The organism is Lentzea sp. NPDC003310, assembly GCF_040610935.1.
Taxonomy (GTDB): domain Bacteria; phylum Actinomycetota; class Actinomycetes; order Mycobacteriales; family Pseudonocardiaceae; genus Lentzea.
The window spans coordinates 418994-476023 of sequence record NZ_JBEXNC010000005.1 but is presented as its reverse complement, the minus strand read 5'-3'; the positions used below and the strand labels follow the sequence as shown (position 1 = coordinate 476023).

56 protein-coding genes (1 of these 56 running past the window's edge) are annotated in these 57030 nt (G+C 70.1%); 29 read left to right on the top strand and 27 right to left on the bottom strand.

Going from position 1 to position 57030, the window contains the following annotated elements; genetic code table 11:
* Window positions 1-145 carry the 3' end of a DUF885 domain-containing protein gene (locus tag ABZX02_RS12325; protein WP_355297515.1) on the top strand. The gene continues 1439 nt to the left of window position 1, outside the view, so only the last 145 of its 1584 coding nucleotides appear in the window; its start codon lies off the left edge, out of view; the stop codon is at window positions 143-145.
* On the opposite strand, the gene ABZX02_RS12320 is transcribed toward ABZX02_RS12325, so the two are convergent.
* Complete coding sequence (locus tag ABZX02_RS12320) at window positions 142-930, bottom strand: glycoside hydrolase family protein (RefSeq protein ID WP_355297513.1); 789 nt, start codon at window positions 928-930, stop codon at window positions 142-144. The two genes, ABZX02_RS12325 and ABZX02_RS12320, sit on opposite strands and share 4 nt — an antisense overlap.
* Before the next feature lie 148 nt (window positions 931-1078).
* Here ABZX02_RS12320 and ABZX02_RS12315 point away from each other — a divergent pair, with 148 nt between their 5' ends.
* Both ABZX02_RS12315 and ABZX02_RS12310 read left to right on the top strand, forming a co-directional pair.
* Window positions 1079-2020, top strand: coding sequence for a quinone oxidoreductase (locus ABZX02_RS12315; protein ID WP_355297511.1), 942 nt, complete (start codon window positions 1079-1081; stop codon window positions 2018-2020).
* Window positions 2017-2238 carry a cold shock domain-containing protein gene (locus ABZX02_RS12310; RefSeq protein ID WP_355297509.1) on the top strand — a complete coding sequence of 74 codons (222 nt, stop codon included), beginning with the start codon at window positions 2017-2019 and terminating at the stop codon, window positions 2236-2238. Before ABZX02_RS12315 ends, ABZX02_RS12310 begins: the two co-directional genes overlap by 4 nt.
* Window positions 2239-2337: 99 nt before the next feature.
* Here the strand turns inward: ABZX02_RS12310 and ABZX02_RS12305 are convergent, their stop codons facing one another.
* Window positions 2338-2868, bottom strand: coding sequence for an FKBP-type peptidyl-prolyl cis-trans isomerase (locus ABZX02_RS12305; RefSeq protein WP_355297507.1), 531 nt, complete (start codon window positions 2866-2868; stop codon window positions 2338-2340).
* A 331-nt stretch (window positions 2869-3199) separates the two neighbouring features.
* Here ABZX02_RS12305 and ABZX02_RS12300 point away from each other — a divergent pair, with 331 nt between their 5' ends.
* The 4 genes from ABZX02_RS12300 to ABZX02_RS12285 are packed head-to-tail and all read left to right on the top strand — an operon-like array spanning window position 3200 to window position 5895.
* Complete coding sequence (locus ABZX02_RS12300) at window positions 3200-4204, top strand: hypothetical protein (RefSeq protein ID WP_355297505.1); 1005 nt, start codon at window positions 3200-3202, stop codon at window positions 4202-4204.
* Window positions 4205-4210: 6 nt separating this feature from the next.
* Window positions 4211-4858, top strand: a complete 648-nt coding sequence (locus tag ABZX02_RS12295; RefSeq protein WP_355297503.1) for a hypothetical protein — start codon at window positions 4211-4213, stop codon at window positions 4856-4858.
* 57 nt (window positions 4859-4915) lie between these two features.
* Window positions 4916-5569 (top strand): HD family phosphohydrolase, encoded by a 654-nt coding sequence (locus ABZX02_RS12290; protein WP_355297501.1) that lies wholly within the window; start codon window positions 4916-4918, stop codon window positions 5567-5569.
* On the top strand, window positions 5533-5895 hold the full coding sequence (locus ABZX02_RS12285; RefSeq protein ID WP_355297499.1) for a hypothetical protein: 363 nt from the start codon (window positions 5533-5535) through the stop codon (window positions 5893-5895). Before ABZX02_RS12290 ends, ABZX02_RS12285 begins: the two co-directional genes overlap by 37 nt.
* Here the strand turns inward: ABZX02_RS12285 and ABZX02_RS12280 are convergent.
* From ABZX02_RS12280 to ABZX02_RS12270, 3 genes are read right to left on the bottom strand one after another with little or no spacing between them, the layout of a single operon-like run.
* Complete coding sequence (locus ABZX02_RS12280; RefSeq protein ID WP_355297497.1) at window positions 5879-6181, bottom strand: hypothetical protein; 303 nt, start codon at window positions 6179-6181, stop codon at window positions 5879-5881. The two genes, ABZX02_RS12285 and ABZX02_RS12280, sit on opposite strands and share 17 nt — an antisense overlap.
* 11 nt (window positions 6182-6192) lie before the next feature.
* A complete protein-coding gene (locus ABZX02_RS12275) occupies window positions 6193-8214 on the bottom strand; it encodes a hypothetical protein (protein ID WP_355297495.1) in 2022 nt (673 codons plus the stop codon).
* A 22-nt stretch (window positions 8215-8236) separates the two neighbouring features.
* A complete protein-coding gene (locus tag ABZX02_RS12270; RefSeq protein WP_355297493.1) occupies window positions 8237-9160 on the bottom strand; it encodes a heme o synthase in 924 nt (307 codons plus the stop codon).
* 253 nt (window positions 9161-9413) lie between these two features.
* On the opposite strand from ABZX02_RS12270, the gene tkt reads away from it, so the two are divergent.
* The 6 genes from tkt to pgl are packed head-to-tail and all read left to right on the top strand — an operon-like array spanning window position 9414 to window position 17555.
* On the top strand, window positions 9414-11504 hold the full coding sequence (gene tkt / locus ABZX02_RS12265; protein WP_355297491.1) for a transketolase: 2091 nt from the start codon (window positions 9414-9416) through the stop codon (window positions 11502-11504).
* Window positions 11501-12613, top strand: a complete 1113-nt coding sequence (gene tal / locus ABZX02_RS12260; protein WP_355297489.1) for a transaldolase — start codon at window positions 11501-11503, stop codon at window positions 12611-12613. The genes tkt and tal overlap by 4 nt, the downstream gene beginning before the upstream one ends.
* 25 nt (window positions 12614-12638) lie before the next feature.
* The gene (locus ABZX02_RS12255; RefSeq protein ID WP_355297488.1) at window positions 12639-14225 is read left to right on the top strand and encodes a glucose-6-phosphate isomerase; all 1587 of its coding nucleotides are present in this window, start codon (window positions 12639-12641) and stop codon (window positions 14223-14225) included.
* Between the two features lie 50 nt (window positions 14226-14275).
* The gene (gene zwf / locus ABZX02_RS12250; protein ID WP_355297603.1) at window positions 14276-15763 is read left to right on the top strand and encodes a glucose-6-phosphate dehydrogenase; all 1488 of its coding nucleotides are present in this window, start codon (window positions 14276-14278) and stop codon (window positions 15761-15763) included.
* Window positions 15760-16779 carry a glucose-6-phosphate dehydrogenase assembly protein OpcA gene (opcA, locus tag ABZX02_RS12245; protein WP_355297486.1) on the top strand — a complete coding sequence of 340 codons (1020 nt, stop codon included), beginning with the start codon at window positions 15760-15762 and terminating at the stop codon, window positions 16777-16779. Before zwf ends, opcA begins: the two co-directional genes overlap by 4 nt.
* Window positions 16776-17555: a 6-phosphogluconolactonase gene (gene pgl / locus ABZX02_RS12240; protein ID WP_355297484.1), complete on the top strand. Its 780-nt coding sequence runs from the start codon at window positions 16776-16778 to the stop codon at window positions 17553-17555. The genes opcA and pgl overlap by 4 nt, the downstream gene beginning before the upstream one ends.
* A gap of 48 nt (window positions 17556-17603) precedes the next feature.
* Here the strand turns inward: pgl and ABZX02_RS12235 are convergent, their stop codons facing one another.
* Together ABZX02_RS12235 and ABZX02_RS12230 are read right to left on the bottom strand one after the other, a co-directional pair.
* Window positions 17604-18470 carry a M48 family metalloprotease gene (locus ABZX02_RS12235; protein ID WP_355297483.1) on the bottom strand — a complete coding sequence of 289 codons (867 nt, stop codon included), beginning with the start codon at window positions 18468-18470 and terminating at the stop codon, window positions 17604-17606.
* Window positions 18471-18616: 146 nt separating this feature from the next.
* Complete coding sequence (locus tag ABZX02_RS12230) at window positions 18617-19972, bottom strand: hypothetical protein (RefSeq protein WP_355297481.1); 1356 nt, start codon at window positions 19970-19972, stop codon at window positions 18617-18619.
* 117 nt (window positions 19973-20089) lie between these two features.
* On the opposite strand from ABZX02_RS12230, the gene ABZX02_RS12225 reads away from it, so the two are divergent.
* Window positions 20090-22984 (top strand): substrate-binding domain-containing protein, encoded by a 2895-nt coding sequence (locus tag ABZX02_RS12225; protein WP_355297480.1) that lies wholly within the window; start codon window positions 20090-20092, stop codon window positions 22982-22984.
* 7 nt (window positions 22985-22991) lie between these two features.
* Here the strand turns inward: ABZX02_RS12225 and ABZX02_RS12220 are convergent, their stop codons facing one another.
* Window positions 22992-23381: a response regulator gene (locus ABZX02_RS12220; protein WP_355297478.1), complete on the bottom strand. Its 390-nt coding sequence runs from the start codon at window positions 23379-23381 to the stop codon at window positions 22992-22994.
* A 284-nt stretch (window positions 23382-23665) separates the two neighbouring features.
* Between ABZX02_RS12220 and ABZX02_RS12215 the strand changes: the two genes are divergently transcribed.
* The 3 genes from ABZX02_RS12215 (at window position 23666) to ABZX02_RS12205 (ending at window position 26310) form a co-directional block, all read left to right on the top strand.
* A complete protein-coding gene (locus ABZX02_RS12215; RefSeq protein ID WP_355297476.1) occupies window positions 23666-24202 on the top strand; it encodes a DUF4360 domain-containing protein in 537 nt (178 codons plus the stop codon).
* A gap of 78 nt (window positions 24203-24280) precedes the next feature.
* Complete coding sequence (locus ABZX02_RS12210; protein ID WP_355297474.1) at window positions 24281-24910, top strand: DUF4360 domain-containing protein; 630 nt, start codon at window positions 24281-24283, stop codon at window positions 24908-24910.
* 143 nt (window positions 24911-25053) lie between these two features.
* Complete coding sequence (locus ABZX02_RS12205; protein ID WP_355297473.1) at window positions 25054-26310, top strand: histidine kinase; 1257 nt, start codon at window positions 25054-25056, stop codon at window positions 26308-26310.
* Here the strand turns inward: ABZX02_RS12205 and ABZX02_RS12200 are convergent.
* On the bottom strand, window positions 26300-27394 hold the full coding sequence (locus ABZX02_RS12200) for a hypothetical protein (RefSeq protein ID WP_355297471.1): 1095 nt from the start codon (window positions 27392-27394) through the stop codon (window positions 26300-26302). The genes ABZX02_RS12205 and ABZX02_RS12200 overlap by 11 nt on opposite strands.
* 39 nt (window positions 27395-27433) lie before the next feature.
* Here ABZX02_RS12200 and ABZX02_RS12195 point away from each other — a divergent pair, with 39 nt between their 5' ends.
* Complete coding sequence (locus ABZX02_RS12195; protein WP_355297470.1) at window positions 27434-28054, top strand: TetR/AcrR family transcriptional regulator; 621 nt, start codon at window positions 27434-27436, stop codon at window positions 28052-28054.
* On the opposite strand, the gene ABZX02_RS12190 is transcribed toward ABZX02_RS12195, so the two are convergent.
* Both ABZX02_RS12190 and ABZX02_RS12185 read right to left on the bottom strand, forming a co-directional pair.
* The gene (locus tag ABZX02_RS12190) at window positions 28041-29642 is read right to left on the bottom strand and encodes a serine/threonine-protein kinase (RefSeq protein WP_355297468.1); all 1602 of its coding nucleotides are present in this window, start codon (window positions 29640-29642) and stop codon (window positions 28041-28043) included. The genes ABZX02_RS12195 and ABZX02_RS12190 overlap by 14 nt on opposite strands.
* Window positions 29639-30319: a hypothetical protein gene (locus ABZX02_RS12185; protein WP_355297466.1), complete on the bottom strand. Its 681-nt coding sequence runs from the start codon at window positions 30317-30319 to the stop codon at window positions 29639-29641. The genes ABZX02_RS12190 and ABZX02_RS12185 overlap by 4 nt, the downstream gene beginning before the upstream one ends.
* Before the next feature lie 379 nt (window positions 30320-30698).
* Here ABZX02_RS12185 and ABZX02_RS12180 point away from each other — a divergent pair, with 379 nt between their 5' ends.
* On the top strand, window positions 30699-31328 hold the full coding sequence (locus ABZX02_RS12180) for a hypothetical protein (RefSeq protein ID WP_355297464.1): 630 nt from the start codon (window positions 30699-30701) through the stop codon (window positions 31326-31328).
* 71 nt (window positions 31329-31399) lie between these two features.
* On the opposite strand, the gene ABZX02_RS12175 is transcribed toward ABZX02_RS12180, so the two are convergent.
* From ABZX02_RS12175 to ABZX02_RS12150, 6 genes are all read right to left on the bottom strand, one after another.
* Window positions 31400-31744: an RNA polymerase-binding protein RbpA gene (locus tag ABZX02_RS12175; RefSeq protein ID WP_053738343.1), complete on the bottom strand. Its 345-nt coding sequence runs from the start codon at window positions 31742-31744 to the stop codon at window positions 31400-31402.
* A gap of 66 nt (window positions 31745-31810) precedes the next feature.
* Window positions 31811-32050: a preprotein translocase subunit SecG gene (secG, locus tag ABZX02_RS12170; RefSeq protein ID WP_089958273.1), complete on the bottom strand. Its 240-nt coding sequence runs from the start codon at window positions 32048-32050 to the stop codon at window positions 31811-31813.
* A 153-nt stretch (window positions 32051-32203) separates the two neighbouring features.
* A complete protein-coding gene (tpiA, locus tag ABZX02_RS12165) occupies window positions 32204-32992 on the bottom strand; it encodes a triose-phosphate isomerase (protein ID WP_355297462.1) in 789 nt (262 codons plus the stop codon).
* On the bottom strand, window positions 32992-34185 hold the full coding sequence (locus ABZX02_RS12160) for a phosphoglycerate kinase (RefSeq protein ID WP_355297460.1): 1194 nt from the start codon (window positions 34183-34185) through the stop codon (window positions 32992-32994). Before ABZX02_RS12160 ends, tpiA begins: the two co-directional genes overlap by 1 nt.
* Before the next feature lie 16 nt (window positions 34186-34201).
* Complete coding sequence (gap, locus tag ABZX02_RS12155; RefSeq protein ID WP_355297459.1) at window positions 34202-35206, bottom strand: type I glyceraldehyde-3-phosphate dehydrogenase; 1005 nt, start codon at window positions 35204-35206, stop codon at window positions 34202-34204.
* A gap of 115 nt (window positions 35207-35321) precedes the next feature.
* Window positions 35322-35540, bottom strand: coding sequence for a hypothetical protein (locus ABZX02_RS12150; protein WP_355297457.1), 219 nt, complete (start codon window positions 35538-35540; stop codon window positions 35322-35324).
* Between the two features lie 91 nt (window positions 35541-35631).
* Here ABZX02_RS12150 and ABZX02_RS12145 point away from each other — a divergent pair, with 91 nt between their 5' ends.
* Both ABZX02_RS12145 and ABZX02_RS12140 read left to right on the top strand, forming a co-directional pair.
* Complete coding sequence (locus ABZX02_RS12145; RefSeq protein ID WP_355297456.1) at window positions 35632-37986, top strand: LuxR C-terminal-related transcriptional regulator; 2355 nt, start codon at window positions 35632-35634, stop codon at window positions 37984-37986.
* 134 nt (window positions 37987-38120) lie between these two features.
* Window positions 38121-40187 (top strand): acyltransferase family protein, encoded by a 2067-nt coding sequence (locus ABZX02_RS12140; RefSeq protein WP_355297602.1) that lies wholly within the window; start codon window positions 38121-38123, stop codon window positions 40185-40187.
* A 28-nt stretch (window positions 40188-40215) separates the two neighbouring features.
* On the opposite strand, the gene whiA is transcribed toward ABZX02_RS12140, so the two are convergent.
* The 8 genes from whiA to ABZX02_RS12100 all read right to left on the bottom strand — a co-directional run bounded on the left by whiA (window position 40216) and on the right by ABZX02_RS12100 (window position 47850).
* Window positions 40216-41202: a DNA-binding protein WhiA gene (gene whiA, locus ABZX02_RS12135; RefSeq protein ID WP_355297454.1), complete on the bottom strand. Its 987-nt coding sequence runs from the start codon at window positions 41200-41202 to the stop codon at window positions 40216-40218.
* A complete protein-coding gene (gene yvcK / locus ABZX02_RS12130) occupies window positions 41193-42161 on the bottom strand; it encodes a uridine diphosphate-N-acetylglucosamine-binding protein YvcK (protein WP_355297600.1) in 969 nt (322 codons plus the stop codon). Before yvcK ends, whiA begins: the two co-directional genes overlap by 10 nt.
* 5 nt (window positions 42162-42166) lie before the next feature.
* On the bottom strand, window positions 42167-43045 hold the full coding sequence (gene rapZ, locus ABZX02_RS12125) for an RNase adapter RapZ (protein WP_355297452.1): 879 nt from the start codon (window positions 43043-43045) through the stop codon (window positions 42167-42169).
* Between the two features lie 545 nt (window positions 43046-43590).
* The gene (locus ABZX02_RS12120) at window positions 43591-44187 is read right to left on the bottom strand and encodes a phosphohydrolase (RefSeq protein ID WP_355297450.1); all 597 of its coding nucleotides are present in this window, start codon (window positions 44185-44187) and stop codon (window positions 43591-43593) included.
* A 248-nt stretch (window positions 44188-44435) separates the two neighbouring features.
* Entirely contained in the window at window positions 44436-46337 is a 1902-nt protein-coding gene (gene uvrC, locus ABZX02_RS12115) for an excinuclease ABC subunit UvrC (protein WP_355297448.1), read from the bottom strand.
* Window positions 46338-46379: 42 nt separating this feature from the next.
* Window positions 46380-46847, bottom strand: a complete 468-nt coding sequence (locus tag ABZX02_RS12110; protein WP_355297446.1) for a Rieske (2Fe-2S) protein — start codon at window positions 46845-46847, stop codon at window positions 46380-46382.
* 106 nt (window positions 46848-46953) lie between these two features.
* Window positions 46954-47352, bottom strand: a complete 399-nt coding sequence (locus ABZX02_RS12105; protein ID WP_355297445.1) for a Rieske (2Fe-2S) protein — start codon at window positions 47350-47352, stop codon at window positions 46954-46956.
* Between the two features lie 9 nt (window positions 47353-47361).
* Entirely contained in the window at window positions 47362-47850 is a 489-nt protein-coding gene (locus ABZX02_RS12100) for a hypothetical protein (protein ID WP_285641239.1), read from the bottom strand.
* Window positions 47851-48232: 382 nt separating this feature from the next.
* On the opposite strand from ABZX02_RS12100, the gene ABZX02_RS12095 reads away from it, so the two are divergent.
* From ABZX02_RS12095 to ABZX02_RS12080, 4 genes are all read left to right on the top strand, one after another.
* Complete coding sequence (locus ABZX02_RS12095) at window positions 48233-49666, top strand: helix-turn-helix transcriptional regulator (protein WP_355297443.1); 1434 nt, start codon at window positions 48233-48235, stop codon at window positions 49664-49666.
* Window positions 49666-50142, top strand: a complete 477-nt coding sequence (locus tag ABZX02_RS12090) for a hypothetical protein (protein WP_355297441.1) — start codon at window positions 49666-49668, stop codon at window positions 50140-50142. The genes ABZX02_RS12095 and ABZX02_RS12090 overlap by 1 nt, the downstream gene beginning before the upstream one ends.
* Before the next feature lie 293 nt (window positions 50143-50435).
* A complete protein-coding gene (locus ABZX02_RS12085; protein ID WP_355297440.1) occupies window positions 50436-50897 on the top strand; it encodes a hypothetical protein in 462 nt (153 codons plus the stop codon).
* Window positions 50894-51751 (top strand): hypothetical protein, encoded by an 858-nt coding sequence (locus tag ABZX02_RS12080; RefSeq protein ID WP_355297438.1) that lies wholly within the window; start codon window positions 50894-50896, stop codon window positions 51749-51751. The genes ABZX02_RS12085 and ABZX02_RS12080 overlap by 4 nt, the downstream gene beginning before the upstream one ends.
* A gap of 38 nt (window positions 51752-51789) precedes the next feature.
* Here the strand turns inward: ABZX02_RS12080 and ABZX02_RS12075 are convergent, their stop codons facing one another.
* A complete protein-coding gene (locus tag ABZX02_RS12075; RefSeq protein ID WP_355297437.1) occupies window positions 51790-51981 on the bottom strand; it encodes a S1 RNA-binding domain-containing protein in 192 nt (63 codons plus the stop codon).
* Between the two features lie 181 nt (window positions 51982-52162).
* On the opposite strand from ABZX02_RS12075, the gene ABZX02_RS12070 reads away from it, so the two are divergent.
* Together ABZX02_RS12070 and ABZX02_RS12065 are read left to right on the top strand one after the other, a co-directional pair.
* Window positions 52163-53125, top strand: coding sequence for a YafY family protein (locus ABZX02_RS12070; protein WP_355297435.1), 963 nt, complete (start codon window positions 52163-52165; stop codon window positions 53123-53125).
* Complete coding sequence (locus ABZX02_RS12065) at window positions 53122-54042, top strand: sigma-70 family RNA polymerase sigma factor (protein ID WP_355297434.1); 921 nt, start codon at window positions 53122-53124, stop codon at window positions 54040-54042. The genes ABZX02_RS12070 and ABZX02_RS12065 overlap by 4 nt, the downstream gene beginning before the upstream one ends.
* Here the strand turns inward: ABZX02_RS12065 and ABZX02_RS12060 are convergent.
* A complete protein-coding gene (locus ABZX02_RS12060; protein WP_355297432.1) occupies window positions 54002-55765 on the bottom strand; it encodes a LamG-like jellyroll fold domain-containing protein in 1764 nt (587 codons plus the stop codon). The genes ABZX02_RS12065 and ABZX02_RS12060 overlap by 41 nt on opposite strands.
* Before the next feature lie 63 nt (window positions 55766-55828).
* Between ABZX02_RS12060 and ABZX02_RS12055 the strand changes: the two genes are divergently transcribed.
* On the top strand, window positions 55829-56548 hold the full coding sequence (locus tag ABZX02_RS12055) for a sulfite exporter TauE/SafE family protein (protein ID WP_355297430.1): 720 nt from the start codon (window positions 55829-55831) through the stop codon (window positions 56546-56548).
* Window positions 56545-57030: hypothetical protein (locus tag ABZX02_RS12050; RefSeq protein ID WP_355297429.1), on the top strand; the 486-nt coding region annotated here is incomplete at its 3' end. The genes ABZX02_RS12055 and ABZX02_RS12050, both read left to right, overlap by 4 nt.

The following is a 57030-nucleotide window of genomic DNA, read 5'->3' as shown; positions in this document are numbered from 1 at the left end:
CACCGGCGCGCTGGAGATCGACCTGATCCGCGACGAGTACCTGGCCGCGGGGCTGGGGTCCCTGCGCGACTTCCACGACCGGATCGCGGGCTCCGGCGCGCTGCCGCTCGGGCTCGCGCGCCGGGTGGCCCTGGGTGAGGATTAAGCAGCCTGGTAGGCGCGGCCCGCCGACGTGAGCGCGGTGCCCGTGGAGAGTCCGGTGGGGCTGGTCCTCGTGGACAGGGTGAACCACGAGTACCGCTCCACGAAGGACAGTCCGTCGAGCATCCGCGTCGATGCCGTGACGAACGCGTTCTGCTGCTGCTCGCTCGGGTAGACCGCGCGGCCGGACCGCCAGTCGATCAGGGCGTACTCGGTGAGCCAGATCGGCTTCTTGTAGCGGTTGTACACGTTGCGCAGGTACGACTCCAGGTGGCCGGTGGCCGCGGAGGAGAAGTCCTGGCCGTACCAGTGCAGCGGGATGAAGTCGACGCGGAGGTTGCGCGCCTTGGCCCCGGCCATGAACCGGTCGAGCCAGCCGCCCGCGACGTCGCCGCCGAACGCGACGCCCGGCGCGCCGAGCCGCAGGCCCGTGCTCTGCAGCCGGGGCCACAGGTCGAGCGCGCGTTCGACGGTCATGTTCGCCTGGCCCGCCATGTCGGGTTCGTTGAACCCCAGCAGCTGCCGGCCGTTGGCCTTGGCGGCGTTCAACTCGGCGTCGGTGACGCTGGCCGCGCCCCAGATCATCGGGACGAACTCGGCGTTGCTCCGGATCCCGCGCCGGTCCGAGGCCCAGGTGTAGTACCAGCGGGCGTCGAGCGCGGTCATGGCGGCGCCGGCGGGGCCGGGGTCGTCGGCGGCGTTCACGCCCTTCTTGGCCGAGGCGGCGTGGGATGGAAGCGCTCCCATCAGTAGCAGCAATGCGATCAGCAGCAGGGATGTTTTTCGCATGGAACGGTCTTACCACCGCCGCTGCCGTCTGTCGCCGGACGAGCACCGACGGTAGCGGCGTCCTGCCGAAGTGGCTCCCACCCGCTGGGACCGGGAACATCGGACCGACGGCCAGGGTTGAGCCGGTTGAGTCGATCAAGGAGGACAGATGCCCAAGGCAGTGGTGGTGCGCTCGACCGGTGGTCCCGAGGTGCTGGAGCACTCGGACGTGCCGTCGCCGGTGGCCGGTGACGGCGAGCTGCTGGTGAAGGTGGCCGCGGCGGGCGTCAACTACATCGACACGTACCAGCGCAGCGGCCAGTACTCGATCCCGCTGCCCACCACCCTCGGCCTGGAGGGCGCGGGCGAGGTCGTCGTCAGCAACTCCCCCGACTTCGCCGTCGGCGACAAGGTCGCGTGGATGGGCGTGCTGGGCAGCTACGCGTCCGAGGTCGTGGTGCCGGCCGCGCAGGCGGTGCGGGTGCCCGAGGGCCTCGACGTCGAACTGGCCGCGGCCTCGCTGCTGCAGGGCATCACCGCGCACTACCTGGTCCACTCGACGTACGTCGTGAAGGAGGGCGACCGGGTGCTGGTGCACGCGGCGGCCGGCGGCGTCGGCCTGCTGCTCACCCAGTGGGTGAAGTCGAAGGGAGCCACCGTCGTCGCGACGGTGTCGACCGACGAGAAGGAGGCGCTGGCCCGCGAGGCGGGCGCCGACCAGGTGCTGCGGTACGGGGACTTCGCGTCGCAGATCGAGAAGGTCGACGTCGTGTACGACGGCGTCGGTGCCGACACGTTCGACCAGTCGCTCGCGTCGCTCAAGCCGCGCGGCACGCTCGCGCTCTTCGGCGCCTCGTCCGGGCCGGTGCCGCCGGTGGACCCGCAGCGGCTGAACGCGGGCGGGTCGCTGTACCTGACGCGGCCGTCGACCGGGCACTACCTGCTCGACCGCGCGGAGCTGGAGTGGCGGGCCTCGGACCTGTTCTCCGCCATCGCGTCCGGGGAGCTGAACATCCGGATCGGCGGGAGGTACAAGCTGGAGGAGGCGGCGCAGGCGCACACGGACCTGCAGGCGCGCCGCACGACCGGGAAGCTGCTCCTCCTGCCGTGACCCGCGGACAGGTCGTGCGCTGGGACGACGAGGAGGGCTGGGGAGTGATCGAGTCGGCCGGGTTCGACGGTCCGGTCTGGACGCACTTCTCGGCCGTCGAGGCTCCGGACGGCGGGTTCCGGCGCCTGCGGGTGGGCGGGTCCGTCGAGGTCGAGGCCGAACGCGCGGACCAGGACGGGTACCGCTGGCGCGCCACCCGCGTGCGGGCGGAGGACTGAGTCCGAGGCGCTCGCCGCACGACCGGAAAGCTGCTGCTCCTGCCGTGACACGAGAACGGCCCCCGGTGTTCCGGGGGCCGTTTCTCGTTGTGGTGTGGATCAGGCGGCGGGGGTGACCTTCACGCCGTCGATCACGAACACGAGGGTCTCGTTCGGCTGGATGCCGTTGCCGCCCTCGCCGTAGCCCTTGGCCGGCGGGACGATGAGCAGGCGGCGGCCCTGCTCCTTCAGGCCGACGATGCCCTCGTTCCAGCCGTCGATGACCGGCGCCTGCCCGACGTTCTCGACGTCGAACGGCTTGCCGCGCTTGAACGAGCTGTCCAGCACCTTCTTGTCGGAGAAGGTCGTGAGCTGGTAGTTGACCGTGGCCGTGGTCCCCTTGGTCACCTCGGCACCGGTGCCCACCACCAGGTCCTTGATGATGAGCTCCTCGGTGGGCTTGCAGCTCGGGATCTCGACCTTGGGCGCCGCGCCGAAGTCGCCGGTGACCTTGAAGTCGTCGGCCTTGCAGGGGTTCGTGGGCGCGGCGGCCGGCGTCGTGCCGCCGGCCGAGGGCTCGGCCGAGCCGGCGCATCCGGCGAGGCCGGTCGCCGCAAGGACCGCAGAAGCGATGAGCAGGACGTTACGCATGGTGGGTGAGCGTATTCGGACCGGTGTGAGCGGCGTGTAGCAGGCCGCGCCGCCGCTCGGCCCGCGCAACTCGGCACGGGTGCATGTGGGTGCGGCGCCCGCTCTCGTCCGCCCCGTTCGGGGGTCTCCGCGACAGGGCGTCACCGAAGTGCACGCATGCGGGCCGACAACGGGGTTCAAACGCACTTATTCCGTGCGTGAATGTCGCACGAATAGCAGCTTCCTTATCTTTTGACCGACGCGTACAGTAACTCCGCGCACTTGATCGGACACCTAGCGCATTCGTCCGTTCGGGTAGCGGCCGATCTGGTGACCCAGGAGGTGGGGACACGTGTCCGCGGAGGCCGGAGGCATCCGCCGCAACCTGATCCAGGAGTTGTTCTGGACTCGGACCGGGTTGCTCCTCCTCATACTCGTCGTGACGTCGGGTGCGTCGCTGGCCATTTCCAGCCAAATGGATTCCGGGGCAGCGAGAAACCTGCTGACAGCAGTCGGTACCGGCACGCTCATTTCGGCGGTGGTGAGCTTCACGCAAACGTTGATCACGTCGAAAGCGGCGCAGAAGGCGTTGCTCGAACCGGTCATCGAGGAGAGCCGCAAGGCGCTCAAAGAGCTCACCCAGGAGTACCGGGCACTCGACCGGGAGTTCTTCCCGAGCCACGTGTTCGAGCCGACGGCGACGCCGGACCCGGTGTTCAACCAGCTGATGATGCAGGACCTGGAACGGACGCGGCTGTACTGCTTCCGCGGGTTCGCGGGCCGGTACGCGGCGGGCCGGGTGCTGCTCAGCCAGACGGAGTGCGAGCTCAGGGCCGTGCTCGCCGATCCGCGCGACGACAACGCGATCAGCGGCCGCGCGCGGTACCTGTTGCGCAACGAGGGCGCCGACGGCGATTACGACGAGATCCAGGAACGGCTCAAGGAGCAGATCCGGATAGGACTCGTCGGGCTCTACTCGGCGCGCAGCCGTTGCACGCGAATCGACGTGACGATCGTGTCGGACCCGCCGCTCGACCGGCTCGAGCTGTTCGACGATTCCGCGTGGCTCACGCTCTACAGCAACACCGCGGGAGTGCTCAGGCCGTATCCGCGCACGCTCAGGTTCACCGAGAGTTCGTTCCTCTACGGGATGGAGCGCGCGGAGTTCCTGCGCATCAGCAATTCGAAGGCCGGTTACCACTTCGCCATCACGCCGGCGACGACGAGAAACGACTTCCTGGCGTTGTTCGAGAAGATCACCGGCGACCCGCTCACGCGAGACGGGTTCACGGAACTGCAGAGCAAGTTCCACGCATTCCGCCGTGAATTCTCCGCATCCGCTCAGTTGAGGAGCTGATCGATCTTGCTAGCCGAGTTCACCGGGTTGTCCGCGCTCGAGGAGCTCGCCGCCCGGGTGCAGCGCGCCGATTTCCCCGTCGAGGACCACTGGGCCGATGTCGGCACGTGGTTCACGGACTGGGCGGCCCGGCCCGAGCTGCGCAAAGAGCTGCGCGCGCACATCGACGGCCTGACGCCGCAGGAGGCGACCTGGGTGATCGCGCACTCCCGGGAGACGACGACGCACTTCGCATGGTGCCTGAGGGACGAGGCGGGCGAGCCGTTCACGTTCTGGCTGCACGAGTACAAGCCGCTCGCCGACTGGCGCGCCGGCTACGCCGACTCGGTGCACAACCACCGCTACCACTTCTGCACCACCATCCTGAGCGGCGCCTACCTGCACGAACGGTTCAACGCCCGGCTCGGCGTCGGCGGCCGCACGGTCGTCGGCACGGAGCTCACCAACCGCACCCAGTGCACCGAGGGCACCACCGGCACGTTGCTCGCGCACGAGTTCCACCGCATCCCTCGGGCGGCGGACGGGACCATGACGTTCCTGGTGAAGTCGCGCGCCGTGAACCCGTGGAGCCTCAGCTACGACCCGGACACCGGGATCAGCCACCGGCACGTGCCCGTGGAGGACCGGCTGGAGGATCTGACGAACCACCTCTGAAGCCCCGCCGGGGGCACCGCCGCGCGCCTACCATCAGCCCACCTGGCAGGAGGGCTGATGATGCGTACGCGCACAGAGATCCCGAGGTCCGTCATCGCGGACGTGGAGCAGCGCGTGAGGCGGCTGTGCGAGGACCTGGCCGCGAAGCTGCAGTTCCACGGCTGGCACCACGTGAGCTTCGTCCGCGACAAGTCCGTGCACTTCGCCGAGCGCAACGGCGCCGCCCGCGACGTCGTGGAGGTCGCGGCACTGGTGCACGACCTGAACTACATGGTCCGCCGCAACTCGCTGCCCACCGACGGCGAGGCGTTGCGCCGGAAGGTCCTGTTCGTCTCCGGCGTCTGCGTCGGAGACATCGAGTGGGTCGAGCGGATCGTGCTCGAGGCCGAGATGCGCACCCGCTCCCGCGACATCTCGCTGGAGGCCCAGGCGCTGTCCGACGCGGACACGCTGTTCAAGGCGCTGCCGGTGACACCGGTGGTGCTCGCACACCGGTACCTGCAGGAGAACGGCATCACGCTGCGCGAGCTCGCGCACAAGATCGTGGGCGAGCAGGTGGGCAAAGCCGACGAGGGCTACTACTTTTACGACGCGGAGGCCGCCGCGACCTACACCAAGTGGGCCGAGACGAACCTCCGGTTGTGGCAGTGCATCGTGGAGTCCCTCGACGACCCGTGCGTCGAGGACCTGCTGACCAAGGTGGCGTCCTGAGCACGTTCTTCATCACCAGCGGCGGGGAGTCGGTCGCGGCCCGCGACTACGACCCGCGTGAGGCCGTCGTCGTGTGGCATGAGGTGTTCAACGAGGTGTGGGCACCTCTGCCCGACGACAACGTTGTCGAGCTCCCTGCGGCCCTCGTCGCGCAACTCGTCAAGGCCGATCCGGCGCGGATGCACGACGTCGCGCTCTCGTGGGCGCCTCTCGTGGACATGGGCTTCCACGAGGCGTTCGCGCACCTCGTCGAGTTGTCGAATCTCGCGCGCACGGCCGTGAGCCGCGCCGAGACCGTGTACCTGGAGATCAGCGAGCCGGCGTGAGGCCCGCGGTCTGCTGCAGGGGCATCGTGACGCCGACGGCGGTGAACGCGAGCTCGCGTGACGCGCGCCGTACGGTCAGCACGCCGAGATAGGCCTGCACGGCCGAGGTGCGGCATAGGTCGAGATAGGCACCCACGGCCGCGTCGACGATCAGCTCGTTCTCCACGCGGTCGCCGAAGAGGCGCACCAGTTCCGTGATCGCCTGGCGCAACTGGGCCTGCGAGGTCAGCATGTCCGGGTAAACGACCAGCCGGGGCAGGCGGTTCAGTTCGCGGGTCGGCGGCACGCCCCCGCGCCTCAACGAGCCCTCAGGTCCGCGCTCCCGTGCAGCGCGTACGCGAGCCCCAGCACGTTGCCCCGGCTGAGCATCTCCCACCGCACCTGCCGCAGCGCCTCCCCTGCGCCCAGCCCGGCCCCCAGCCGCGCCAGCAGCATGCCCGTCACCCACCCGGCCATGTCCTGCGGCACCGCCTCCTCGGGGCAGATCACCGCGGACGCGCCGTGGTCGAGGAACGGCCGCGCCAGCTCCGCCATCGGTGACGTCCCCACGACCAGAGGCCTGCGCACGGGCCAATGCGGCTGCGGCCACACACCCTGGTTGTTCCACCGTGCGATCTCCTCCACGTCGAGGAACCCCTCGCGCAGATGCAGGTGCACGACGTCCATCGTCTCCCCTGCCAGCACCCGTCCCAGGTCGGCGGGGGTGACGTAGGCCGACGTGACGGACTCGGGCGGGATCTGCGACATCAGCTCCGTCACGTGCCGCTCGGTCGCCGGCCGGTCCATGCCGGCGTCGACCGCCATCGTCACCTCGAACGGCCACTGGCGCGGCAGGATCCGTGTCACCAGCGGCCCGACCGGGTGTTCCAGCACGCTCGACAGTCCCCAGAAACCGAAGGGGCACAACACGTTCCCGCTGTGGTCGGACACCGGGCAGTGCGGCGGCACCGGTCCGCCCGCGCCGAACGGGCCGAACTGGCCCACCGAGGCGCAGAGGCGGTGGGGGCCGTCGGTGAACGGGAGGTCGTAGACCAGCGGCCAGCGGACCGGACCCGCGCCGGAGGTGGCGGACGCCACCATCACGCCCGCCGGGCGGCCCGTCGTGCGGGCCACGTGCCGGATGGCGGCGGCCGGACCCGTGTCGCCCGGCGTCTTCGCCGCGTGCCGGCCGGTGCCCTCCTCGCCGAACAGCGCCGCGTACGCCGCCGCGCCCTGCCGGGCCAGGAACGCGAGGTCCGCGCAGTAGGCCGGGAAGTCCTTGCCGTACCAGGGATCGAGCCCCGTCCCGGCGGGCAGCGCGAGCGGCGCGCCGGCCAGGCTGATCCACGACGGCACGTCGCCGGACGCGACCAAAGCTCGGTCGCCGAACTGCAGGACCGAGACCGCGCGCGCCGGCGGCAGGTCCTCGAACGTGCGGGAGAGCTTCAGCCGGGGCAGCGCCCGCGGCTCCCCCGCGCCCACCGGCAGCACGACCTGCTGGACGTGCACCGGCACCACGCCGTGGTAGACGACGAGCTCGCCGGTCCACGGCACGGCGGCGTAGGGCGTGGTGACCTCGAAGTTCACCCACGCGCTGGGTCCCTCCGCCGGCAGCATGACCGTCTCGGCCTTCACCGGCCGCCCGGCCATGCTCAGCACGACCCGCAGCTTCACGTCGTCCGGCAGCACGGGGCCGTCCCCGACGCGGATCCACACCTCGTAGTCGGCGCCGGGCCGCAGCGCCGCGGCGATGCCCTGCGTGGCACCGGGCAGCGCGACCACGACCGACACGGACCGGTCCGCGACCACGGGCGGCGCGGGGAGGGTGGTGTAGGTCATCTGGCCGCGGCGTTCCAGTTCGCGGAACTGCCACAGCGCGTCCTCGACCCGTGCCTCCCCCACGGCACGAGGGACGGCCAGCACCACGTGCGGCGCGCTCCAGCCCATCACCACCGTCGCGGTGTCCACTCCGGACACCCAGGTGTGCACGGCGGTGAAGAGCACGACCGTCCTGCCGAGACCGCGCAGCGCGGCGACCACCGGGGCCGAGTCCCACGAGCGCGTGTCGTGCAGCGCCACCACGTCGCCCGGCACGTCCGCGAGCGACGGCACGGCGGAGGCGGACGGGAAGTGCCGGAGGTCCAGCACGGCGAACCGCAGCACCCGCACCGCGGTCGTGACCACCGACGCCCCGGCGCCGCCGACCGGCAGCCCCCGGCTGACCTGGGCCCACCCGCCCGGATCGGTGACGACGACCAGCGAGGTCGCGGGTGTCAGGGTCGCGACGAAGTCCAGTGGTGAACCTTCACCACCGGTGACGGTGAACTCAACGGGCGCCACAGCCGTACGACTGGAGGTGCAGCTAGAACGGCCAGCCCAGCACCGGAAGCCCGACGACGGCGTCGACGGCGAGCCCGCAGAACACGAGCATCAGGTAGAGGTTCGACATGTGGAAGAACTTCATGGTGTTCGTGGATCCGCCGCGGCGCACGACGTTGTGCAGCTTGTGCGCGAAGATCGCGAACCACAGGCCCGACAGGGCCGCCACCGCCACGTAGATCCAGGAGGTGACGGGGGCGAGGGCGAGCGTGCAGACCACGGTGATCCAGCTGTAGATCACGATCTGCCGCGTCACCTGCGCCGCTGTGGCCACCACGGGCAGCATCGGCACGCCTGCGCGGGCGTAGTCCTCCTTGAACTTCATCGCGAGGGCCCAGGTGTGGGGCGGCGTCCAGAAGAAGATGACGCCGAACATCACCAGGGCGGGCCACTCGACGGTGCCCGTCACCGCGCTCCAGCCGATGATCACCGGCATGCAGCCCGCCATGCCGCCCCAGATGATGTTCTGGGAGGTCCGGCGCTTGAGCACGAGCGTGTAGACGAAGATGTAGAAGAGGATGGTCGCCACCGCGAACGCGGCCGACATCAGGTTGACGAAGATCCACAGGAACGCGAACGAGAAGACGCCGAGCACGATGCCGAAGATCAGGGCGTTGCGCGGCGGGATCGCGTTGTGCGCGAGCGGGCGGGCCGCCGTCCGCTTCATCACCGAGTCGATGTCGGCGTCGACGAAGCAGTTGAGGGCATTTGCCGACCCCGCGGCGAGCGTGCCGCCGGTGAGGGTGCAGGCGATGAGCCACAGCGGGGGCAGGCCGTGCTGGGCCAGCAGCATCGCCGGGATCGTGGTGATCAGCAGGAGCTCGATGACGCGCGGCTTGGTGAGGGCCACGTAGGCGCCTACAACCTGGCGGGGCGACCGGTTAGGGGCCTCGAGGACCGCACTCATCGCGTGAACGCTCCTGGTGTCGCAAGTGGTGGGATTTCCAGCGACTGATGGTAACCGCGTTCAATATTCACAGCCCGTTCGGGTACTCGTGTGCCTGGGCACACACCGACCTGCGACCTTTCAGCGCAACATCCGAATCACTCAGGACTAGGCTGGCCGGTGGACGTGGGAGAGATGCGGGTCAGGCTCTTCGGGATCGATTCCGAACGGCCGGGGCACCCGCCCGAGCGACAAAGTTTGGAGCTGTAAGTCCGTGACCGTCACCGACGACATCACCCGGCTCACGAAGGCCGATCTGCCGGACGACTGGACCGAGCTCGACAAGCGCGCCGTCGACACCGCGCGCCTGCTCGCGGCCGACGCCGTGCAGAACGTCGGCAACGGCCATCCCGGCACGGCGATGAGCCTCGCCCCGCTCGCGTACACGCTGTTCCAGCGCGTGCTGCGGCACGATCCGGCGGACGCGGACTGGATCGGCCGCGACCGGTTCGTGCTCTCCGCGGGTCACTCCAGCCTGACGCTGTACATCCAGCTGTTCCTGTCGGGGTACGGCCTGGAGCTCGACGACCTGAAGACGCTGCGCAAGTGGGGCTCGAAGACGCCGGGCCACCCGGAGCACGGCCACACCAGGGGCGTCGAGATCACGACCGGCCCGCTGGGCTCGGGTCTCGCCTCCGCCGTCGGCATGGCGATGGCCGCCCGCCGCGAGCGCGGCCTGTTCGACCCGTCGGCCGCACCGGGCCAGAGCCCATTCGACCACCACATCTACGTGATCGCCTCCGACGGTGACATCGAGGAGGGCGTCACCTCCGAGGCGTCGTCGCTCGCGGGCACGCAGCAGCTGGGCAACCTGGTCGTCTTCTACGACGACAACAAGATCTCCATCGAGGACGACACGACGATCGCGCTGTCCGAGGACACCGCGAAGCGCTACGAGGCCTACGGCTGGCACGTCCAGGTCGTCGAGTCCGGCGAGAACGTCAAGGGCATCCTCGAGGCCGTCGAGAAGGCCAAGGCCGTCACCGACAAGCCGTCGTTCATCCTGCTGCGCACGATCATCGGTTACCCGGCGCCGAACAAGCAGAACACCGGTGCCGCGCACGGTGCCGCGCTCGGCGTCGACGAGGTCAAGGCCACCAAGGAGATCCTCGGCTTCGACCCCGAGCAGACCTTCGAGGTCGCCGACGAGGTCCTCGCGCACGCCCGCGAGGTCGTGAAGCGCGGCGAGCACGCCAAGGCCGAGTGGCAGAAGACCTTCGACGCGTGGGCGTCGGCCAACGCGGAGAACAAGGCGCTGCTCGACCGCCTCGTCTCCCGCGAGCTGCCCGAGGGCTGGGACGCGGACCTGCCGGTCTACCCGGTGGACGCCAAGGGCGTGCCGACCCGCAAGGCCTCCGGTGAGGTCATCAACGCGCTCGCGAAGCACCTGCCCGAGCTGTGGGGCGGTTCGGCCGACCTGGCCGAGTCGAACCTGACGACGATCAAGGGCGCCAAGTCCTTCGGTCCCGAGGGCATCTCCACGGGCATGTGGAGCGCCGACCCGTACGGCCGCGTGCTGCACTTCGGTGTCCGCGAGAACGCCATGGGCATGATCCTCAACGGCATCGCGCTGCACGGCCCGACCCGTCCGTTCGGCGGCACGTTCCTCGTGTTCTCCGACTACATGCGTCCCGCGGTGCGCCTGGCGGCGATCATGAAGGCCGCCGTCACGTACGTGTGGACGCACGACTCCATCGGCCTGGGCGAGGACGGCCCGACGCACCAGCCGATCGAGCACCTCGCCGCCCTGCGCGCGATCCCGGACTTCGCCGTGGTCCGCCCCGGCGACGCCAACGAGACCGCGTTCGCGTGGAAGGCCGTCATCGAGCAGCTCGGCCCGGTGGGCCTGGCGCTGTCCCGGCAGAACGTGCCGACGCTCGAGGGCACGAGCGCCGAGGGCGTCAAGCGCGGCGGGTACGTGCTGTTCGGTGACGACAACCCCGAGGTTGTGATCATCGGCACGGGCTCCGAGCTGCAGGTCGCCGCCGAGGCCGGAAAGGTTCTGCAGGGCGAGGGCGTTGCAGTGCGTGTGGTGTCGATGCCTTCCCTCGACTGGTTCGAGAAGCAGGATTCGGAGTACCGCGAGTCGGTCATCCCGTCCTCGGTGAAGGCGCGCGTCGCGGTCGAGGCCGGCATCGCGCAGCCGTGGTACCGCCACGTCGGCGACGCCGGCGAGATCGTGTCGATCGAGCACTTCGGTGCCTCGGCCGACTACCAGGTCCTGTTCAAGGAGTTCGGCTTCACGACGGAGAACGTCGTCGCCGCCGCCCGCCGTTCCCTTGACAACGTGAGGGGTAACAAGTGAGCAAGCCCAACCTGGACGCCCTTTCGGGCGCCGGTGTGTCCATCTGGCTCGACGACCTGTCCCGGGAGCGGCTCACCAGCGGCAACCTGGACGAGCTGATCCGCGACTGGAACGTCGTCGGTGTCACGACGAACCCGACGATCTTCGCGGGCGCCCTGTCGAAGGGCGAGTCCTACGACGAGCAGGTGCGTGAGCTGGCGTCGCGCGGCGCCGACGTCGAGGCGACCATCCGCGAGGTCACCACGACCGACGTGCGCAACGCGTGCGACAAGTTCCGCGACATCTACAACTCCACGAACGGTGTGGACGGCCGCGTCTCCATCGAGGTCGACCCGCGCCTGGCGTTCGAGACGGACAAGACCGTCGCCGAGGCGCAGGACCTGTGGAAGACCGTGGACCGGCCGAACCTGCTGGTGAAGATCCCGGCCACCGAGGCGGGCATCCCGGCGATCACGAAGGTGATCGCCGAGGGCATCTCCGTCAACGTCACGCTGATCTTCTCGGTCGAGCGCTACCAGGCCGTCATGGAGGCCTACGTCGCGGGCCTCGAGCAGGCCAAGGCGAACGGCCACGACCTCCGCTCGATCCACTCGGTCGCCTCCTTCTTCGTGTCCCGCGTGGACACCGAGATCGACAAGCGCCTGGACAAGATCGGCACGGACGAGGCCAAGGCGCTGCGCGGCAAGGCCGCCCTCGCCAACGCGTGGATCGCCTACGGCGCGTTCGAGAAGACGTTCCAGGGCGAGCGCTGGGAGGCCCTCAAGGCGGACGGCGCGAACGCGCAGCGTCCTCTGTGGGCGTCGACCGGCGTGAAGGACCCGAGCTACTCCCCCACCCTGTACGTCGACCAGCTCGTCGTCGCCGGCGTCGTGAACACGATGCCGGAGAAGACGCTGCAGGCCGTCGCCGATGGCGGCAAGATCACGGGTGACACGGTCACCGGCCGTGCCGCAGAGGGCCAGGAAGTGTTCGACCAGCTCGCCGCCGTGGGAATCGACCTCCAGGACGTGTTCGTCGCGCTGGAGACCGAGGGCGTCGAGAAGTTCGAGAAGTCCTGGGAAGAGTTGCTCGAGACGGTGAAGAACCAACTGGCTCAACTGAAGGGCTGATACCCAAGTGACCTCCGTCGAAATCGTGAGGTCACCGAACGCCGACCAGGTCAGCACCATCGCTGCTGACCTGGTCGCGGATTCGGTGCCGAGCAAGCTGACCGCGCAGGACCCGACCCTGTGGGGGCCGGAAGCCGAGTCCGAGGCGAGCATCCGCCTGTCGTGGACGACGTTGCACGAGTCGTCCCGCGCCCTGCTCCCCGACCTCGTCGCACTGCGCGAGGAACTGCACGCCGAGGGCGTCGACCGCGTCGTCCTCGCCGGAATGGGCGGCTCGTCGCTGGCCCCCGAGGTGATCACGCGGACCGCAGGGGTTCCGCTGGTCGTGCTGGACACCACCGATCCCGCCCAGGTCGCCGACGCGCTCGCCGGTGACCTCGAGCGCACGGTGATCGTGGTGTCGTCCAAGTCCGGTGGCACGGTCGAGACCGACAGCCACCGCCGGATCTTCGAGAAGGCCTTCACCGACGCGGGCATCGACGCCGCGTCGCGCATCGTGGTCGTCACCGACCCCGGCTCGCCGCTGCAGAAGGCGTCCGAGGAAGCGGGCTACCGCAAGGTGTTCCTGGCCGACCCGAACGTCGGTGGCCGGTACTCGGCGCTGACCGCGTTCGGCCTGGTGCCGTCCTACCTCGCCGGCGCGAACGTCGAGGAGCTGCTCGACGACGCGGCCGAGGTCGCGAAGCTCGTGTCGCAGGACTCCCCCGAGAACCCCGCCGTCGTGCTCGCCGCGATCTTCGGCGCCGCGCACGCACACGGTGCCGAGAAGATCGTCTTCGCGGACACCGGCTCTGGCATCAAGGGTTTCGGCGACTGGGCCGAGCAGCTCATCGCCGAGTCCACCGGCAAGAACGGCACCGGCCTGCTGCCGGTCGTCGTCGAGGGCCCCGGCGCTCCCGGCTTCGTGGACGCACGTTCGGACGCCACGACCGTCGCCATCGGACCGGCCACCGGGTCGGCGCACGTCGCGGTCGAGGGCAAGCTGGGCGCGCAGTTCCTGCTGTGGGAGTACGCGACCGCGCTCGTGGGCCGGGTGCTCGGGATCAACCCGTTCGACCAGCCCGACGTCGAGGCCGCGAAGAAGGCCGCCCGCGCGCTGCTCGACGCGCCGATCGCGTCCGCCACGCAACCGTCCTTCGTGGACGGTCCCGTGCAGGGCCACGGCACGGACTGGGCGCAGCGCAAGGTCCACACCGTCGCGGAGGCGCTGGCGGCGATCGTTGAAGTGGCGCCCGACCACGGCTACATCTCCGTTCAGGCGTACTTGGACAGGATCGACGACGCGTCGTTCGAGCTGCTCCGTGCGGAGATCGCGAAGAGGACGCACCTGCAGACCACGTTCGGCTGGGGTCCGCGCTTCCTGCACTCGACCGGCCAGTACCACAAGGGCGGTCACCAGAACGGCGTGTTCATCCAGATCACCGGCGAGTCCGGCGACGACCTGGAGGTGCCCGGCCGTCCCTACACGCTGGCGCAGCTGCAGCTCGCGCAGGCGCTCGGCGACGGTCAGGTCCTGGCCGAACACGGTCGCCCGGTGCTGCGCCTCCACCTGGAGGACCGCATCGCCGGACTGGCCCAGCTCGTCGAGGCAGTCCAGGAGGACGGCTCGTGACCACTTCCGCCAAGTGGAACAACCCGCTGCGGGACGCGCGCGACAAGCGCATGCCCCGCATCGCGGGCCCGAGCGCGCTGGTCATCTTCGGTGTCACCGGTGACCTGTCGCGCAAGAAGCTCATGCCGGCGATCTACGACCTCGCGAACCGGGGTCTGCTGCCGCCGGGCTTCGGTCTCGTCGGGTTCGCCCGCCGCGACTGGGCCGACCAGGACTTCATGAAGGTCGTGCACGACGCCGTCAAGGAGCACGCGCGCACGCCGTTCAACGAGGCCGTGTGGCAGCAGCTCGCCGAGGGCATCCGGTTCGTGCAGGGCACGTTCGACGACAACGAGGCGTTCGACAACCTCGCGTCGTGCCTCGCGGCTTTGGACGCCGAGCGCGGCACGGGCGGCAACCACGCGTTCTACCTGTCGATCCCGCCGGGCGCGTTCCCGACGGTGGTCAACCAGCTCAAGCGCGCGGGGCTCGCCCAGACGGCTCCCGACCAGTGGCGCCGCGTCGTGATCGAGAAGCCGTTCGGCCACGACCTGAAGTCAGCCAAGGAGCTCAACCGCACGGTCAACGAGGTCTTCCCCGAGGAGTCGGTGTTCCGCATCGACCACTACCTCGGCAAGGAGACCGTGCAGAACATCCTGGCGCTGCGGTTCGCGAACCAGCTGTACGAACCCATCTGGAACTCGAACTACGTCGACCACGTGCAGATCACCATGGCCGAGGACATCGGTCTCGGCGGTCGTGCCGGCTACTACGACGGCATCGGCGCGACGCGTGACGTCATCCAGAACCACCTGCTGCAGCTGCTCGCCCTCATCGCGATGGAGGAGCCGGTCTCGTTCAAGCCGGCGGACCTGCGCGCGGAGAAGGTGAAGATCCTCTCGGCCACGCGTCCCGCGGAGCCGTTCGAGGAGACCACCGCGCGCGGCCAGTACACCGGAGGCTGGCAGGGTGGTCAGAAGGTCCCGGGTCTGCTCGAGGAGGGCGGTTTCTCGCCCGAGTCGAAGACCGAGACGTTCGGTGCGATCACCTGCGAGGTCAACACCCGCCGCTGGGCCGGGGTGCCGTTCTACCTGCGCACCGGCAAGCGCCTGGGCCGCCGCGTCACCGAGGTGGCCGTGGTGTTCAAGCGGGCGCCGCACCTGCCGTTCGACGACACGGCGACCGAGGAGCTCGGCCAGAACGCCCTGGTGGTCCGGGTCCAGCCGGACGAGGGCGTGACGATCCGGTTCGGGTCGAAGGTGCCGGGCAACACGATGGAGGTTCGCGACGTCACGATGGACTTCGGTTACGGCCACTCGTTCACCGAGTCGTCGCCGGAGGCCTACGAGCGGCTGCTGCTCGACGTGCTGCTCGGCGAGCCGTCGCTGTTCCCGAAGAACGACGAGGTCGAGCTCTCCTGGGAGATCCTCGACCCGGTGCTCGAGTTCTGGGCCCGCAAGGACGAGCCCGCGCTCGAGAAGTACAAGGCCGGTACGTGGGGGCCGCCGTCGGCGGACGCGATGACGGCTCGGACCGGAAGGCACTGGAGGCGTCCGTGATCATCGACCTGCCCTCGACCACCACCTCCCAGATCAACTCGCGGCTGGTCCGGCTGCGCGACGAAGGCGGTGCGACGACCCTGGGTCGCGTGCTGACCCTCGTGATCGTGACCGAGGACGGCCAGCGCACCGACGCCGCGATCGACGCGGCGAACGACGCCTCGCGCGAGCACCCGTGTCGCGTGATCGTCGTGGCGCGCGGTGCCCGTCAGGCCGCCCCGCGCCTGGACGCGCAGATCCGCGTCGGTGGCGACGCGGGTGCGTCCGAGGTCGTGGTTCTTCGTCTGTACGGAGAACTGGCCAAGGAAGGCGCCTCGTGCGTCATGCCGCTGCTGCTGCCGGACACCCCGGTCGTGGCGTGGTGGCCGTTCGACGCGCCGGTGTCGCCGTCGAAGGATCCGATCGGTCAGCTCGCGCAGCGTCGCATCACCGACGCGGCGGCCGAGAAGAACCCGATCAAGGCCCTGGAGACCCGGCGGGCGCACTACGCGCCGGGCGACACGGACCTCGCGTGGACGCGGCTCACGCTGTGGCGCGCGATGCTCGCGTCCTCTTTGGACCTCCCGCCGTACGAGAAGGTCGTGGAGGCCGAGGTGACCGGTGAGGCCGACTCGCCGTCCACGGACCTGCTCGCCGCGTGGCTGACGGACCGGCTGAAGGTGCCGGCCAGGCGCTTCAAGGCCACGTCGGGCGAGGGCATCGTGGAGGTGCGGCTCGCGCGTCCGTCCGGTGACGTCGGCCTGCTGCGGCCGGACGGCAAGGTGGGCACGCTCTCGCAGCCCGGTCAGCCGGAGCGGCGGGTGGCGCTGCAGCGCCGTTCGGTGCGCGACTGCCTCGCGGAGGAACTGCGCAGGCTCGACCCCGACGAGGTCTACGCGGCGGCGCTCAAGTCGCTCGCGAAGGTCACGAAGGGTCGTGCGCACTCCGCGAAGCCCGAGGCCGCCGAGGAGGCTCCCGCAGCCGAGGCGACCAACGGCGCGGCGGCGAAGAAGTCCAAGGCGAAGGCGAGTTCGTGAGCAATCCTGAAGTCGTGGTCCACCGCGACGGCGAGCTGCTCGCCGCCGCCGCGGCGGCCCGCCTGCTGACCCGTGTCGTCGACGCACAGGCCGCCCGCGGCTCCGCGTCCGTCGTGCTGACCGGTGGCCGCACCGGCACCGCGGTCCTGGAGCAGCTGAACCGGGGTGCCGCGCGGGACGCGGTGGACTGGTCCCGCGTCGACCTCTTCTGGGGCGACGAGCGCTTCCTGCCCTCCGGGCACCCGGAGCGCAACGAGACGCAGGCCCGTGCCGCGTTGCTGGACCACGTGCCCGTGGACCCGGCGCGCGTGCACGTGATGGAACCGTCGGACGGCAAGTTCGGCGACGACCCCGAGGCCGCCGCCGAGGCCTACGCGTCGCTGCTGGCGTCGCTGGCCCAGCCGGAGGACCACGGTGACGTGCCCACGTTCGACGTCTGCATGCTGGGCGTCGGCGAGGAGGGCCACGTCGCGTCGGTGTTCCCGGACTCGCCCGCGGTGCACGAGAAGGAGCGTTCGGTCGTCGCCGTGCGCAACTGCCCGAAGCCGCCGCCGACGCGCGTGTCGCTGACGTTGTCGTCGGTGCGGCGCGCGCGGGAGGTCTGGCTGATGACGACGGGCGAGGCGAAGGCCGCGGCCGTGGCGATGGCCCTGGATGGTGCCGGCGAGGTGCAGCTGCCCGCCGCCGGCGCCACGGGCCGCAGCCGGACGTTGTGGCTGCTGGACTCGGCGGCCGCCTCGGCGGTCCCGGCGTTGTTCAAGCCGCCCCTGGCGTGATGCCCGTGAGGACGGCCCCGGCTGCGCACAGCCGGGGCCGTCGTCGTCTCACCGGCCGCGCAACCGGGTGATGCGCTGGGCGCACGACGGGTGCGAGGCGAGCATCCGCGCCCGCACCGGCGCCCTGGCCCGCAGATCGTCCTGCCCCTCCCTGACCCAGCGCCGCAACACCTCCAGCAACACCGGCCCATAGCCGAGCTCGGCCGCCACCCGGTCCGCGTGCAGCTCCGCCCGCCGGCTCGACCACGCGAGCAACGGCGCGATGACCGGCACCAGCACCAGCCACGGACTCACCACGAGCGCCGCCGCCGCGAGCACGACGATCAGCAGCGTGCTGATCACTCTCGCCCCCGGCGTCCCGACCGCGCGCCCCACCCCGTGGATGGCCACCCCCACCAGCACGACCAGCCCGACCACGGCCCGTGCCGGCAGCTCGTACCACCACCGCAGCAACGAGATCCGGGTGTGCCCGGCCAGGTGGTGCCCGAGCTCGTGCGCGAGCACCGCCTCCAGCTGCCTGGGCGGCAGCTGCAGCGCCGCCGTCGACACCCCGACGACGTGCCCGCCGACCGCCATCGCGTTGATCCCCTTGGAGTTCTGGATCCGCAACCAGTACCGCCGCGGATCGACCCCGGCCGCACCGCACACCTCCTCCAGCAACGGCTCCAGCGCGGCACGCTCGGTCCGCGTCGGCTTGCGCAGCCGGTACGCGACGACCGCGAGCAGCTGGTCGGTGGCCGGCAGGAACACGACGGCGCCGGACAGCAGCCAGAGGGCGGGAGGCAGCCAGAGCGCCTGCGGCGTCACCGCCTTGCCGAGGAGGGCGAGCACCAGCAGGCTGCTCAGCACGGTCGGGACGCCGAGCAGCAGTTCGGACACGGCGGACAGGTCGAAGCGCCTTCGGGTCGCGCGCACCGTCATCACCTCGCGGGACAAGGCTTCCAGCGCCCGCCCGTTTGTGTCCAGCCGAGTCGCCCGTCCCGCCCAGTGCCGAGGTCAGGTGGCAGGTCTGGCGGTTCCTCGTGCCAGGCAAGGCGAAACAGCGCGAACGAGCTCGTCGCTCACAGCCCGTTCCTCCCCACGATCTCCTCCATCACCGGCACCGGCAACGACGGGTTGGCCGCCGCCGCACCCGCCGTGAACCCGCTCCCCAGGAACTCGACGATCACCGGCACGGGCAGGTTGGGGTGAGCAGCGGCGAAGTGCCGGGCCTGCGCATCTTCCAGGCACAGCAACAAGGTCTCCCCCGCCGCGTGCGGGTGCCGGGCGATCGCCCGGAACGTCTTCTCCACCGACTCGGCGTGCAAAGCCATGTGGTGCAACAACTCCGGCGGGCACAGCGGGTTCGCCGCCGCCCTCGGGTACACCCGCGGGCCGTGCCGCGACACCAGGTCCCGCAGCTCCTCCACCGTCACCAGCGGGTGGGTGGCGACGGCCGCGACCACACCGGGATCGGAGTCGCCGAGGAAGAGCGCGACCACGTCCGGGGGCAGGTCGGGGCGCATCGCCACCATCATCCGCACCTGCGCGACCCCGGACGCGGCCAGCGCACGGAGCTCGCCAGCCGAAGCAGATCCGATGCGCGGCACCAGATCCGGGCCGATGCGCGCGCAGGCCGCCAGGTCCGTCAGGAGGTCCAGCGGGATCGACGGGTTGCGCAGCAAGGCGCGGCGCAGGGTGCGGGTGCCGGCGAGCTGGCGCAGGACCGGGACCGGGACGGACGGGTTCGCCGCGAGGGTCGCGAGGGTGCCGGGTTCGAGTTCCGAGGCGAGCTGCTCGTAGACCTCGGCGGGCAGGTCGGTGCGGGCTGCCAGGAAGTAGCGGGACTCGTGGTGGGGCAGCAGGTCCGCGGCGAACGGGGTCGCGGGGTTGGCGGCCAGCTCGCGGGCCAGCGAGCCGTCGGACCGCAGGGACTCGAGCACCGCGGCCGGGGTGTGCTCGCTCGCGGCGAGGGCTCGGCGGACGGCCGGGTCGGCGTGGCTCACCGGCACGCCGGGTGGCAGCGGGTGGAACAGCACCAGTTCGGCGACCACCCGCGGTTCGGGGTCGCGGGCCAGCAGCGCGACCACGTCGGCGGGCAGCGCGCACGCCCACTCGGGCAGCTGTTCGCGCACGGCCGGGTCCGGGTGGAACGCGAGTGCGCGGGCCAGGGCGGGGTCGGCGTCGGGGTGGCCGGTGAGCACCAGTGCCACCGACTCGTCGGCGATCGGCACGTCCGCCGGATGGACCAATCCCTTCTCCAGCAACCGGTGTACAGCCGACGAGTCGCCGTGCTCGAGCAACGCGCGCACGTGCTCCGGTGTCAGGTCTGCGCGATCGGCCAGGTCCGCCGCCAGTTCGGCGTGGACGACCAGGCGGTCGAGCAGGTAGCCGGGCAGCGCGGGGTTCGACGCCAGCCCTTCCAGTACAGCGTTCACCAATCTCCCTGGTAACACGGCAGGCATTCCCCCCGACAACGCGTATCATCCCCAATCGCGTTGAGTAGCGGGGGTTTTGTGGCAAACGGCAGTGCGAAGCGACGTCCCACCATCGGGATGATCACCGCTGGCCCGCTCATCGAGCTCGCGGGCGAGCAGTGGCGTGGTGTGAGCGACGGCGCTCAGCGCCTCGGGTGCGACCTCGTGTGCTTCGTGGGCAGCGAACTGGATCATCCGGATCCGCGCAAGCGCCGCGCGAACACGGTGTACGACCTCATCTCGCCCAACCGCATCGACGCACTCGTGGTGTGGACTACGCGCGTGGGCCAGCTCATCGGCTCCGATGGCATGCAGGAGTACATGCAGCGGTACGCGCCGATGCCCATCGTCAGCATGGAAACCAGTCTTGGCCAGTGGCCAACGATCCTGATGGACAACCGGGACGGCATGAAGCAGGCCGTCGACCACCTCATCGAGGTGCACGGCAAGCGGCGGATCGCGTTCGTCCGGGGGCCGCAAACGCATGCGGGCGCCCGGGAGCGGTTCCTCGGCTACGCGGATTCGTTGCGCAACCACGGGATTCCCTTCGACCCCGCGCTCGTCACGATGCCCGGTTCGTTCATCTGGGAACCCAACCGCGCGGCCGAGTCCGTGCGCAAGATGCTCGCACGGCTGGAGGAACCGCCGGACGCCATCGCGGCGGCGAACGACGACTACGCCATCGGGGTCGTGTCCGCGCTGGAGGAACTGGGTTTCCGCACGCCCGAGGACGTCGCCGTGGTCGGGTACGACAACCACGCGAACGTCCGCGCGCAGGACCTCGGCTACAGCACGGGAAGTCCGGCGTCGCGCGCGCAGCGCGAGGTGAGCGTCGCCGCGGCCACCCCGGCGTTCACCACCGTCCGCGCGCCGTTCCACGAGATGGGGTTCCGCGCCGCCGAGCTCGCGGTGGCGCTGGTGCGGGGCGAGCCGGCGCGGCAGGTGCAGACCATGCCGACCGAGCTGATCGTGCGCCGCTCGTGCGGCTGCCTGCCGTCCGGGCTCGGCGACCACGCGCCCGCGCACGACCGGTTGAGCATCAACGAGTCCGCGACCGCGTCCACCGTGGCCGACCACCTGCGCGGCTCGCTCGGGCCGTCCGCCGCGACGCTGCCGGAGGGCTGGGCCGAGCAGCTCGTCGTCGAGCTCATGGCGGCCGGGCGCGGTGAGGTGGAGGGCGCGGAGTTCCTGAAGCTGCTGGCCGAGTACATCCGCCGGAGCGCGCGCGCCGGGTGCGAACCGGCGCAGTGGTGGCCTCCGCTGTTCGACCTGCAGAGGTTCGTGACGGCCCGCATCAGTGACGCGACGATCATCAACGACCTGTGGCTGCGCGTGCAGTTGCTTCTGGGCGATGCGTTCGCCACGGACGCACGGTTCAAGTACATGTCCCACGAGCGTCACGACCAGACGGTGCGTGAAGCGGGACAACGGCTCATCGCGTCACGGGACGTGGTGGAGCTGAAAACCGCACTGGCCGAGGAGCTCCCTCGTCTGTCCATCCCGGGCTGTCACGTCATGGCGTACGACACGCCAGGCACGGCGCGCGCGCTCGTGCGGTACGAGAACGGCGAGCTCCTCACGCCGCCGGAGACGCCGTTCCCCACGATCAACCTGACGCCGTACCGGGTGCGGCGCACCGCCCCGTTCAACGCCCTGGTGGCGCCGCTCTACACCGACGAGGACCACCTCGGGTACGTCATCTTCGAGGAGGGCCCGGAGCCCGGCTGGATCTACGAAGCGGTGCAGCAGCAGCTCAGCAGCGCGTTGCGCAGCATCCGGCTGATGCAGGAGCTGAAGGACGCACGCGCACGGCTCGAAGAACGCGTCGGCGAGACCGAGGCCCAGCTTCGGCACGCGCAGAAGATGGAGGCCATCGGCCGGTTGACCGGTGGCATCGCGCACGACTTCAACAACATCCTCACGGTCGTGAACGGCAACAGCGAGATGCTGCTGCGCCGCACCCTCCAGGACGATCCGCGCCGCACGGCCATCGAGGACATCAAGCACGCCGGCGAACGCGCCGCGAACCTCACGCGCCAGCTGCTCGCCTTCACCCGCCAGCAGGTCCTGCACCCGGAGTCCCTGGACCTCAAGGAGAACCTCACCAAGGTCCACTCGATGCTGCGCACGCTCGTCGGCGACCACATCGAGCTGGAGATGCACCTGCCGGACGGCGTCGCACGGGTGTGGGCGGACGCGGGCCAGGTCGAGCAGATCCTGTTCAACCTCGCGGTCAACTCCCGCGACGCCATGCCCGACGGCGGCACGCTGCGGATCGAGCTGGCGGGCAGGAGGCTCGGCGCGGGCGACACCGGCCGGATCGTCGGGGTACGGCCGGGCGAGTACGTCGTGATGCGCGTGCAGGACACCGGCTCCGGCATGGCCCCGGACGTGCAGGCGCAGGTGTTCGAGCCGTACTTCACCACCAAGCCGGTCGGCAAGGGCACCGGGCTCGGCCTGTCCACGGTGTTCGGCATCGTGCAGCAGTCCGGCGGGCAGCTCGAACTGATCAGCGCGCCGGGCGAGGGCACGACCGTGGAGGTCTACCTGCCCGTGCCGATCGAACGCGACGGCACGCCGGAAGCGCCGTGCGCGCGCCGTCCCACCACGCACCAAGGAGCGGGCACGGTGCTTCTCGTGGAGGACGACGCGCAGGTGCGGGTCATGACCCGGCGCTCGCTGGAGATCGCGGGCTACGCGGTGATCGAGGCGGGCGACGGCCAGGAGGCGTTGCAGCTCGCCACGGCGCACCGCAGCACCATCGACCTCGTGCTGACCGACGTCGTGATGCCGAAGATGGGCGGCCCCGAGCTCGTGCGGCTGCTGCGCTCGACCGGGGCGGCGCCCGCGGTGATCTACATGTCCGGCTACACGACCGACGAGGTCCTCGACGACGAGGTGCTGATCACCAAGCCGTACGTGGAGTCCGTGCTGCTCGAACGCGTGCGCGAGGTGCTGGCCCAGGACTCCTGACGACCGGTCAGGACGCTTCGGCGCGGTCGGCGAGCACGGCGCGGATCGTCTCGTCGAGCGTCTCCAGCCGGAACGGCTTCTGCAGGTACGCGGCGACCTCGTGGCCCGCGAACCGCCGCTCCAGCGACGTGCGGTCGTAGCCGCTCGTCAGCACCACCGGCACGGTCAGGCCCTCGCGCTCCAGCTCCGCGAGCACCTCCTCGCCGGACAGGCCCGGCATGCTGTGGTCGAGCAGCATCGCGCCCACGTCGGCGGACCGCTCGCGCAGGATCGCGATCGCCTCGTCACCGTCGCTGGCCTGCAGAACGGTGCAGCCCAGCTCCTCGAGCAGGCTCACGGTGTACCTACGCACGGGATCCTCGTCCTCGACGACGAGCACCAGCCCAGCCAGCGACATGCGGGCAAGTATGCCGGAAACTATTCGTGTCCTCAGCACCAGGTGGCCCTCAATTTCCGGCAATTCTTCACGAACTGCTCCATCAGGATGACATGGGCCATTTGGATCACACCATTGGTTGAGGCTCTGCGCTAACCTTCGCGGCACCGCTGCCGCTCCACGCTGAGAAAGAGGCACCAGGAAAGGCCAACTTCATGCGTAAAGCGACGGCAGCAGCCGCTCTGGCCGTGCTGTTCACATTGTCGTCAGCACCCGCGCACGCGTCGACGATTCCTTCGGAGCGCGTGACGATCGACGTGGTGACGGTGAACGGTTCCGGGTGCAAGCAGGGCACCGCCGAAGTGATCGTCTCCCCCGACAACACCTCGTTCTGGGTGATCTACAGCGACTACCTGGCCCAGGCGGGCAAAGGTGCGGCCGCGACGGACTTCCGGAAGAACTGCCAGCTGACACTGCAGGTCAACGTGCCGCAGGGCTTCAGCTACGGCATCGCGGAAGCGACCTACGGCGGCTACGGGTACCTCCGCCCCGGCGCCACCGGCTACCAGTCGGTGAATTACTACTTCCAGGGCCAATCGGCCACCACCACGTGGAAGCACACGTTCACCGGGCCGTTCGACGACAACTGGTCGATCACCCACCGGACCGAGTTCTCCGAGATCGTCTGGGCGCCGTGCGGCGAGAAGAAGAATCTCAACGTCAACAGCGCACTGCGAGTCGACAAGGGTAGCTCGGACGCCAATACAAACAGTTTCATGACCATGGACTACCAGCGCGGAGAAGTGCGCACGCTGCACCACTTCTCGTGGAAGCGCTGCTGATTTTCCGACAAAAGGCCGCCGCCACCGAAGTCCAACCGCCGCCACCCTCCCCGCGAGACGCGTTTGGAAAGGTGCCCCATGCTCAACGCGGTTGCCGCTGCCCTGCTGGCCTCGACCATCGTCATCCCGCCCGGCGCTCCCAACGAGACGCCGCCGCCCGACCACATCACGATCGACATCGTCACGGTCAACGGCTCCGGGTGCCCGGCGGGCACGGCGGCCGTCGCGGTGTCCGAGGACAACAAGGCGTTCACCGTCACCTACAGCGACTACCTGGCCCAGGTCGGCGTCGGCGCCCGGCCGACGGACTTCCGCAAGAACTGCCAGCTCAACCTGAGGGTCAACGTCCCGCAGGGCTTCACCTACGGCATCGCCCAGGCCGACTACAGAGGCTTCGCGCACCTGGAGAGAGGCGCGTACGCCATTCAGAAGGCCAACTACTACTTCCAGGGCATGTCGCAGAACGACAGCGCCCAGCACCGCTACAACGGCCCGCACAGCGACGACTGGCAGGCCACGGACACGACCGAGGTCGCCGCGATCGTGTACTCACCGTGCGGCGAGAAGCGGAACTTCAACATCAACACCGAGCTCCGCGTGTACCCCGGTTCGTCGAACACGGCCACGACGACCAGTTTCGTGTCGATGGACTCCACGGACGGTGCGATCGACACGACCTACCAGTTCAGCTGGAAGACGTGCCCGTAGAGGTCTCTCCGTAGTGCTGTGGTGACCGCACGCGCTCGCACGAGCGTGTGCGGTCGCACATATGTGAGCCGGGCGCCGTACAGATTCGCGTGTGCGGGCGTCTTACCCCCATGACGGGGCAGGTCGGGGTAAAGGGGCAGCCAATGCCATCCGCCGCATACGCGCAGTACGGTGAGGGTCGGAAGGCGCACAGGGGAGGTCGGATCCTGACCACGACGCTGCTCCCGGCCAGACGGTCGGCGGAGAGGGCGACCGGCTCGCGCTGGCCGCTCAGCGGTGACTACCGCCAGGTCCTCGCGGACCTGGCGTTGATCTTCTTCGCCGTGCTCGACGTCTGGTTGTACGAGCTGTGGCTGGAAGCGGACCCGATCACGGACCTGCCGCCGATCGAGAACTACCAGCTGTGGCTCAACTGGCTCGCCGTCGGCGCGCTGGTCCTGCGGCGCCGGTTCCCGTTCCTCACGCTCGTGCTGACCATCCCCGGCTTCTTCGTCGGCTGGTCGCAGCTCGCCGCGATGATCGCCCTCTACACCGTCGCCCGCCGCTACATCGGCGGCTGGCAGACCGGCCTCGCGGCCGCGCTGGTGTGGTTGTGCCGGTTCGTGGCGTGGCCGTTCGAGGAGCTGATCGAACGCCCCGCGTCCGGCCACTTCCACTCGGCGATCTACGGCTTCCTGGTGGCGGGCCTGCCGATCGCGATCGGCCTGCTGGTGCACGCGCGCCAGGAGCTCTCCGACCGCATCTCCGAACTGGCCGAGTCCCGCGAGAGAGAGCGTGTGCTCCACGCGCACGCCATCCGTGCGGACGAACGGGCAAAGCTCGCCCGCGAGATGCATGACGTCGTGTCACACCAGGTCAGCCTCATCGCGATGCAGGCGGGTGCGCTGCGCATGGCCGTGGCCGACGCGGAGCACAAGCAGGTCGCCGGCACCATCCGCACGTTGTCGACGCGCACGCTCGACGAGCTCCGCCAGCTCGTGTCGGTCCTGCGCACCACGGACGACAACCAGCCGGGCGTCGACGACCTGTCCGAACTGGCCGCCGACGCCGGCTTCGAGGTGTCGGTGCAGCTCAAGGGCCCCGTCGAGGACCTGGCCGCGCCGGTGTCCGGAGCCGTCTACCGGACGGTGCAGGAGGCGCTGACGAACATCCGCAAGCACGCCGTGGGCGCGAGCGCGACGGTGTTCATCGACGCCCAGTACGACGACAACGTGCTGGTCGAGGTGCGCAACACCGCGCCGGACAGCCCGTCGTCGTCGCTGCCGAGCGGTGGCCACGGCCTGGTCGGCCTGCGCGAGCGCGCCACCCTGCTCGGTGGCGAGTTCTCCGCGGGGCCGACCGAGGACGGCGGTTTCCTGGTGTCCGCGACGTTCCCGAGGGAACGCGTCATCACCGATTGAAGCGCTGGAACGCGTGGAACGACTTCTTGGGTTCCAGGCGATACGGCGAGTTCTCGTCGTCGAAGCGCTCACGGATCGTGCGCAGCAGGCTGTACGAGGCCATGTCGTAGTCGCGATCCCGACACGTCGGGTGGTGCGGCGAGTCCGGCGTGATGACCGAGTACAGGTGTGATCCCTCGACATCGGGCTGTGCGGCGAACACGCGCAACATGCGTGCGACGTGGTCGGCCTGCTCGCGTTCGTTCCGCTCGAAGCCGGGCTTGATCACCGGCGGGTCGGCCTCGTAGTCGACGATGTCCCAGCCCATCCCGCCGGCGACCGCCGCACCCGTGAAGGTGCAGCAGCCGTACTCCAGGACCATCAGCGGCTTGCCCCAGCGCCGGTAGCCGTCGAGGTCGGCGGTGTACTCGGCGTCGGTCTCGAAGTGCTGGTAGTAGTCGAGGCCGACGAGGTCGAACAGCGACCAGTCGTTCCACCGGGCGTCGGCGCCGGCGGCCGCGCCGTAGGTGATCCGGCCGCAGAACTCCCGGCGCGTCACCTCCACGGCCTTGGCCATGAACTCCCGGAACCGCCGGATGACGGCGGGCCAGTCCGTGATCGACGGCATGGCGGCGATCCGGTCGAGGAAGGTGTCGCCGGGGATGATGCCGGGCGTGAAGAGGAAGTGCTCGCAGCCGGTCACGAACGTGATCTCGTCGCCACGCCGCTTCTTCTCGGCCGTGCGCGCGGCCTCGGCCATGTGCGCCAGGACCTCCTCTTGCGGGTGGTCATAGAGCCGTGGCTGCACGAAGACCCGCATGCCGTGCCGTAGGGCCGTGTCCGTCGTCTCGGCGAGACGGCCGAGGTCTGTGCCGAACGCCGTGATCGACGGGCAGCGGAGGTCCTCGGCGATGAGCCGGATCTCCCGTTCCAGCTGCGGCCGGCTCCAGCGCGCCCGGCTCAGCGGGTCCCCCACCGCGTGCAGGACGCCGGTGTCGTAGCAGACCCCGCCCCGCTTCCTCGGCGCCGCGGACGCCACTCCCCCGACGCTCATCAGCGCCGCGGCCCCCGCGACGGACTTCAGGAACACCTTTCGACTGATCATGGTTCCCCCTCGACTAGTTACTCAACTAGGCTGCTATTCATGCAACCAGAAAATCGGTCGGGCGGCCAGAAGCGCAGCTTCATCGAGGACGCCCGGCGCGGTCAGATCGTGGCCGCGACCATCGCGACGATCACCGAGGTCGGGTACGCGAAGGCGTCGTTCGTGCAGATCGCACGGCGTGCGGAGATCAGCCCGGGACTCATCACGTACCACTTCGCCAAACGCGAGGAACTGATGAAGCAGGTCATGCTGACCGTGCACGACTCGATGGACCGCGCACTGACCGCACGCACCGAGAGCGCCACTGACCACGTCACGGCGCTAAGGCAGCTCATCGAGGGGTTCGTGCACTACTGCGCGGAGCACCCGGCGGAGCTCATCGCGATCTCGCAGATCGCGGCCGCCGCCAGGGACGCCGAATCCGCGCGGACGTGGGCGGAGGAGCAGAACGAGCGCACGCTCGCCGAGCTGGAGGACATGTTCCGCGAGGGCCAGGAGGCGGGTGTGCTGCGGGAGTTCGCGCCACGCGTGATGGCGGTGTCCGTGCTCGCCGCGATGGAGGCGGCGCCGGCCGAGCTCATGACCCGGCCGGACACCGACGTCTCCGGTTACGCGAGGGAGCTCGCGGACCTGTTCGAACGAGCGGTCAGGGCCGCTTAGAGGCGAGCGACGCGCTCAACGCCGCCGCCGCGCCGAGCACCCCGCAGGTGAGCGCGATCGACAGCAACGGCTCGTGCTCCAGCAGCACGGACACGAGCAGCCACACGGCCACGCCGAGCGTGAACCCGAGCGGCACGGACGCGATCACCGCCGCCATGCCGGTCTGCCGGCGCCGCAACGCCCGCAGGTTCGACTCCAGGTAGGCGAACGCGAAGAGCAGCAACAGCACCGACCCGGTGCCCATGAGGCTCAGCCACGGCGTCTGGTTCGACACGAGCAGCAGCTCACGGCCGTCGATGTCGGCCGACACCGCCCCGCCCACGATCCAGCGCGTCGCACCGGGCAGCTCGAAGCCCTCCGGTCCGCGCGGGACGTTCGCGAGCTCGATCCCGGCCAGGCTCACGACGAGCCGCTCCCCCGCCTCCACGACGGGGTTGGCGAGGTTCGTGCTGATCTCGGGCAGCCCTCGGCCGGACGTCGTGAACGGCACCACGGCCATCGCGATCAACGCGAGCGCCGCCACCAGCCACAACGCCCACGGCGTCGACGGCGGCTTGATCACCTGCGCGGCCGGCACCAGCGTGCTGCTGCCGCTCAGGCGCGCGGCCGGCACCGGGTCCACCAGCGTGGCCCGGATCCGCTGGCCGGTGAGCGTCACCGTGTCGCGCTCGGGCACGGGCCGCAGCGACGGCCGCGTGGACGACGCCGACACCTGCGGCGCGAGGTGCACCGGCATGTTCAGCCGCATCAGCCAGTCCGGGCCGAACAGGTGGGCCGCCGCGCCCGCCAGGTCGATCGCGAACGTCTCGGCGTTGCGGTAGCGCGCCTCGGGCTCCCGCGCGATGCTGCGCATCACCACGCCCGCCAGGGGTTCGGGCACCTTCGGCAGCGGCCGCGGGTCCTGGAACACCCGCTTCTGGATCATCGCGATCGGGCCGCCGCCGCGTTCGAACGGCAGGTCGCCGCAGAGCAGTTCGTAGAGCATCGTGCCGGTCGCGTAGACGTCGGCGGCGGGCGAGAGCGGGTTGCCCATCGCCTGCTCCGGCGCGATGTAGGCGGGCGTGCCGAGCACCGCGCCGCCGTGCGTCACGAGCGTCGCGCCCTCCGACACCACCTGCGAGATGCCGAAGTCCGCCACCTTCACCACACCGTGGGAGGTGAAGAGCAGGTTCTTCGGCTTCACGTCGAGGTGCAGCACCCCGGCCGTGTGCGCGGCGTGCAGCCCGGACAGCGCCGCGAGGACGATCCCGCACGACTGCTGGGCGGTGAGGCCGTCGCTCGCGAACCGCGACCAGACCGTGCCGCCGTCGAGGCGTTCCATCACCAGCAGGTGCTCGCCCTGCTGCCGCACGTAGTCGTAGACCGGCACGATGTGCGGGTGGTCGAGCCGCGCGAGCAGCCGTGCCTCGTGCTCGAACCGCTCGCTCATCCGCGGGTCCTCGGCCACCGCGTGCGGCAGCCGCTTGATCGCCACGGGCCGCCCGAGCTGCCGGTGCACCCCGCCGTAGACGACCCCCATGCCGCCCTCGCCGATCTGCTCGCCGACGGCGTACTGCGGCAGCGCGGCGACCACACTGGACTGGGTCACCGCTGGATCCTCACGGTGTCCGCGTCCAGTGAGGACGGTGGCTTCTCACCCGGATGTGGCGTCACATAGCCAAGAACGAACGCGGCCGCGGCCGCACCGAGGATGAACGGGATCTCCGCCGTCGGCGACGGCGCCACGAGCCGCAGCACCGACAGCGAGATCACGGCGATCAACCCGGTCCCGATTCCGGCGGGCAGGAACCGCATGGCCCGCTGCCACCGGTTCGCGGGAAGGCGGCGCCGCGCGAGCGCGATCAACGCCCCGGCCCACGACAACGCCGTCAGCACGAGCACGCCCAGCCCGAACGCCCCGTAGACCGACCAGAGCGACCCCTTGACGTCCCCGGTCGTCTCGACCGACGCGATGCTCTCCCGCTGCACGTCGATGACCTCGACCGTGACCGGGAGGAGACCGATCGCCTGCGACCCGAGGTCCGTGGGCTCGAGCGGGAACGACCGCGTCTCCGAGGACTTCGCCGGCACGTCGAACGGAACCGTTGTGTCGTAAGAGAAGAAGGTCAACGCCAGCGCGCTGCCGCTGATCCGCACGGTCTTCACGCGCTGCAGCGTGCTCGTGTTGTTGCGGACGGTGATGGAGACCTTCGCGGACTGCGACGGGTCGAGCACGAGGGTCCCTACTCCGACCGGCCTACCGTCCACATCGGCCTCGAGGATCACGGACCCGTCCTGTGCGGAGGCCGTCGACGGGAGCAGCATAATTCCGCACAACAGCAGTAAACCTGCACCGGCCATGCGACGTCTCACTAGCGCACCTTAGGTTCTGATCCGGGGAGAGGGAATGCGGTCTTTAGGTCTACTCGTGGCTGTAGCAGCCGGTGTTACGGTGCTCGTCGCCACACCTGCGGCCGCACAGCAGCAGACGACGGTGACCGCGAATCCTAACAGCGGCCCAGCCGGCTCAAGCGCGACTTTCACCTGGTCAGGCTTCATCAGATGCAAGGGCACCGTACGCATCAACTGGGCCGGGAGCGTCCTGGTCACCGCGCCGTACGCGTCCGCCGGTTCAGTCACGGCGACCATCCCGGCCGGGAGCAAGGTGGGCACCTACACCTTCACCGCGACCGACGACTGCCAGCACATGGCGCGCAACCAGTTCACGGTGACACCGCCTCCCCCGGTCACCACGACCAAGCCGCCCGTCACGACGCAGCCGCCCGTCACCAACCCGCCGGTGACGAACCCACCCGTCACTACCCGTCCCCCGGTCGTCACCACCACGACTCCCCCGGTGACCACCACGACGACGACCACCACGACCACCACGGACCCGTCGACGCCCTCCACCTCCACGACCGACGTCTTCACCGGCCCCGAGGACGGCGTCCTGGTCCTGGACAAGGAGAACATCCAGCCCGGTGACGACCTGACCGCGACCGGCAAGGGCTGCCCCAAGGGCGCGGACGTGACCCTGAAGTCGCTCGGCCAGGACGTCGGCAAGACGACGGCCGACGACAACGGCGACTTCCGCTCCCCGGTGCGGTTCGCGAACATCGAGCCCGGCCGCCACAAGGTGCGCGCGGAGTGCGGCATCGTGCTCGTCGGCAACGTGGACGTGACGCTGATGAGCTCGTCCGGCGGCTCGACCAGCACGCTCGTGGTGCTGCTGTTCTTCCTGCTCGTGGGTGCGGCGATGCTGCGCCGCCAGTTCAGTGGTCTGCGGCGATAACAGCGAGAACGCGAAAGGCCCCCTCTCCGCAGGACGAGGGGGCCTTTCGCGTTGATCAGCGAGCCAAGGGTCTACGGCTCTTCGCGCTGACGGCGGAGCTTGGCGAGAGCCTCTTCGAGGATCGCCTCGCCGTCCGCGTCGGAGCGCCGCTCCTTCACGTACGCAAGGTGCGTCTTGTACGGCTCGTTGCGCGGAGGCGCGGGTGGCGTCTGCTCGTCACGGCCTGCCGGCAGGCCGCAGCGCGGACAGTCCCAGTTCTCCGGGATCTCCGCGTCGACCGCGAAGGAAGGACGGGACTCGTGACCGTTCGCGCACCAGTACGACACCCGACGACGAGGCGCGGACTCGCCGCGCTCCGATTCGCCCATCGGGCCTGCGCCGACGCGGGTACCGCGAATCGCGTTACCACCGGACATCGACCGTTACACCCCCACCAAGTGGTTACTCCAAGCCCCGGAGGGCTTCTGCCGCTGAACGGTTGATCAGGCTCCGGGGAGCTTGATCAGCAGTCCGATGCCCACGATGGCGATGACCCACACCGCGCCGACGAAGAGCGTCAGGCGGTCCAGGTTCTTCTCGACCACGGAGGAACCGGACAGACTCGACTGCATACCGCCGCCGAACAGCGAGGAGAGGCCGCCACCACGGCCGCGGTGCAAGAGCACGAGCAGCACCAGCAGCACGCTGGAGACGATCAACAGGATCTGCAGGAACAGGATCATTTCTTCCTCGCTGTCAGGCAGCCGACGCCATAGAGTACCTGTTCGACTGCCGAACGTGTGCAACCAGTGGGGTCAGGGATTCAAATGCGGTGACCACCCACATTAGCCGCTGAAAGGGCAGGCCAAGGCGGGTGGTCACCACGTCTGATCAACTTAGGGCAGCGGCCCGCCCGCGGCCAGGGCGCACAGCTTGGTGAATTCGTCGGCCTGCAGGCTGGCACCGCCGACGAGCGCGCCGTCGATGTCCTTCTGGCCGATGAGCTCGCCGATGTTCGACGACTTCACCGAGCCGCCGTAGAGCACGCGCACGACGGAAGCGGTCTCCTCGCCGTACTTCTCCGCCACGAACGAGCGGACGACCGAGCAGACCTCCTGCGCGTCCGCGGACGACGCGGTCTTGCCGGTGCCGATCGCCCACACGGGCTCGTAGGCGAACACGATCTTCGCGACCTGCTCGGCCGTGAAGCCCTTGAGACCGTCCTCCAACTGCTGGCGCACCAGCTCCAGGTGGCCCTTGGCCTCGCGGACGTCGAGCTTCTCGCCGAAGCAGAAGATCGGGGTGACCTCGACCTTCAGCGCCGCCTTGATCTTGGCGTTGACGATCGCGTCCGTCTCGCCGTGGTACTCGCGGCGCTCGGAGTGCCCGACGACCACGTAGTGGCAGCCGAGCTTCTTGATCATCGGGCCGGAGACCTCGCCGGTGTAGGCACCGGAGTCGTGCTGCGAGATGTCCTGCGCGCCGTACTTGATGAGCAGCTTGTCGCCGTCGACCAGCGTCTGGATGCTGCGGATGTCGACGAACGGGGGAAGAACGGCCACCTCGACCTTGGCGAAGTACTTCTCCGGCAGGGAGAAGGCGATCTTCTGCACGAGGCCGATCGCCTCGAGGTGGTTGAGGTTCATCTTCCAGTTGCCCGCGATGAGCGGGAGCCGGGCTGCCATCAGGACTCCAAAACGCTGATGCCGGGGAGTTCCTTGCCTTCCAGGAACTCCAGGGACGCGCCACCACCGGTGGAGATGTGCGAGAAGCCGTCCTCGGGCAGGCCGAGCGCGCGCACGGCCGCGGCCGAGTCGCCGCCACCGACGACGGTGAACGCCTCGGACTTCACGAGCGCCTCGGCGACGGCACGGGTGCCTCCGGCGTAGGTCTCGATCTCGAAGACGCCCATCGGGCCGTTCCAGAAGACGGTCTTCGCGTCGGCGAGCTTCGACGCGAACAGCTCGCGGGACTTCGGGCCGATGTCGAGGCCCATCTTGTCCGCGGGGATCGCGTCGGTGCCGACGACGTCGTGCTCGACGTTGCCGAACTCTGCCGTGACCAGCACGTCGACCGGGAGCACGAGCTCGACGCCGCGCTTCTCCGCGTCGGCGAGGAAGCCCTTGACCTTGTCGAGCTGGTCTTCCTGCAGCAGGGACGTGCCGACCTCGTGGCCCTGGGCCTTGAGGAACGTGTACGCCATGCCGCCGCCGATGAGAAGCCGGTCGACCTTGGTCAGCAGGTTCTCGATGACGCCGAGCTTGTCGGACACCTTCGAGCCGCCGAGCGCCACGACGTACGGGCGCTCCAGGTCGTCGGTGAGCTTGCGCAGCACGCCGAGCTCGGTCTCGACGAGACCGCCGACGTACGCGGGCAGCTTCCGCGCCACGTCGTAGACGGACGCCTGCTTGCGGTGCACGACGCCGAAGCCGTCGGAGACGAACGCGTCCGCGAACGAGGCCAGCTCGTCGGCGAGCTCCGCGCGCTCCGCGTCGACCTTCGAGGTCTCGCGGGCGTCGAAGCGCACGTTCTCCAGCATCACGACGCCACCGTCGGTCAGCGCGCCGACCACGGAGGTGGCGGACGGGCCGACGAGGTCGGAGGCGAGCGCGACCTCGGTGCCGAGCAGCTCACCGAGGCGAGCGGCGGCCGGGGCCAGGGAGAACTTGGGGTCCGGCTCGCCCTTGGGGCGGCCGAGGTGGGCGGTGACGACCACGCGGGCACCGGCGTCGGCCAGTGCCTTGATCGTCGGCACCGACGCGCGCACGCGGCCGTCGTCGGTGATCTTGTCGCCGTCGAGGGGGACGTTCAGGTCGGCGCGCACGAGGACGCGCCGACCCGAGACACCCTCGGCGAGCAGGTCGCTGAGAGTCTTCACTGACTGCCCGCCCTGCTCAGATCTTGGAGGCGACGAGCTTGACCAGGTCCGCGAGGCGGTTGGAGTAACCCCACTCGTTGTCGTACCAGCCGACGACCTTGACCTGGTTGCCGATGACCTTGGTCAGCGGCGCGTCGTAGATGCACGAGTGCGGGTCGGTGACGATGTCGGCCGACACGATCGGGTCGGTCGAGTACTTGAGGATGCCGGCCAGCGGGCCCTCGGCGGCGGCCTGGTACGCGGCGTTGATCTCCTCGACGGTGACCTCGCGCTTGAGCGTGACGGTCAGGTCGGTGGCCGAGCCGGTGGGGATCGGCACGCGCAGCGCGTAGCCGTCGAGCTTGCCCTTGAGCTCCGGCAGCACCAGGCCGATGGCCTTCGCGGCACCCGTGGAGGTCGGCACGATGTTCAGCGCGGCGGCGCGGGCACGGCGGAGGTCGCTGTGCGGCGCGTCCTGCAGGTTCTGGTCCTGCGTGTACGCGTGGATCGTGGTCATGAGGCCCTGCTCGATGCCGAAGCTGTCGTTGAGGACCTTGGCGAGCGGCGCGAGGCAGTTCGTGGTGCAGGACGCGTTCGAGATGATCGTCTGCGACCCGTCGAACTTCTCCTCGTTCGCGCCGATGACGACGGTGAGGTCCTCGTTCTTGGCCGGCGCGGAGATGATGACCTTCTTGGCGCCGCCCTCGTCCACGTGCGCGCGGGCCTTGGTGGCGTCGGTGAAGAAGCCGGTGGACTCGACCACGACGTCGACGCCGAGGTCCTTCCAGGGCAGAGCGCCCGGGTTGCGCTCGGCGAGGGCCTTGATGACCTTGCCGTCAACGGAGATGCCCTCGTCGGTGACCTGCACGTCCGCGTCCAGACGACCGAGGATGCTGTCGTACTTCAGCAGGTGGGCCATGGTGGCGACGTCACCGAGGTCGTTGAACGCGACGATCTCGATGTCGTGGCCGCCCGCCCTCACAGCGCGGAAGAAGTTGCGCCCGATGCGACCGAAACCGTTGACACCTACACGAACCGTCACGACTGACTCCTTGCGTTCAGCTTGGTAGGAACAAGCCCACCCTATCTGCCGAACTGCGTCCCTGGTCACAGGGATAGTGAGTATCTCTTGATCGAGCCAGAAAATCCCAGGTCGGTTAGGCCGTTCGGCGGCGCAGCGCGCGGAGCATCCAGAGGTACGCGCTCAGCTCCTCCGCTGCTTCGGCCGCGGTGCGGCAGGCCTCCGGCCCCGTCTCCCCGGCGCCGGGTCCGACGACGGCGTGGATCCGGGCGAGCCACTCGTCCACGACGAGGCGGTCCTGGGGCGGCACGAGCGAGGACGCGGCGTCGGCCGCGGGTCTGGTCTGCGGTGTCATGGGCCGATCCTGACGACGTGCGGGAGGAGCCTTCAATACCCCGAAACAGCGGGTGTTACGGGCCGTTACGGACCCGGTACGGTCAGGGGTCATGACGGCCGACGCCGCCTGCGTGACATGTGGAAACCCGCTCACCGACGCGGTTCCCGGCCGCCGCTACTGCTCGAACGCGTGCCGCCAGCGCGCCTACCGCGAGCGCGCCTCCGGCCGGGACGGGGCCGACCGCCCCGACTCGTCGCTGCCGGCGCCCCTGGACAGCTTCGTGGGCCGGCGCGACGAGCTCGCCGCGCTCACCCGCACCGACTCGGACCGGCTGGTCTCGCTGGTGGGGCCGGCCGGCGCGGGCAAGACCAGGCTGGCGATCCAGCACGCGAGCAGGCGCGCCGACCGGACGTGGTGGGCGGCGCTGGCCCCGGCGTCCGACGCCGTTCAGGCGATCTACGCGGCGGTGGGCGCGCACCCGTTGCCGAACCACTCGGTGCGCGACGCGGTGGTGGCCGAGGTCGAGCAGCACCGCCGCCCGCTGCTCGTGCTGGACAACTGCGAGCACCTGCTGGCCGACGTCGCGTCCGCGGTCGCGGAGCTGCTGGCCCGCTGCCCGCGGCTGCGCGTGCTGGTGACGTCGCGGGAACCGCTGCACCTCGCCGGGGAGCGGGTCTTCGCGGTCGGCGAGCTGGACCTGCCGCCCGCCGGCGCGGACGTGGCGGAGGCGCTGCGGCACGACGCCGTGGCGCTGTTCCGCGACCGGGCGGTGTCGGTGGACCGCTCGTTCGAGGTGGACGCCGCGAACGTGGCCGACGTGGTCGCCGTGTGCCGTTCCCTCGACGGCATGCCGCTGGCGATCGAACTGGCCGCGCGGCGCGTCACCGTGCTCTCCCCCGCCGACGTCCTCGCCCGGCTGGGCGACCGCCTCGCGTTGCTGACCGGTGGGCCGCGCGCCGCCGACGACCGGCACCGCACGCTGCGGGCCGCCATCGGCTGGAGCTACGACCTGCTGTCCGAGCAGGAGCAGGCGGCGTCGCGGCTGCTCGCGGTGCTGGGCGTGCCGTTCGACCTCGGGGTGGCGAGCGCGGTCTGCGACGTGCCCGACGCCCTGGACCTGCTGACCGGCCTGGAGCAGAGGTCGCTGCTGGTGGTCGACCGGGTCGGCGGCCACACGACGTTCCGCCAGCTCGAGTCGATCCGCCTCTACTGCTACGACCGTGCCATCGCGCACGGCGAACTCTCTCTCGTGGCCGACCGTGTCGTCGAGTGGGTGTGTTCGGTCGTGGAGCCGGAGATCTCGTCGTTCTTCCCGTCGCCGCCCGTGGTGCTGCGCCTGGACCGCAACGTGGGCCTGCTCGGCCTGGCCGCGGCGCGCACCGCCGAGACCGGCGACTGGGCGCGGCACGCCCTGGCGATCGTCGCGACGGCCTGGACCTCCACCCCGCGAGGCCCGCGCGGCGCCCCCACCGAGCTGCTGCACCAGGCCCTGTCGAGACCGTTGCCCGAACCGCACCGCAGCGTCCTCTCGGTGCTGGCGGCGATGCACCACCGCCTCCGCGGCGGCTGGCACGTGACACGCCGCTTCGCCGAGGAGTCCCTGGCGATCGAACGGGCGGGCGCCCGCCGCCCCGGCACGACGGCCCGCGCACTGGAGGTGCTCGCCTCCGCCGAGGCGCACACCGGCGACCCCGCCCTGGCCTGGACGTTGTTCGATGAGGCGGCCGCGCTGCTGCAGGACTCCAACGACAAGCTCGCGCGCGCCATCCTGCTCAACTCCTACGGCTGGACGTTGCTACAACACGGCTATGCAGACCGTGCGGCGCCTCTGGTCCGTGAGTCACTGACGCTCACAAGGCTGATCGGCCTGCCGCACATGCTGAACCCGGTCCTGCACACCGCGGGCGCGATCGCGTTGGCGCGCAAGGACTTCCTGGAGGCCGTGGACCTGTTCCGGGAGAGCCTGGAGGTCGGCTCCGAACACCCGATGGACCAGTACTACGACCTGGAAGGCCTCGCCCTGGGCCTGGTGGGCGTGGGCTCCGACGACGAACGCGCGCTCTCGCTGCTGACGTCCGCCTCTCTCGTGCGCACTCGTTACGACTTCCGCGCCGAGCCGTACTGGCAGGCCCTTCTGGACGAGGCGCGCACCACGTGCCGTGAGCGCATCACGGCCAGCCGCCTGCGCGCGGCGGAGTCGACGGGCGAACGGATGTCGCTCGCCCAGGCCATCTCCTACGCCCTGACCGAGCAGCAGCACGCCGAGTCCGAGGACGGCCTGATCTCCGCGCGCGAACTGCACGTGGCGACGCTGGTCGCGGAAGGCCTGACGAACCGCCAGATCGGGCAGCGGCTCGGCATCTCCCCGCACACGGTCGCCCGGCACGTCACGCACGCGCGCTCGAAGCTGGGCCTGCGGTCGCGCGCGCAGCTCGCGGTGTGGGCGGGCCGCCACGCGCCCTGACTCACCGACCACGTCGCACCTATCACAATCCGCGACGCAAGCAGAGCACCCTTACCCGATCGAGCTACCATCCACGCTTTGAACGCGGACACGTTCCGCTGAACTTCGCTACGAGGAGTCACGCGGTGGCGACCATGTCCGCCGAGCGCCCGGTCACGGCGCCCGATCCTGCGGCACGCCCACAGCACGCGCTGCGAGGCGACATCCAGGGCCTGCGTGCTCTCGCCGTCGGCATCGTGCTGCTCTACCACCTGCGGCCGTCCTGGCTGCCGGGCGGTTTCGTCGGCGTCGACGTCTTCTTCGTGATCTCGGGCTTCCTGATCATCGGGACGCTCACGAACGAGGTACGCCGCAGCGGCACGGTCAGCCTGCGCGCCTTCTACGCGCGCCGCATCCGCCGCCTGCTACCCGCGGCGACCGCGGTCCTGCTCGCCACCGTCGCCGCCACCGTGCTGCTGCTCCCGCAGTCCCAGTGGCCCAAGATCATGCGCGAGGTCGTCGGTTCCGCGCTGAACGCGCAGAACTGGCTGCTCGCGGTGCTGTCCAACGACTACGGGCACGCCACCGCCGGCGCCTCCCCCGTCCAGCACTACTGGTCGCTGGCCGTCGAGGAGCAGTTCTACCTCGTCATCCCGATCCTGTTGATCGCGACGGCCGCTCTCGCCCGCAGGTTCAACGGCGGCAGGGTGCGCTATGCGGTGGTGGCCGTCGCTCTGGTGACCGTCGCCTCGTTCGTCTTCTCCGTCGTCTACACGCAGCTCGACCACGGCGCCGCCTACTTCGTGACGCCCACCCGCATGTGGGAGCTCGGCATCGGCGGACTGGCCGCGATGGTCCTGCACCGAGTGTCCCTCGGCCGCGCGGCCCGGGAACTGCTCGGCTGGCTGGGTTTCGCCGCTGTGGCCTTCAGCGCCTTCTACTACACGACCGACCTGCAGTTCCCCGGCTGGGTGGCCGCAGTGCCGGTGCTCGGCACGGCGGCGATGCTGGTCGGCACGGAGACGCTGCTGGGACGCGTGCTGAGCCTGCGTCCGATCCGCTACGTCGGCGACATCTCCTACAGCCTCTACCTGTGGCACTGGCCGGTCATCGTGGTGACGCTCGAACTGAGCGACAACGAGCGGCTGTCGAAGAAGGAGATGCTCTTCGCCGCGGTGCTGAGCTTCGCGCTTGCGGCGGTGTCCAAGAGGTTCATCGAGGACCCCTTCCGCCGGAACAGGTTCGGCCGCCTCCGCGGCACCTACGCCTTCGGCGCGGTGCTCGTGGTGGTCTCCGTGATCGCCGCCGCGGTCCCCTGGTACACCGCCGAGCGCAAGCTCGACCGCCTGGCGAGCAGCATGATCCTCGACGCGGACCACCCCGGTGCCATGGCGATCGACGCACGCAGCCCCCAACCCGCCCCGGCCGGTGTCCCCCTCGTGCCGGACCCCGCCGTCGCGAACGAGGACGGCCCCTACGGCGGCAGCGGCGACGGCGACTGCCACGTCTACCAGCTGTCGTTGCCGAAGACCGCCTGTTCCTGGGGCGACGACTCGGCACGAAAGACCGTCGTGCTGCTGGGCGACTCGCACGCGGCGCAGTACAGCACTCCGCTGATCGACTTCGTGCAGGGAGCCGGCCGCGGGCAGTGGAAGCTCAAGGCCATGACCCGCAACGGCTGCCCTTTCACCACGGTGCCCCCGTCGGAGGCGGGCTGGCCGTTCACCGTCTGCTCCGACCAGAACGCCGCCGTCCTGAACCGCGTGAAGGCGCTCAAGCCCGACCTCGTCGTGCTGTCGGGCATGAGTCGCGAGGCCTACGCCGCCGACCTGAAGTGGACGTGGAACTCCCGCGAGGACATGCTGCGCGGCTACCGGGACATGCTGGGAGCCCTCTCGGCCGCCAACATCCCGACCGCGGTGATCAAGGACCTGCCCAAGCCGAACAGCCAGGTCCCGCGCTGCCTCGAACGCAACAGCGACGACACCGCGACGTGCGGCACCCCGCGAGCCGAGGCGTTCGCCGGGGAGGGCGACCCGCTCGTCGAGGCGGCGGCCGCGCACCCCGACACCAAGATCGTCGATCTGACGCCGTGGTACTGCGTCGGGGACGTCTGTCCCGCGGTCATCGGCAACGTGGTGGTCTACCGGAACAACCACGTGACGAACCTGTACTCGCGCACGCTCGCCACGCCGTTGCTCGGCCAGCTCGGGATGATCTGATCCCGGAGCCGGCCGAGCAGCTGGTGTCCTAGACCTCTGCTTCGAGCATCTCCGCCGTGACCGCGGACTCGGTGTCCGGCATGCCCAGGTCCTTGGCCCGCTTGTCCGCCATGGCCAGCAGACGCCTTATACGACCGGCCACCGCGTCCTTGGTCATCTGCGGGTCGGACAGCTGGCCGAGCTCCTCCAGCGACGCCTGGCGGTGCGCGAGGCGCAGTTGCCCGGCGGCCGCCAGGTGGTCCGGGGCCTCCGGGCCGAGGATCTCCAACGCGCGCGCCACCCGTGCGGCCGCCGCGACGGCCGCGCGGGCCGAGCGGCGCAGGTTCGCGTCGTCGAAGTTCGCGAGGCGGTTGGCGGTGGCGCGGACCTCGCGCCGCATCCGCCGTTCCTCCCAGGCCAGCACGCTGTCGTGCGCGCCGAGCTTGGTGAGCATCGCCCCGATGGCGTCGCCGTCCCTTATCACCACGCGCTCGGCCCCGCGGACCTCGCGCGACTTGGACGAGATGCCCATCCGGCGGGCTGCTCCGACCAGGGCGAGGGCCGCCTCCGGGCCGGGGCAGGTGATCTCCAGCGACGAGCTGCGCCCCGGTTCGGTGAGCGAGCCGTGCGCGAGGAACGCACCGCGCCACGCGGCCTCGGCGTCGCACACGCCACCGGACACGACCGGCGCGGGCAGGCCGCGCACGGGACGGCCGCGCGGGTCGAGCAGGCCGGTCTGCCGGGCGAGACCCTCGCCGTCCTTGACCACGCGGACGACGTAGCGGGTGCCCTTGCGCAGGCCGTTCGACTGGATCGTGAAGACCTCGGCGTGGTGGCCGTAGAGCGCCTGGATCTCCTTGAGCAGCCTGCGGGCCGCGGAGCCCAGATCGAGCTCGGCCTCGACGACGACCCGGCCGGACACGATGTGCAGGCCGCCGGCGAACCTGAGCAGGGAGGACACCTCCGCGCGGCGGCAACAGGTCTTGGATACCGCGAGCCTGCTCAGCTCGTCCTTGACCGCCGACGTCATCGCCACGGGCTCGTCCCTCCCACTCCGGTCTCCTCGACCACTTGCCTCAGGCAACCGGCGAGCGCCTCCGGATCATGCCTTTCCGCGGCGTCCGGTGCGGCGATCTTCGCCAGATGCGTTCGCGCCCCCAGTGCCGAGGCGGCTCGCGTCAGCCGGTCCGGGGTCGGGACCGAGTCGACGTCGGCGATCACCGCGTCCACCTTCAGCTCGGGTGCGTGTTCGCAGACTACGTCCAAATGCCGCTCCGGAGAGAAACCAGCAGTTTCACCCGGTTGGGGGACGAGATTGAGCACGAGCACCTTCCTGGCCCGCGTGCGCACGAGCGCGTCGAGCAGTTCGGGCACCAGCAGATGCGGCAAGACGCTGGTGAACCACGATCCCGGCCCGAGTACCACGACATCGGCGTCAAGTACAGCCTGTACTGCTTCCGGACAGCCCACAGGTCGCCCGTTCGGGGCAGTCAACCTGATCCGCCGCACGAGCCCCGGCGTGGTCGCGATGGCGACCTGCCCCCGGATGCGCCGCACGTCCTTCTCGTCCTCGTCGAGCCCGGTGACGTCCGCCTCGATGTCGAGCGGGTCGTTCGACATCGGCAGCACCCGGCCCTTGACCCCGAGCAGCCTGCTGGTGAGGTCGAGCACCGCCACGGGGTCGCCGAGCTGCTCCAGCAACCCGGCGATCACCAGGTTGCCGACCGCGTGCCCCGCGAGCGCCCCCGTGCCGCCGAACCGGTGCTTGAACAGCGACGTCCACAGCCGGCTCGCCTCGTCCTCCCCCGCCAGCGCCGCCATGGCCTTGCGCAGGTCACCAGGCGGCAGCAGGTGCTGCAACTCACGCCGCAGACGCCCCGACGACCCCCCGTCGTCCGCGACGGTCACCACGGCCGTCACGTCGTCGGTGACCCTCTTCAGCGCCGTCAGCGTCGCGTGCAGCCCGTGCCCGCCACCCAAAGCAACAGCTTTCAACTTCGTCACTCACGTCCCAGATCCCTGTGCACGACCTTCACGGCCGTGCCGTCCTCGCTAGCCAGCCGCGCGGCCAGCTCTTCGCTCAGGGCCACACTGCGGTGCTTGCCGCCCGTGCACCCGATCGCGAGCGTCAGGTAGCGCTTGCCCTCACGCCGGTACCCGGCCCCGATGAGCCTCAGGAGCTCGTGGTACCGATCAAGGAACTCGTCCGCGCCTTCCTGGGACAGCACGTAGTTGCGCACCTCACCATCGAGCCCCGTCTGCTCGCGCAGTTCCGGGATCCAGAACGGGTTGGGCAGGAACCGCACGTCCATGACGAGGTCGGCGTCCATCGGCAGCCCGTACTTGTACCCGAAGCTCAGCACCGTGACCCGCGTCCTGGACGCCGCCTCGCTGCCGAACGTGTCCTCGATCTTGGCGCGCAGCTGATGGATGCTCAACGCACTGGTGTCGACCACCAGGTCAGCTTCCTGCTTGAGCGGCGTGAGCAGGATCCGCTCGGCCTCGATGCCGTCCTGCAACCGCCCATCCCCCTGCATGGGGTGACCGCGCCGCACCGCCTCGAACCGCCGGATCAGCACGGCGTCCGTGGCCTCGAGGAACAACACGCGGGGTTTGTACCCGCGCGCGTCCAGGTCCTTGATGATGGAGGCCAGGTCCTCGGTGAACGCGCGGCTGCGCACGTCCATGACCACGGCGACCCTGGTGATGGCCCCGCGCGCCTGGGCGCCGAGCTCGACCATGGTGGCGATGAGTTCCGGGGGCAGGTTGTCCACGACGAACCAGCCGAGGTCCTCCAGGCACTTGGCCGCGGTGCTGCGGCCCGCACCGGACAGCCCGGTCACCACGGCGACTTCGATGCCGGACTTCTCCGCGTTCACGACTACGACTCCGTTACCAGTTCATGAGCGTGCTTCTGCCACGCTCGCGTTTGCTCTCGTTTGCACCCGTTCGGGCAAGCGCGACGCCGGGGCCGCGTCACTGTGGGGCGCCCCTCCCCCGAGTCTCCCCCGGATCGGCGCTCAGGTGCGGCAGGTTGGACGAATGAGACGCTACGTGGCGCGGCGATTCTCGCCACCCGGACGGGTGAAGCTTGTCCTGATTCACGCTTGGCTGCGTCTTGTGGGTGTCACGAAACCATGGTCGTCTTCGCCGCGACAGAAGGAGGGAGCACGCGGGTCGGAGCTACTCGTGCTTGGGGCTCGGGCTCGTGCTGGTTGAGGCTGTGGGGGGTTGGGCTGGGGCTCGTAGGGGCTGTTGGGTGGGCCGCTCGGATTCGGTGGTCGATGGGGCTGCTTGAGCTCGGTGGACGGTGGGCCGGCCGGTGGTGAGCTGGGCAGCTCGGCTGGGCAGCTCGGCTGGGCAGCTCGGCTGGGCAGCTCGGCTGGGCGAGCAGCGCGGGTCGCGCAGCCGGTGCCGCGGACCATCAGCTCGCCGCCGGGTAGCTCGCCTGGTACGTGAGCCGCTGGTCGGCACCCGACGCGAGTCGGGTCAGTTCGTCGTCGGGCGCCATGAACACCTCCCACGGCTCCTGGGCGGCGGCCGCGGCCAGGTGGTCGGTCACGAGTTGTTCCAGGCCTGGGACGCGTTTGGCCTTCCACACCTTGTCCGCGAGGCTCACCAGCAGTTCCTCCAGGCTGGTGCCGGGTTCGGTCCACGACGCGTGCGTTCGCGCGAAGCGGGCCAGCCGCTCCTCCACGCCACGTTCGCGCAGCAGTGCGTGGCCGGCTGGTTCGTGTTGGGAGCCCGGACCGGACAACTCGTTGGGGTGCAACACTTTTCCGACGTCCTGGGTGGCGGCGCCGTAGCGGATCGCCTGCTGGTCGAGGGTGATCGACGGGTGGTTGTGCTCGACCCAGGCCGCCAGCTCGCAGGCCACGTCGTGGACTGCTCTCAGGTGGGCCACCAGGCGTGGTGGTGCCTGGAGGTCGGTCAGCAGGGTCTCGACCTCGGGCGGGAGTCGGCGCAGGGGGACGTCCTCCGTCATGGCGCGCTGGGCCAGGAGTGCGGCTTGCTCGGGCACGGGTCCACCTTTCCGCGGCTGGCGCGCGAGGACGAATCGGCTGGCGTACGAGTGCGTTCGGTCAGCGACGGCTGGACGGGACCGCTTCGTCACCGCGGAACCGTGGGGTGAGGAAGCCGGCTGGACCCGGCACCTGGGTCCAGCCGACGCGGTCTTGCGGGTAGCGGACCTCGCGCCGTCGAGATGCGAAACTGCCTGTGTGACAACGGTTTGAGCGCGGACCGCTGGCGCCCACGCGTCGGGAGCGGTCAGGGTTTGGTGGCTGGTGGCGCCAGGGTGGCCACCACCGCTTCCGCGGTACGGCGGCCCACTCCTGGCACGTCGCTGATCTCGTCCACTGTGGCCTGGCGGAGTTTGCGGACCGAGCCGAAGTGCTTGAGCAGCGCGGCTTTGCGGGTTTCGCCGAGGCCTGGGACGTCGTCGAGCTCCGAGGTGGTCATGCGCTTCGAGCGCTTTTGGCGGTGGTAGGCGATGGCGAAGCGGTGGGCCTCGTCGCGGACTCGTTGGAGCAGGTACAGGGCGTCGCTGGTGCGCGGGAGGATCACCGGGTCCTGTTCGCCTGGGACCCAGACCTCTTCCAGGCGCTTGGCCAGGCCCACCACTGCCACGTCGGTGATGCCCAGTTCTGCCAGGACGTCGGAGGCTGCTGCCGCTTGCGGGCCGGCGCCGTCCACCACCAGGAGGTTGGGTGGGTAGGCGAACTTGCGGGGTTTGCCGGTGTCCGGGTCTATGCCCGGGTTCGGGCCGCCCGAGGCCGTTTCGCGGAGCATCGCCTGGAAGCGGCGGCGGACCACCTCGGCGATCGAGGCGACGTCGCCTTCGGTGGCTGCTTCTCGGATGGCGAAGCGGCGGTACTCGGACTTGCGGGCCAGGCCGTCCTCGAAGACGACCAGGGACGCGACCACGTCGGTGCCCTGGACGTGGCTGATGTCGATGCACTCGATGCGCAGCGGCGCTGTGTCGAGGGCCAGGGCGTCCTGGATCTCCTGCAGCGCGGCGGAGCGGGCGGTCAGGTCGCCTGCGCGGCGGAGCTTGTGCTGCGCGAACGCCTCCGAGGCGTTGCGGGCCACCGTTTCCATCAGGGCGCGTTTGTCGCCTCGTTGGGGGACGCGGAGGGCCACGCGGGAGCCCCGTTGTTCGGACAGCAGGTCTTCGAGGGCCGCGGCGTCGTCCGGCAGGACCGGGACGAGGACCTCTCGCGGCGTGCTTTCGGTGTTGTCGCCGTAGAACTGCATGATGAACTGGTCGACGATCGCGCCGTCGTCGACGGCCTCGACCTTGTCGAGCACCCAGCCGCGCTGGCCGCGGACTCGGCCGCCGCGCACGTGGAAGACCTGGACCGAGACCTCCAGCTCGTCCTGCGCGAACGCCATCACGTCGGCGTCCGTGCCGTCTCCGAGCACGACGGCCTGCTTCTCCATCGCGCGGCGGAGGGCGCCCAGGTCGTCGCGCAGGCGCGCGGCCCGTTCGAACTCCAGCTCTTCCGACGCCTGCAGCATCTCGCGTTCGAGGCGGCGGACCATGTTGTCCGTCTTGCCCGCCAGGAAGTCGCAGAAGTCGAGCACGATGTCGCGGTGCTCGTCGGCCGACACCTTGCCGACGCACGGCGCGGAGCACTTGTCGATGTACCCGAGCAGGCACGGGCGGCCTATTTGGTTGTGGCGCTTGAAAACGCCCGCGGAACACGTGCGCGCGGGGAACACGCGCAGCAACAGGTCCAAAGTCTCGCGGATCGCCCACGCGTGCGCGAACGGCCCGAAGTAGCGCACGCCTTTCTTGCGCGGACCGCGGTAGACGTGCAGCCGCGGGTAGTCCTCGTGCAGCGTGACGGCCAGCACCGGGTACGACTTGTCGTCGCGGTACCGGACGTTGAAGCGCGGGTCGAACTCCTTGATCCAGTTGTACTCGAGCTGCAGCGCCTCGACCTCGGTGGTGACGACCGTCCACTCGACGGAGGCCGCCGTCGTCACCATCTGCCGCGTGCGCGGGTGCAGCCCGGACAGGTCCGCGAAGTACGAGTTCAGCCTGCTGCGCAAGCTCTTCGCCTTGCCGACGTACACGACCCGGCCACCGGCGTCGCGGAACTTGTAGACGCCGGGAGCCTCAGGAATCGAGCCCACAGCTGGGCGGTACGTCGAGGGATCTGCCACGTCGTCCAGAGTATCGACGTGGTCTGACAAAAACAGAAAGGGTCAGGTCAGGACCACCTGGTCACCGTCGACCTTCACCGCGACCGCCTTCAGCCCGGTCGTCGCCGGCCCCTTCTTCACCGCGCCGTCCGCGGCGCCGAACTGACTGCCGTGCGAGGGGCAGGTGATGGTGCCGCCGGACGGTTCCGCGACCATCGAGCCCTGGTGCGGGCACGTCGCGTCATACGCCTTGACCTCGGTGGCCGAGATGCGCGCGACGACGATCTTCTTGCCGCCGGGGGCGTCGACGACCGCGCCGCCGCCCTCGGGCACGTCGGCCAGCGCGACGAGCGCGGTACCGGCGGTCCCGGCGGACCCGGTCGATCCCGTGGGGGTCGAGCCGCCCTGGGTCGGCGCCGAGCCGGACGAACCCGTGGAACTGCACGCCGTCACGAGTCCGCTGGGCACGGCGAGGGCAACCGCGATTCCGCACAAGGCCGCCCGCCTGTTGAGCAGGCTTTCGGTGTTCACGACCGATCCTCCGTGGTGGTGGGTGTTCGGGGTCACACCACAGCATTACGCGAATCGGTCGGCCAGAGTTCAGCGAGAAGCGCGATCAACAGGAAACGCACAGGTGTCAGCCGAGCACCAGATCGTCCCCGGAACGCACTAGAGCGACCTCGGTCAGTCCCGAAGTCGCAGGTCCTTTGCGGACGGCCCCCGTCTCGGGGTCGAACGTGCTCCCGTGCAAGGGGCACGTGACGACTCCGCCCGCCGGCGGGTTCACGAGGGAACCGACGTGCGGGCAGGAGGGGTTGAAGGCCCGGAATTCACCCGATCGAGGTTGCACGACGAGCAACTGCGCGTTGCCCGGCATGTCCACCAGCAACCCGGACCCGGACGGCACGGACGAGACGGGGACCACGCGGTCCCCCGGACGTGCCGTGCCGACACCGCCCGTCTTGCGAGGAGCGGGCTCACCACAGGCAGCGAGAGCGGCGGCGAGCCCGCACAACAACACCGATCGACGATCCACGAGCACCGATTATCGGCGCTGGTCCTCCGCGGCGGCCGTCCGGGCCAGCGCGAGCACGGCCGTGAACGGCGGGAACCAGTGCCGCGAGTGCGACGGCGGGTTCGCCCAGCGCAGCGATCCGTACCTGGTCATCGTGGGCGGCAGCGCGATCCGGTGCGGCGAGCGCACGAACTGCACCTCCGGCGGCGCCTTCAGGTGCGTCGGCAGCAGCGCCACGAGCTCGGCCAGGAAGATCCAGTGCTCGCGCGGGCCGGGGATCACCGTGACCGGTCCGGCGAGCATCCGCGACTTCAGGTCGGCCAGCACTCGCGACCCGATCCGCGCGGGCATCGCCAGGGCCGTCGTGGCGGGACCAAGGGGTAGGAACACGCCCTGCTCGGTGACGCTCACCTGCCAGCCGAGCAACCGGTAGCCGGCGACGGCTTCCCCGATCGCCCGTGCGTGTCCCCTGTTCTGTGGGATCCCGGCAGTACCGGTCTCCGCGGTCGTGAGGCTCATCGGCGGTTGTCCTCCCCGTTGGTGGGTCAGGCACTGGCCACGCCACGGGGATCGACCCGCAGCCTGACGTTGTGCAGGGTGCTTCTCACTTCGCGCCAACACCACTCGTCCGCTGCATGAGGCTCATGCAGCGGACGTATGAAGCTCATCCGCCGCACGGGGGCACCAGGACTGCGACACGCGAATCCATTACGTCTTATGCATGAGATGGATGGACTGACGATCACACCTCCGTACACTTGGAAAACGCTCAGTGACGGGGGCGAGGCCGATGGATGCAGCGAGACCCAGATCCAGACGCGCTTGCCCGTGTGGGGCGTTCATCGCCGCCGACAACCCCGATCGGCTGTGTCACCGGTGCCGCCGCAACGCTCGTGCGGACGTGCACGGACCACCCGAGGTCCCGAACGACTTCTGGGACCTCCCCGCGATCGCCGCCGCGTGCACGGACCGAGACATGGGTGCGCTGATCTCCGCGTACCGCCACCACCCGCAACACCTCAGCAGGGTCACGCAGGACCGCATGGCGGCGTGGCTCGGCATCAGCCAGGCGCAGTTGTCGCGTTACGAGTCGGGCGAGAACCAGATCGACCGCCTCGACCGGCTGCGCCACTTCGCGCAGGTGCTCGGTGTTCCGGGCGAACGACTGTGGTTCGACCGAGTCGTCATCCCAGCTCAGGCGGGCTCTCCCGACACGGGCCCGCCAGATGTGCTCGCCGCCCCCTGGGAGGCGACGAGCATTGCCCGTTCGGTCGAGGAGACGGCGAGGAGCGACTTGGCGATCAGCAGACGAGCGGCGCTCGCGGGAGCCGCCGCGGTGACGGTGGGGTCCGCCCTGGTCGATCCGCTGCAGCGGTGGTTGCACCCCCTGCAGAACCTGTCGAAGTGGTCGTCGCACTCGGCGATCAGCGAGGAGGAGCTCTTCGCGTTGCAGCGGGTGGCCGACGGGCTGCGCGGCTGGGGTGGCCGGGGTGGCTACGGCCTCGCCCGCAAGGCCGTCCTGGGGCAGCTCGACGAGCTGGCCGAGCGCCTGGGCAGGGCTCCGTCCGGCCCGACGACGGAACGCGCGTTCTTCATCGGCGCGGAGCTGTCGAAGGTGGCGGCGAGCATGTCGTTCGACCAGGGCCTGCACAACGCGGCGCAGCGCTACTACGTGCTGGCCATCCGCATGGCCAAGGCCGGTCACAACGACGGCTTCGCGGCGCTGTGCCTGGCCGCGATGGCGCGGCAGATGTTCGACCTGGGCCGCCCCGAGGACGGCTTGGAGCTCGTCCAACTCGGCCAGTACGGCACCCGCCGCACCGGCACCCCGACGTTGAAGGCGCTGCTGCTCACCCGCGAGGCGTGGGCCTACGCGCAGATGGGCAAGACCCGCGAGTTCCACCAGGCCGTGGGCATGGCGCAGGACAGCTTCGCCCAGCGGGACGCGGACAACGAACCGCGCTACCTGCACAGCTTCGACGAGGCCGAGCTGGAGGGCGTCATCGGCGCCCGCTGCCGCGACCTCGCCATGCACGACCCGTCCCAGGCCGTCTACGCCGAGCAGCACATCCGGCGGGCCCTGGAGTTGCGGGATCCGTCGAAGGTGCGCAACCGCGCCTTCGACGTCATCGGACTGGCGCGCACCAAAATGGTCGCGGGAGACCCGGAGGCAGCGTGCGGGTTGATCAACGAGGTCCTGCCGACAGCGGCGAAGCTCTCCTCGGGACGGGTCCTGCGCAAGCTGGAGGACTTCGCCAAGGAGGCGGCACGGCACCGCCACATCCCCGCCGTGCAGGACACCAGGGACGCGATCAGAGCGATACGGACCGCTTGATGCGCGTCGGCATCACCGGTCACAGCAACCTGGTCCCGGAGTGCGTGCCGGCCGTGCAGGCCGCCATCACGGACACCCTGCAGCAGCTCGGCACGAACCTGGTCGGCGTCACGTGCCTGGCGCCGGGAGCCGACCAGGTGTTCGCGCGCGCCGTGCTGGAGCTGGGCGGCGAGGTGGAGGTCGTCCTGCCCGCGCTGGACTACCGCGACCGGCTGAAGCCGCACCAGGTGGCCGAGTACGACGAGCTCCGCGCCGCCGCCACGGTGGTCAGCGTCCTGCCGCACATGTCGAGCGGGCGGCTGGCGTACGTGGCGGCGAACGAGCGCATGCTCGCGTCGGTGGACGTGCTGGTGGCGGTGTGGGACGGGGTGCCGGCGCAGGGCAAGGGCGGGACGGCGGACGTGGTGGAGCAGGCGCGGGCGTCGGGGGTGCCGATCGAGGTGGTGTGGCCGCCGGAGGCGCGCCGCAAGTCGTAGCGCGCCACAAGTCGGAGGGCGGGCTCGAGTCGGAGGGCGGGCTCGCGCGGGCAGCCGCTCTACGCAACAGGCGTGCCATCAGCCCACAGGCAGCGCTGGCCCCCTGATCAGATTGCCGGGGTCTGGGGCAGAGCCCCAGGGGAAGCACGCAACAGGAACCCGCCGCAAGCAAGGCGACCACGACGCAAAGCCGCGAAACCCACTAGGCCGAGTGAGGGAAGTTCGTCGGCAACCGGACCAACTCCCCTCACAGGCCTAGCCCCACCCCCACCCGAAGATCACGATTTCGGGGCATGGCAGCCGATCCGTTCGCCCGCCTGGCCGACCGCCAGCAGTCCCTGCGAACAGCCCTGAAAGCCCTCCAGGCCGCAGGCCCCGGCAGCCCGGACTTCCGAACACTCCTCACCACCACGAACGACCAGGTGGAAGCCGTCCTCCAGGCCCGCAGGGACGTGGAGGCCGCCCGCCTCACCACCCCCAACCGCGCCATCGCCACCGCCACGTCCATAGCCGCACTGGTGGTGGCGGTCGGCTGGTTCGACGCCTGGTCCCTGCTCTCCCTCGTAACGGCAGTGGCCACCGCAGCAAGCGTCCTGGTCGACCCGACCGGCAGAAGGATCTGGGAACCGCGAGCCCGGACGGCGGCGATCACCGCGGCGCTGGTGGCCACCCTGCTCACGCCCGTCATCAGCGGCTGGGCGACCCTCGTGACGGCAGCCGGCATCGGCTGGTGGGCCTGGAGGACGCTCAGGTGAACATCGACCCGGTCAAGGCGCTGGACGACAAGATCGAGCGGCTCAAGAAGGAGGTCAAGTCCCTCGAGACGCGCATCGACAACGCGCAGACCGAGGCGGCGCACCACCAGCTCGGCACGACCAACCAGGTCAGGGACACCACCCGCAAGCTCACCAAGACCGACGACCGGGTCACCGAGCTCGCGGAGAGCGTGCACCGGCTGGAGCGGCTCCTCGTGGCGTTGAACCGGAAGGTGCGGGCGAGCGAGACGCGGAAGGCCGACTTCGACGACTGGCCGGAGATCACGCCGGAGCAGGTCGCGAAGATCCTCAAGGGGCAGGAGGCGTACGCGCGCAGGACTTTCACGCAGCAGGAGGCCAAGGACACGCGCAAGGCCATCGCGGAGTACGACCGGAAGGCCCACGAGGCGTTGGAGGCCGCCGAGGCGCTCACGCACCTGCCGCCCAACGCGGAAGCGTTGTGGCGCAAGCACTACAAGCAGTGGCAGACCGTCCAGCACCAGGAACGGCCCCAGGCGCCGGACGACGACACGCACGCCAAGGACACCGTTGCCAAGTCGGCCGGCAACGAAGCCATCAAGCAGACGCGCGGGCACATCCGCGCGCGCATCGAGGACGCGGTGGCGCGGGATCTGCTGTTCCCGGCGTGGTTCGAGAACCTGCTGGGGCCTGCCGCGCCTCCTGGGCGGGCGGACGATTGGCTTTACACCGCAACGGATGTGGTGCTGTACCGGTTGTTGCACGGGGTCACCAGTCCGGCGGACGCGCTGGGGCCGGCGCCCTCCGAGGAAGGGCACCGCAAGACCCTGCACGACCGGCTGACCGGCGAGTGCGCGGAGTACCGGCGACCGTGAGGTGACCCGGGCAGGGCGCCTCTGCCCGAGCACTCACGTCACGCCAGCTCCAGGCTGAAACGTTGCTGCACGGCGTCCACCGCGAGCACCTTCACCCGCACGGAGGCACCGACCTCGGCCTGCTGACCGTGCAGCAAGCCGTGTGCCCCGGCGGGGTGCTCGATGAACGAACCGAAGGGAACGGTCGAGACGACCTTCCCCGAGAAGACATCACCAACGTTGGGAAGCATTGCGCATCACCTCCTCTCCCAGTGCGCATGTCCTACGAGCGAACACACGCGGGGGCGGAGGCCCTGATCAAGTCAGGGCCGGGCAACCGTTCCGCTCACGGCACGAGGCCGACCCGGCAGTCATGAGCGAAACCCTAGCCACCGCAGGCCGTTGTCCGCAATGGAATCTAGAATCCGTCACATGCTGGAGACGTCCGCACGGCTGCTGAAGCTGCTGTCGCTGTTGCAGGTGCGCCGCGACTGGACGGGTCCCGAGCTCGCCGACCGGCTCAGCGTCGACGTGCGCACGATCCGCCGCGACGTCGACAAGCTGCGCAGCCTCGGCTACCCCGTCACGTCGCTGCCCGGCGCGACCGGCGGGTACCAGCTCGGCGCCGGGGCGGAGCTGCCGCCGTTGCTACTCGACGACGACGAGGCGGTCGCCGTCGCGGTCGGGCTGCGGACGGCGGCGGGCGGGACCGTCGCGGGCATCGAGGAGACGTCGGTCCGGGCGCTCACCAAGCTCGAACAGGTGCTGCCGTCACGACTTCGCCGCCGCGTGCAGGCGCTGCAGACGCACACCACTCCCCTGACCGCGGCAGGACCGACGGTCGACCCGGAGACGCTCACGATCATCGCCGCCGCCTGCCGCGACCACCAGCAGTTGCGGTTCACCTACGCGCCGACGCAGGGCGAGCCCGCGAAAAGGCTCGCGGAGCCGCAGGGGCTCGTGCACACCGGCCGCCGGTGGTACCTGGTCGCCTGGGACGTGTCCAAAGAGGACTGGCGGACGTTCCGGGTGGACCGCATCACCGAACAGCCCACCCTCGCGGCACGGTTCACGCCGCGCGAACCTCCCGCGGAGTCGTTGGGGGAGTTCGTGTCCCGGCAGATCGCGTCCAACGTCTACACCCACCAGGCGGTCGTGACGATCCACGCACCCATGCAGGCAGTCGCCGAACGCACCACGCCCACTTCCGTTTCCCTGGAGCCGATCGACGACAACTCGTGCCTGATGCGCACAGGCGCCGAAGCGCTCGACCGGATCGTGTTCTACTTGCTGTACCTCGACCTCGACTTCGAGATCCACGAACCGCAGCACCTCAGGGAGCGCGTGGGCACGCTCGTCACCCGCCTCCAGAGGTCGATCGGAGCGCAGGCATGACCACGGACTTCGCGACGGCGGCGGACCCCTTCCGCCGGGAGCTGCTCGCGCACTGCTACCGGATGCTCGGCTCGCTGCACGACGCCGAGGACCTGGTGCAGGAGACGTACCTGCGCGCGTGGAAGGCGTACGGCAAGTTCGAGGGCCGCTCCTCGGTGCGCACGTGGCTGTACCGGATCGCGACGAACGCCTGCCTCACCGCGCTCGACGGCCGCACGCGCCGGCCGCTGCCGTTCGGCCTCGGCACCGAGGGCGCGACGGAGAACGACCCGCTCACCCAGGACCACGAGGTCCCGTGGCTGGAGCCGTTCCCGACCGACCCGGCGGCCATCGTCACCGAACGGGAGTCCACCCGGCTCGCGTTCGTCGCCGCCCTGCAACACCTCCCACCACGCCAGCGCGCGGTGCTGATCCTGCGCGACGTGCTGAGGCTGAGCGCCGCCGAGACAGCGGAAGAGTTGGAGATGACGGTCGCGGCCGTCAACAGCGCCCTGCAGCGGGCGCACGCGCAGCTCGAGGACCTGAGCGAGGACCAGGTCACCGAACCGGCGGAGGCCAAGGCGCTGCTCGACCGGTGGGTGGAGGCGTTCGAGGCCAAGGACATCCCGGCGATCATCGGCATGTTCGCCGAGGACGTCGTCTGGGAGATGCCGCCGTTCCCGCAGTTCTACCTCGGCCCGCGGATGGTCGCCTGGCACCTCGAGAACCAGTGCCCGGCCGTCCCGCACGGCGCGCGCATGATCGCCACCGAGGCGAACGGCCAGCCCGCCTTCGGCCTGTACCTCAGAGCCGACGACGGCGTGTTCCGCCCGTTCAACCTCCAGGTCCTCCAGCTGGGAACCGACCGGATCACGCGCGTCTCGTCGTTCTTCGACCTCAGTCTGTTCCCGAAGTTCGGGCTGCCTTCGACCGCATGAACTCGTCGCGCCCCAACGGCCTGTTCACGATCCGCATGTCACCGAGCCAGCCGTGCAGGGACTTCTCGACGACCCGGTTGTACGCGTAGGCGCCGACGAGCCACGGGTCGCCGGCGGTCGAGATGCCGCGCGCGGGCGTGGACGGGTTGCGCAGCAACGGAGAGCCGTCGACGTACAGGGTCGTGTGCACGCCGTCGTTGACCACGGCGATGTGCCACCACGTCTCGTAGTCCATCTCGTGGCCCCAGTTCGTGGAGATGCCGGGGAGGGTGCGCGGGAACACCGCCCACTGCAGCTGGCCGCCGCCCGCCACGTTCAGCGTCGCGATCGGTTCGCTCGGGTCATCCCCGGTCTTGCCGGCCGCCGAACCCGGCGCGAGCTTGGTGAACAGCCCGCACCACGGGTGGTCGAACCCGGCGGGCAGCTTGAGGAACACCTCGATCGTGTACCCGCGGTCGAACGTCTCACGGTTCACCGGCGCGGAGTCCACGGTGGACAGGTGGCCGTCCTTGCCGAAGTACAGCGACCGGTGGGACGGCGCGAGCCGGCTGTGGTCGTCCGACGGGGTCAGCGTCCCGACCTGGCGCAGGTCGTTCCCGTTGCCCGACAGGTCCTTCAGGCTCTCGCCGAGCCGCCAGTACGCGACCGTGCCGCGCACCAGCACGTCCCGCACGGGTTGCGGGGCGGGCAGCACCGGCGGGTCGAAGCGCGCGAACCGCTGCTCGAAGTCGATCGGCACGCTGAACCGGTCGGCCGGGCCGGTCAGCTCGGTCTCCTTGCGCTCCAACGGGTTGAGCGACTTCTTGCCGAGCAGCCACGGTGACAGCGTGCGGACGTCGATCACGCCGCGGTCGAGGTCGAAGTGGTAGAGGCGGATCATCGCGCCGCCGCCGTAGTAGCGGTCCTGGTAGTTCGTGATGTGCACGTGCACGTCGTTGCCGAACGAGTTGCGCAGGACCGTCCGCGCGGGCGGCCAGAAGTGGCCGTTCAACGTCAGGAACACCTGGTCGTTGTCCTTGATCAGCTCGTCCCACAGCCGGCGGCCGTAGTCGGACATCGCCGCGACCCCGTCACCGCCGTCGTAGACGAGTTCGTGCGTGGTCAGCACCACGGGCAGCGTCGCGTGCGACGCCAGCACCGAGCGCGCCCACTCGAACCCCTTGGCCGACATGCGCCAGTCCAGCGCCAGCACCAGCCACTCGCGGCCGCCGGCCCGGAAGACGTGGAACGAGTTGTACCCGTCGGCGCTCGACCCCCGGTACGTCGGCGAGTTGCGGAAGCGGCCCGGCCCGAACCGGTCGAGGTACGGCGTGCGGCCGCGCTGGTCGTCGAGGCGCGAGTCCGGCACGTCGTGGTTGCCCGCGAGCACGCTGTAGCCGACCCGGCGCCGGTCGAGCACCTCGAACCGCGCGCTGATGTCGTCGATCTCGCTCTGCTTCGCGTTCTCGACGAGGTCACCGAGGTGGCTGACGAAGACGATGTTCTCGGAGCGCTGCCGGTCGACCAGGTACTGCAGCGTGGCCTTCAACGGCGCGGAGTCGCCGCGGTCGAGGTCGAACATGTACTGCGTGTCCGGGATCACGGCCAGCGTGAACCGGCGCGCCTCGCGGTCGGGACGGCCGCCGACAGCGTTGTCAGCGGCGGCGGAACCGGGCGTGACCAGGGCGGCAGCGGCGGCGGTCGCACCGGTGCCGAGCAGGAAGGAACGGCGGGACGCGGTCATGGCGCGGAGCGTAGGTGCGCTCGGCCAACGGAAGGCGAACAGCGGTCGATAGCATCGCGAACTATGTCCTGGGGGTTGTTGGCGGCGGCCGGTGCCGTCGTCGCGTTCGGAGGTCTGCTGCAGGGCCTGATCGGGTTCGGGCTGGCGCTCGTGGCGGTGCCGCTGCTCGCGCTGCTGGACCCGGCGCTGGTCCCGGTGCCGGTCCTCGTCATCGCCTGCGCGCACGCGCTCCTGTCGCTCGCGCGGGAGTTCGGCCACGTCGACTGGCGCGGCGTCGGCTGGGCGATGCTCGGCCGGCTGCCCGGCACGGTCGTCGGCATCTGGATCGTCGACTCGCTCAACCCGAAGAGCTTCGGGGTGGTCGTCGGCGCGGCCGTGCTGGTGTGCGTGCTGCTGTCGGTCACGTCCTGGCGGCCGCGGCCCACCCCGCCGTCGCTGGTCACGGCCGGTGTGGCGAGCGGGTCGTTCGGCACGGCCACGTCGATCGGCGGGCCGATGGTGGCGCTGCTCTACCAGAACCAGTCCGGGCCGGAGGTGCGCGCGACGCTGGCCGCGTTCTTCACGCTGGGGTCGGCCGTGTCCATGATCGGCCTGACCGCCACCGGGAACGTGACCGCGCACCAGCTGTGGGCCGGCGTCGCGCTGATCCCGTTCCTGGTCGCGGGGTTCCTGCTCTCCGGGCCGTTGCGCAAGAGGTTCGACGCCAAGGGCATCAAGACACCGATGCTGGTCGTGGCCGGCGCCAGTGCCGTCGTGCTGATCGTGAGGAGCGCGCTGCTGTGAAGATCCCCGCCTGGGTCCTGCTCGGACTCGCCTCACTCGCGGCGCTGGCGGTCGTCTGGTTCGCCCCGATGGTCGACGTGTGCGCCCGGCCCGGCGCGGTCTGCGGCACGCAGCCGGACTGGTACACCGGTCAGGAGAGCTACGAGACGTTGCTCGGCGTCGAGATGAGCGCGCGTTTCGCACTGCAGGACCTCTACGACTACCGCCTGCTCTGGGCGGTGGCCGCGGTCGTGCTGGTGTGGGCCGCCGTCCGGCGCACCTGGCCCGCGTTCGCCACGGCCGCGGTGTTCGGTCTGGCGGTGTGGTTCTGGCCGGTGTGGTCACCGGCCGTGCTGCTCGGAGCCGCCGCGGGGGGGGGGGGGGGGCGGCGGCGGGGTGGGGGGGGGGGCGCGCGCCGGCGGCGGGGGCCGGGCGGGGGGCGCGGCGCCCCCCCCCGGGCCGCGGCCCCCCCCCACCGCCGTGGTGACGCTGCAGATGACCCG

Bases quoted from the DNA above. Each gene is read 5' to 3' on its own strand.
- zwf (WP_355297603.1), top strand. From the start codon at position 14,276: ATGCCCCGCATCGCGGGCCCGAGCGCGCTGGTCATCTTCGGTGTCACC.
- tpiA (WP_355297462.1), bottom strand. From the start codon at position 32,992: ATGGCAGCCCGGCTCCCGCTCATCGCGGGCAACTGGAAGATGAACCTC.
- ABZX02_RS12175 (WP_053738343.1), bottom strand. From the start codon at position 31,744: ATGTCCGGTGGTAACGCGATTCGCGGTACCCGCGTCGGCGCAGGCCCG.
- ABZX02_RS12205 (WP_355297473.1), top strand. From the start codon at position 25,054: ATGCCATCCGCCGCATACGCGCAGTACGGTGAGGGTCGGAAGGCGCAC.
- ABZX02_RS12145 (WP_355297456.1), top strand. From the start codon at position 35,632: ATGACGGCCGACGCCGCCTGCGTGACATGTGGAAACCCGCTCACCGAC.
- secG (WP_089958273.1), bottom strand. From the start codon at position 32,050: ATGATCCTGTTCCTGCAGATCCTGTTGATCGTCTCCAGCGTGCTGCTG.
- ABZX02_RS12060 (WP_355297432.1), bottom strand. From the start codon at position 55,765: ATGACCGCGTCCCGCCGTTCCTTCCTGCTCGGCACCGGTGCGACCGCC.
- ABZX02_RS12085 (WP_355297440.1), top strand. From the start codon at position 50,436: ATGGCAGCCGATCCGTTCGCCCGCCTGGCCGACCGCCAGCAGTCCCTG.
- ABZX02_RS12200 (WP_355297471.1), bottom strand. From the start codon at position 27,394: ATGATCAGTCGAAAGGTGTTCCTGAAGTCCGTCGCGGGGGCCGCGGCG.
- ABZX02_RS12065 (WP_355297434.1), top strand. From the start codon at position 53,122: ATGACCACGGACTTCGCGACGGCGGCGGACCCCTTCCGCCGGGAGCTG.
- ABZX02_RS12090 (WP_355297441.1), top strand. From the start codon at position 49,666: ATGCGCGTCGGCATCACCGGTCACAGCAACCTGGTCCCGGAGTGCGTG.
- ABZX02_RS12225 (WP_355297480.1), top strand. From the start codon at position 20,090: ATGATCACCGCTGGCCCGCTCATCGAGCTCGCGGGCGAGCAGTGGCGT.
- ABZX02_RS12140 (WP_355297602.1), top strand. From the start codon at position 38,121: ATGTCCGCCGAGCGCCCGGTCACGGCGCCCGATCCTGCGGCACGCCCA.
- ABZX02_RS12100 (WP_285641239.1), bottom strand. From the start codon at position 47,850: ATGAGCCTCACGACCGCGGAGACCGGTACTGCCGGGATCCCACAGAAC.
- ABZX02_RS12055 (WP_355297430.1), top strand. From the start codon at position 55,829: ATGTCCTGGGGGTTGTTGGCGGCGGCCGGTGCCGTCGTCGCGTTCGGA.
- ABZX02_RS12210 (WP_355297474.1), top strand. From the start codon at position 24,281: ATGCTCAACGCGGTTGCCGCTGCCCTGCTGGCCTCGACCATCGTCATC.
- ABZX02_RS12305 (WP_355297507.1), bottom strand. From the start codon at position 2,868: ATGCGTAACGTCCTGCTCATCGCTTCTGCGGTCCTTGCGGCGACCGGC.
- ABZX02_RS12075 (WP_355297437.1), bottom strand. From the start codon at position 51,981: ATGCTTCCCAACGTTGGTGATGTCTTCTCGGGGAAGGTCGTCTCGACC.
- ABZX02_RS12315 (WP_355297511.1), top strand. From the start codon at position 1,079: ATGCCCAAGGCAGTGGTGGTGCGCTCGACCGGTGGTCCCGAGGTGCTG.
- ABZX02_RS12195 (WP_355297470.1), top strand. From the start codon at position 27,434: ATGCAACCAGAAAATCGGTCGGGCGGCCAGAAGCGCAGCTTCATCGAG.
- ABZX02_RS12320 (WP_355297513.1), bottom strand. From the start codon at position 930: ATGCGAAAAACATCCCTGCTGCTGATCGCATTGCTGCTACTGATGGGA.
- ABZX02_RS12070 (WP_355297435.1), top strand. From the start codon at position 52,163: ATGCTGGAGACGTCCGCACGGCTGCTGAAGCTGCTGTCGCTGTTGCAG.
- ABZX02_RS12290 (WP_355297501.1), top strand. From the start codon at position 4,916: ATGATGCGTACGCGCACAGAGATCCCGAGGTCCGTCATCGCGGACGTG.
- ABZX02_RS12220 (WP_355297478.1), bottom strand. From the start codon at position 23,381: ATGTCGCTGGCTGGGCTGGTGCTCGTCGTCGAGGACGAGGATCCCGTG.
- ABZX02_RS12150 (WP_355297457.1), bottom strand. From the start codon at position 35,540: ATGACACCGCAGACCAGACCCGCGGCCGACGCCGCGTCCTCGCTCGTG.
- ABZX02_RS12270 (WP_355297493.1), bottom strand. From the start codon at position 9,160: ATGAGTGCGGTCCTCGAGGCCCCTAACCGGTCGCCCCGCCAGGTTGTA.